The sequence below is a fragment of the Geomicrobium sp. JSM 1781026 genome (assembly GCF_041949955.1).
In the GTDB taxonomy this organism is placed as follows: Bacteria; Bacillota; Bacilli; order Bacillales; family Marinococcaceae; genus Geomicrobium_A.
Window position 1 is genome coordinate 115,344 of record NZ_JBHFQF010000009.1, and the last position, 56,870, is coordinate 172,213.

The 56,870-nt window shown below is 43.4% G+C and carries 62 protein-coding genes and 1 riboswitch (2 of these 63 cut by a window edge); of the genes, 21 read left to right on the forward strand and 41 right to left on the reverse strand.

Annotated elements, in window-relative coordinates:
• From ACE1TF_RS16120 to acpS, 13 genes are all read right to left on the reverse strand, one after another.
• On the reverse strand, window positions 1-1,338 hold the 5' portion of the coding sequence (locus tag ACE1TF_RS16120; RefSeq protein WP_375018289.1) for a Tex family protein. The gene continues 849 nt to the left of window position 1, outside the view; 1,338 of the gene's 2,187 nt are visible here — the first part of the coding sequence; it begins with the start codon at window positions 1,336-1,338; its stop codon lies beyond the left edge, outside the window.
• A gap of 125 nt (window positions 1,339-1,463) precedes the next feature.
• Entirely contained in the window at window positions 1,464-2,078 is a 615-nt protein-coding gene (locus tag ACE1TF_RS16125) for a PP2C family serine/threonine-protein phosphatase (protein ID WP_375018291.1), read from the reverse strand.
• Complete coding sequence (gene sigB / locus ACE1TF_RS16130) at window positions 2,078-2,863, reverse strand: RNA polymerase sigma factor SigB (RefSeq protein ID WP_375018293.1); 786 nt, start codon at window positions 2,861-2,863, stop codon at window positions 2,078-2,080. Before sigB ends, ACE1TF_RS16125 begins: the two co-directional genes overlap by 1 nt.
• Window positions 2,829-3,311, reverse strand: coding sequence for an anti-sigma B factor RsbW (gene rsbW / locus ACE1TF_RS16135; RefSeq protein ID WP_375018295.1), 483 nt, complete (start codon window positions 3,309-3,311; stop codon window positions 2,829-2,831). The genes sigB and rsbW overlap by 35 nt, the downstream gene beginning before the upstream one ends.
• Complete coding sequence (locus tag ACE1TF_RS16140; RefSeq protein ID WP_375018297.1) at window positions 3,308-3,640, reverse strand: STAS domain-containing protein; 333 nt, start codon at window positions 3,638-3,640, stop codon at window positions 3,308-3,310. The genes rsbW and ACE1TF_RS16140 overlap by 4 nt, the downstream gene beginning before the upstream one ends.
• 115 nt (window positions 3,641-3,755) lie before the next feature.
• The gene (locus ACE1TF_RS16145) at window positions 3,756-4,778 is read right to left on the reverse strand and encodes a PP2C family protein-serine/threonine phosphatase (RefSeq protein ID WP_375018299.1); all 1,023 of its coding nucleotides are present in this window, start codon (window positions 4,776-4,778) and stop codon (window positions 3,756-3,758) included.
• 18 nt (window positions 4,779-4,796) lie between these two features.
• Window positions 4,797-5,204: an anti-sigma regulatory factor gene (locus ACE1TF_RS16150; protein WP_042401525.1), complete on the reverse strand. Its 408-nt coding sequence runs from the start codon at window positions 5,202-5,204 to the stop codon at window positions 4,797-4,799.
• 4 nt (window positions 5,205-5,208) lie between these two features.
• Window positions 5,209-5,565 (reverse strand): STAS domain-containing protein, encoded by a 357-nt coding sequence (locus tag ACE1TF_RS16155; protein ID WP_042401523.1) that lies wholly within the window; start codon window positions 5,563-5,565, stop codon window positions 5,209-5,211.
• Window positions 5,562-6,413 carry an STAS domain-containing protein gene (locus ACE1TF_RS16160; RefSeq protein WP_375018302.1) on the reverse strand — a complete coding sequence of 284 codons (852 nt, stop codon included), beginning with the start codon at window positions 6,411-6,413 and terminating at the stop codon, window positions 5,562-5,564. The genes ACE1TF_RS16155 and ACE1TF_RS16160 overlap by 4 nt, the downstream gene beginning before the upstream one ends.
• A gap of 202 nt (window positions 6,414-6,615) precedes the next feature.
• Complete coding sequence (locus tag ACE1TF_RS16165) at window positions 6,616-6,897, reverse strand: CopG family ribbon-helix-helix protein (RefSeq protein WP_042401613.1); 282 nt, start codon at window positions 6,895-6,897, stop codon at window positions 6,616-6,618.
• Between the two features lie 245 nt (window positions 6,898-7,142).
• Window positions 7,143-8,258 (reverse strand): alanine racemase, encoded by a 1,116-nt coding sequence (gene alr, locus ACE1TF_RS16170; RefSeq protein WP_042401518.1) that lies wholly within the window; start codon window positions 8,256-8,258, stop codon window positions 7,143-7,145.
• 1,175 nt (window positions 8,259-9,433) lie between these two features.
• Complete coding sequence (locus ACE1TF_RS16175) at window positions 9,434-10,459, reverse strand: LolA family protein (RefSeq protein WP_042401513.1); 1,026 nt, start codon at window positions 10,457-10,459, stop codon at window positions 9,434-9,436.
• 451 nt (window positions 10,460-10,910) lie between these two features.
• A complete protein-coding gene (acpS, locus tag ACE1TF_RS16180) occupies window positions 10,911-11,285 on the reverse strand; it encodes a holo-ACP synthase (protein ID WP_375018305.1) in 375 nt (124 codons plus the stop codon).
• A gap of 92 nt (window positions 11,286-11,377) precedes the next feature.
• Between acpS and ACE1TF_RS16185 the strand changes: the two genes are divergently transcribed.
• Window positions 11,378-12,169, forward strand: coding sequence for a rhomboid family intramembrane serine protease (locus tag ACE1TF_RS16185; RefSeq protein ID WP_375018307.1), 792 nt, complete (start codon window positions 11,378-11,380; stop codon window positions 12,167-12,169).
• Between the two features lie 30 nt (window positions 12,170-12,199).
• Window positions 12,200-13,084: a diacylglycerol/lipid kinase family protein gene (locus tag ACE1TF_RS16190; RefSeq protein WP_375018309.1), complete on the forward strand. Its 885-nt coding sequence runs from the start codon at window positions 12,200-12,202 to the stop codon at window positions 13,082-13,084.
• A 59-nt stretch (window positions 13,085-13,143) separates the two neighbouring features.
• Here ACE1TF_RS16190 and ACE1TF_RS16195 read toward each other — a convergent pair whose 3' ends face one another.
• Window positions 13,144-14,370, reverse strand: coding sequence for a hypothetical protein (locus ACE1TF_RS16195; protein ID WP_375018311.1), 1,227 nt, complete (start codon window positions 14,368-14,370; stop codon window positions 13,144-13,146).
• Window positions 14,360-14,884, reverse strand: coding sequence for an RNA polymerase sigma factor SigX (locus ACE1TF_RS16200; RefSeq protein WP_375018313.1), 525 nt, complete (start codon window positions 14,882-14,884; stop codon window positions 14,360-14,362). Before ACE1TF_RS16200 ends, ACE1TF_RS16195 begins: the two co-directional genes overlap by 11 nt.
• A 499-nt stretch (window positions 14,885-15,383) precedes the next feature.
• Between ACE1TF_RS16200 and ACE1TF_RS16205 the strand changes: the two genes are divergently transcribed.
• Entirely contained in the window at window positions 15,384-16,073 is a 690-nt protein-coding gene (locus ACE1TF_RS16205; RefSeq protein WP_375018315.1) for a GerMN domain-containing protein, read from the forward strand.
• Window positions 16,074-16,316: 243 nt separating this feature from the next.
• Here the strand turns inward: ACE1TF_RS16205 and ACE1TF_RS16210 are convergent, their stop codons facing one another.
• Window positions 16,317-16,940, reverse strand: a complete 624-nt coding sequence (locus ACE1TF_RS16210) for a LysE family translocator (protein WP_375018317.1) — start codon at window positions 16,938-16,940, stop codon at window positions 16,317-16,319.
• Window positions 16,941-17,177: 237 nt separating this feature from the next.
• Between ACE1TF_RS16210 and ACE1TF_RS16215 the strand changes: the two genes are divergently transcribed.
• The 3 genes from ACE1TF_RS16215 to ACE1TF_RS16225 all read left to right on the forward strand — a co-directional run bounded on the left by ACE1TF_RS16215 (window position 17,178) and on the right by ACE1TF_RS16225 (window position 19,085).
• Window positions 17,178-17,759, forward strand: a complete 582-nt coding sequence (locus ACE1TF_RS16215; protein WP_375018319.1) for a cell wall hydrolase — start codon at window positions 17,178-17,180, stop codon at window positions 17,757-17,759.
• Between the two features lie 144 nt (window positions 17,760-17,903).
• A complete protein-coding gene (gene trhA / locus ACE1TF_RS16220) occupies window positions 17,904-18,551 on the forward strand; it encodes a PAQR family membrane homeostasis protein TrhA (RefSeq protein ID WP_375018321.1) in 648 nt (215 codons plus the stop codon).
• Between the two features lie 171 nt (window positions 18,552-18,722).
• Window positions 18,723-19,085, forward strand: coding sequence for a hypothetical protein (locus ACE1TF_RS16225; RefSeq protein WP_042401483.1), 363 nt, complete (start codon window positions 18,723-18,725; stop codon window positions 19,083-19,085).
• A 278-nt stretch (window positions 19,086-19,363) separates the two neighbouring features.
• On the opposite strand, the gene ACE1TF_RS16230 is transcribed toward ACE1TF_RS16225, so the two are convergent.
• Together ACE1TF_RS16230 and ACE1TF_RS16235 are read right to left on the reverse strand one after the other, a co-directional pair.
• Window positions 19,364-20,362 (reverse strand): CAP domain-containing protein, encoded by a 999-nt coding sequence (locus tag ACE1TF_RS16230; protein ID WP_375018323.1) that lies wholly within the window; start codon window positions 20,360-20,362, stop codon window positions 19,364-19,366.
• Between the two features lie 890 nt (window positions 20,363-21,252).
• Window positions 21,253-21,426, reverse strand: coding sequence for a hypothetical protein (locus tag ACE1TF_RS16235; protein ID WP_193744655.1), 174 nt, complete (start codon window positions 21,424-21,426; stop codon window positions 21,253-21,255).
• A gap of 258 nt (window positions 21,427-21,684) precedes the next feature.
• Here ACE1TF_RS16235 and ACE1TF_RS16240 point away from each other — a divergent pair, with 258 nt between their 5' ends.
• From ACE1TF_RS16240 to ytvA, 5 genes are all read left to right on the forward strand, one after another.
• Entirely contained in the window at window positions 21,685-22,515 is an 831-nt protein-coding gene (locus tag ACE1TF_RS16240) for an STAS domain-containing protein (protein ID WP_375018326.1), read from the forward strand.
• A 59-nt stretch (window positions 22,516-22,574) separates the two neighbouring features.
• Window positions 22,575-23,441, forward strand: coding sequence for a Cof-type HAD-IIB family hydrolase (locus ACE1TF_RS16245; protein ID WP_042398368.1), 867 nt, complete (start codon window positions 22,575-22,577; stop codon window positions 23,439-23,441).
• Between the two features lie 52 nt (window positions 23,442-23,493).
• Complete coding sequence (locus tag ACE1TF_RS16250; protein WP_375018328.1) at window positions 23,494-24,411, forward strand: helix-turn-helix domain-containing protein; 918 nt, start codon at window positions 23,494-23,496, stop codon at window positions 24,409-24,411.
• Between the two features lie 94 nt (window positions 24,412-24,505).
• Window positions 24,506-25,663, forward strand: a complete 1,158-nt coding sequence (locus tag ACE1TF_RS16255) for an ABC transporter ATP-binding protein (RefSeq protein ID WP_042398363.1) — start codon at window positions 24,506-24,508, stop codon at window positions 25,661-25,663.
• Window positions 25,664-25,809: 146 nt separating this feature from the next.
• The gene (ytvA, locus tag ACE1TF_RS16260) at window positions 25,810-26,895 is read left to right on the forward strand and encodes a YtvA family blue-light photoreceptor (protein ID WP_081829065.1); all 1,086 of its coding nucleotides are present in this window, start codon (window positions 25,810-25,812) and stop codon (window positions 26,893-26,895) included.
• Window positions 26,896-26,940: 45 nt separating this feature from the next.
• On the opposite strand, the gene ACE1TF_RS16265 is transcribed toward ytvA, so the two are convergent.
• Window positions 26,941-27,129: an SE1832 family protein gene (locus ACE1TF_RS16265; protein ID WP_042398361.1), complete on the reverse strand. Its 189-nt coding sequence runs from the start codon at window positions 27,127-27,129 to the stop codon at window positions 26,941-26,943.
• 78 nt (window positions 27,130-27,207) lie between these two features.
• Between ACE1TF_RS16265 and ACE1TF_RS16270 the strand changes: the two genes are divergently transcribed.
• A complete protein-coding gene (locus ACE1TF_RS16270) occupies window positions 27,208-27,930 on the forward strand; it encodes a DUF5694 domain-containing protein (RefSeq protein ID WP_375018331.1) in 723 nt (240 codons plus the stop codon).
• Window positions 27,931-27,960: 30 nt separating this feature from the next.
• On the opposite strand, the gene ade is transcribed toward ACE1TF_RS16270, so the two are convergent.
• Genes ade through ACE1TF_RS16285 form a run of 3 tightly spaced genes read right to left on the reverse strand, consistent with a single transcriptional unit; the run spans window position 27,961 to window position 30,925 of the window.
• A complete protein-coding gene (gene ade / locus ACE1TF_RS16275) occupies window positions 27,961-29,763 on the reverse strand; it encodes an adenine deaminase (protein ID WP_375018333.1) in 1,803 nt (600 codons plus the stop codon).
• Window positions 29,764-29,795: 32 nt separating this feature from the next.
• A complete protein-coding gene (locus tag ACE1TF_RS16280) occupies window positions 29,796-30,284 on the reverse strand; it encodes a GNAT family N-acetyltransferase (RefSeq protein ID WP_375018335.1) in 489 nt (162 codons plus the stop codon).
• A complete protein-coding gene (locus ACE1TF_RS16285) occupies window positions 30,260-30,925 on the reverse strand; it encodes an HAD family hydrolase (protein ID WP_052363548.1) in 666 nt (221 codons plus the stop codon). The genes ACE1TF_RS16280 and ACE1TF_RS16285 overlap by 25 nt, the downstream gene beginning before the upstream one ends.
• Before the next feature lie 68 nt (window positions 30,926-30,993).
• Window positions 30,994-31,093, forward strand: a riboswitch (TPP riboswitch).
• A gap of 56 nt (window positions 31,094-31,149) precedes the next feature.
• Here ACE1TF_RS16285 and thiT point away from each other — a divergent pair.
• Complete coding sequence (gene thiT / locus ACE1TF_RS16290; protein ID WP_375018338.1) at window positions 31,150-31,728, forward strand: energy-coupled thiamine transporter ThiT; 579 nt, start codon at window positions 31,150-31,152, stop codon at window positions 31,726-31,728.
• Between the two features lie 56 nt (window positions 31,729-31,784).
• Here thiT and ACE1TF_RS16295 read toward each other — a convergent pair whose 3' ends face one another.
• The 5 genes from ACE1TF_RS16295 to ACE1TF_RS16315 all read right to left on the reverse strand — a co-directional run bounded on the left by ACE1TF_RS16295 (window position 31,785) and on the right by ACE1TF_RS16315 (window position 36,325).
• Window positions 31,785-32,792, reverse strand: coding sequence for a proline racemase family protein (locus ACE1TF_RS16295; protein WP_375018340.1), 1,008 nt, complete (start codon window positions 32,790-32,792; stop codon window positions 31,785-31,787).
• A 63-nt stretch (window positions 32,793-32,855) separates the two neighbouring features.
• Window positions 32,856-34,136 carry a TRAP transporter large permease gene (locus ACE1TF_RS16300; protein ID WP_375018342.1) on the reverse strand — a complete coding sequence of 427 codons (1,281 nt, stop codon included), beginning with the start codon at window positions 34,134-34,136 and terminating at the stop codon, window positions 32,856-32,858.
• On the reverse strand, window positions 34,133-34,585 hold the full coding sequence (locus ACE1TF_RS16305; protein ID WP_375018344.1) for a TRAP transporter small permease: 453 nt from the start codon (window positions 34,583-34,585) through the stop codon (window positions 34,133-34,135). Before ACE1TF_RS16305 ends, ACE1TF_RS16300 begins: the two co-directional genes overlap by 4 nt.
• 61 nt (window positions 34,586-34,646) lie before the next feature.
• Window positions 34,647-35,648 (reverse strand): DctP family TRAP transporter solute-binding subunit, encoded by a 1,002-nt coding sequence (locus ACE1TF_RS16310; protein WP_375018346.1) that lies wholly within the window; start codon window positions 35,646-35,648, stop codon window positions 34,647-34,649.
• Between the two features lie 14 nt (window positions 35,649-35,662).
• Complete coding sequence (locus ACE1TF_RS16315; protein WP_375018348.1) at window positions 35,663-36,325, reverse strand: GntR family transcriptional regulator; 663 nt, start codon at window positions 36,323-36,325, stop codon at window positions 35,663-35,665.
• Between the two features lie 183 nt (window positions 36,326-36,508).
• Between ACE1TF_RS16315 and ACE1TF_RS16320 the strand changes: the two genes are divergently transcribed.
• The gene (locus ACE1TF_RS16320; protein ID WP_375018350.1) at window positions 36,509-37,252 is read left to right on the forward strand and encodes a polysaccharide deacetylase family protein; all 744 of its coding nucleotides are present in this window, start codon (window positions 36,509-36,511) and stop codon (window positions 37,250-37,252) included.
• 13 nt (window positions 37,253-37,265) lie between these two features.
• Here ACE1TF_RS16320 and ACE1TF_RS16325 read toward each other — a convergent pair whose 3' ends face one another.
• Window positions 37,266-38,102, reverse strand: a complete 837-nt coding sequence (locus ACE1TF_RS16325; protein ID WP_042398344.1) for a LysR family transcriptional regulator — start codon at window positions 38,100-38,102, stop codon at window positions 37,266-37,268.
• Window positions 38,103-38,207: 105 nt separating this feature from the next.
• Between ACE1TF_RS16325 and ACE1TF_RS16330 the strand changes: the two genes are divergently transcribed.
• Window positions 38,208-38,996 (forward strand): class I SAM-dependent methyltransferase, encoded by a 789-nt coding sequence (locus ACE1TF_RS16330; protein WP_375018353.1) that lies wholly within the window; start codon window positions 38,208-38,210, stop codon window positions 38,994-38,996.
• Complete coding sequence (locus ACE1TF_RS16335) at window positions 38,980-39,342, forward strand: VOC family protein (protein WP_042398342.1); 363 nt, start codon at window positions 38,980-38,982, stop codon at window positions 39,340-39,342. Before ACE1TF_RS16330 ends, ACE1TF_RS16335 begins: the two co-directional genes overlap by 17 nt.
• On the opposite strand, the gene ACE1TF_RS16340 is transcribed toward ACE1TF_RS16335, so the two are convergent.
• The 7 genes from ACE1TF_RS16340 to ACE1TF_RS16370 all read right to left on the reverse strand — a co-directional run bounded on the left by ACE1TF_RS16340 (window position 39,333) and on the right by ACE1TF_RS16370 (window position 45,078).
• Window positions 39,333-39,527, reverse strand: a complete 195-nt coding sequence (locus ACE1TF_RS16340) for a YwbE family protein (RefSeq protein ID WP_042398340.1) — start codon at window positions 39,525-39,527, stop codon at window positions 39,333-39,335. The genes ACE1TF_RS16335 and ACE1TF_RS16340 overlap by 10 nt on opposite strands.
• A 74-nt stretch (window positions 39,528-39,601) precedes the next feature.
• Window positions 39,602-40,456 (reverse strand): dTDP-4-dehydrorhamnose reductase, encoded by an 855-nt coding sequence (rfbD, locus tag ACE1TF_RS16345; protein ID WP_375018356.1) that lies wholly within the window; start codon window positions 40,454-40,456, stop codon window positions 39,602-39,604.
• A complete protein-coding gene (gene rfbB, locus ACE1TF_RS16350; protein WP_375018358.1) occupies window positions 40,453-41,406 on the reverse strand; it encodes a dTDP-glucose 4,6-dehydratase in 954 nt (317 codons plus the stop codon). Before rfbB ends, rfbD begins: the two co-directional genes overlap by 4 nt.
• A gap of 9 nt (window positions 41,407-41,415) precedes the next feature.
• Complete coding sequence (gene rfbA / locus ACE1TF_RS16355; RefSeq protein WP_042398335.1) at window positions 41,416-42,285, reverse strand: glucose-1-phosphate thymidylyltransferase RfbA; 870 nt, start codon at window positions 42,283-42,285, stop codon at window positions 41,416-41,418.
• The gene (locus ACE1TF_RS16360) at window positions 42,282-43,679 is read right to left on the reverse strand and encodes a glycosyltransferase (protein WP_375018360.1); all 1,398 of its coding nucleotides are present in this window, start codon (window positions 43,677-43,679) and stop codon (window positions 42,282-42,284) included. The genes rfbA and ACE1TF_RS16360 overlap by 4 nt, the downstream gene beginning before the upstream one ends.
• An 808-nt stretch (window positions 43,680-44,487) precedes the next feature.
• Window positions 44,488-44,649, reverse strand: coding sequence for a Fur-regulated basic protein FbpA (locus ACE1TF_RS16365; protein WP_081829060.1), 162 nt, complete (start codon window positions 44,647-44,649; stop codon window positions 44,488-44,490).
• 153 nt (window positions 44,650-44,802) lie between these two features.
• Complete coding sequence (locus ACE1TF_RS16370; RefSeq protein ID WP_042398332.1) at window positions 44,803-45,078, reverse strand: HU family DNA-binding protein; 276 nt, start codon at window positions 45,076-45,078, stop codon at window positions 44,803-44,805.
• 94 nt (window positions 45,079-45,172) lie between these two features.
• Between ACE1TF_RS16370 and ACE1TF_RS16375 the strand changes: the two genes are divergently transcribed.
• Window positions 45,173-46,357 carry a trans-sulfuration enzyme family protein gene (locus ACE1TF_RS16375; protein ID WP_375018363.1) on the forward strand — a complete coding sequence of 395 codons (1,185 nt, stop codon included), beginning with the start codon at window positions 45,173-45,175 and terminating at the stop codon, window positions 46,355-46,357.
• 74 nt (window positions 46,358-46,431) lie between these two features.
• Here the strand turns inward: ACE1TF_RS16375 and ACE1TF_RS16380 are convergent, their stop codons facing one another.
• The 3 genes from ACE1TF_RS16380 to ACE1TF_RS16390 form a co-directional block, all read right to left on the reverse strand.
• Window positions 46,432-47,094 (reverse strand): BclA C-terminal domain-containing protein, encoded by a 663-nt coding sequence (locus ACE1TF_RS16380; protein ID WP_375018365.1) that lies wholly within the window; start codon window positions 47,092-47,094, stop codon window positions 46,432-46,434.
• Between the two features lie 93 nt (window positions 47,095-47,187).
• Window positions 47,188-48,291, reverse strand: coding sequence for a tetratricopeptide repeat-containing glycosyltransferase family 2 protein (locus ACE1TF_RS16385; RefSeq protein ID WP_375018367.1), 1,104 nt, complete (start codon window positions 48,289-48,291; stop codon window positions 47,188-47,190).
• 64 nt (window positions 48,292-48,355) lie between these two features.
• The gene (locus ACE1TF_RS16390; protein WP_375018391.1) at window positions 48,356-48,940 is read right to left on the reverse strand and encodes a TetR/AcrR family transcriptional regulator; all 585 of its coding nucleotides are present in this window, start codon (window positions 48,938-48,940) and stop codon (window positions 48,356-48,358) included.
• 80 nt (window positions 48,941-49,020) lie between these two features.
• On the opposite strand from ACE1TF_RS16390, the gene ACE1TF_RS16395 reads away from it, so the two are divergent.
• Complete coding sequence (locus tag ACE1TF_RS16395) at window positions 49,021-49,365, forward strand: DMT family transporter (protein ID WP_042423076.1); 345 nt, start codon at window positions 49,021-49,023, stop codon at window positions 49,363-49,365.
• Window positions 49,362-49,676 carry a DMT family transporter gene (locus ACE1TF_RS16400; protein WP_375018369.1) on the forward strand — a complete coding sequence of 105 codons (315 nt, stop codon included), beginning with the start codon at window positions 49,362-49,364 and terminating at the stop codon, window positions 49,674-49,676. The genes ACE1TF_RS16395 and ACE1TF_RS16400 overlap by 4 nt, the downstream gene beginning before the upstream one ends.
• Window positions 49,677-49,724: 48 nt before the next feature.
• Here ACE1TF_RS16400 and ACE1TF_RS16405 read toward each other — a convergent pair whose 3' ends face one another.
• Entirely contained in the window at window positions 49,725-51,242 is a 1,518-nt protein-coding gene (locus ACE1TF_RS16405) for a BCCT family transporter (protein WP_375018371.1), read from the reverse strand.
• Window positions 51,243-51,389: 147 nt separating this feature from the next.
• Between ACE1TF_RS16405 and map the strand changes: the two genes are divergently transcribed.
• Window positions 51,390-52,136 (forward strand): type I methionyl aminopeptidase, encoded by a 747-nt coding sequence (gene map / locus ACE1TF_RS16410; protein WP_375018373.1) that lies wholly within the window; start codon window positions 51,390-51,392, stop codon window positions 52,134-52,136.
• A 91-nt stretch (window positions 52,137-52,227) separates the two neighbouring features.
• On the opposite strand, the gene ACE1TF_RS16415 is transcribed toward map, so the two are convergent.
• Complete coding sequence (locus ACE1TF_RS16415; RefSeq protein WP_375018375.1) at window positions 52,228-53,901, reverse strand: glutathione ABC transporter substrate-binding protein; 1,674 nt, start codon at window positions 53,899-53,901, stop codon at window positions 52,228-52,230.
• Window positions 53,902-55,219: 1,318 nt separating this feature from the next.
• On the reverse strand, window positions 55,220-56,083 hold the full coding sequence (locus ACE1TF_RS16420) for a ComEC/Rec2 family competence protein (protein ID WP_375018377.1): 864 nt from the start codon (window positions 56,081-56,083) through the stop codon (window positions 55,220-55,222).
• A gap of 155 nt (window positions 56,084-56,238) precedes the next feature.
• Here ACE1TF_RS16420 and ACE1TF_RS16425 point away from each other — a divergent pair, with 155 nt between their 5' ends.
• On the forward strand, window positions 56,239-56,870 hold the 5' end (the start) of the coding sequence (locus ACE1TF_RS16425; RefSeq protein WP_375018379.1) for a dipeptidase. The gene runs 745 nt beyond the window's last position; the window shows 632 of its 1,377 coding nt (coding positions 1-632); its start codon is at window positions 56,239-56,241; the stop codon falls past the right edge of the window.

Here is a 56,870-nt window from a genome sequence, read left to right on the forward strand (position 1 = left end):
CAAACGCCTTGCAATTGAGATGGCACTTCTTTTTTCCACTTCTAAATCAGGGAATTCTTCGCGTGCTTTCTCTGACGCCGAGTATACACTTGCTCCAGCTTCATTCACGATCAGATATGCAACGTCGAGATTAGCTTCAGCGATGAGATCGGCAACGAACGTCTCTGTCTCACGAGAAGCGGTCCCGTTACCAATGGCAATCACTGTCACACTGTACGTCTCGACGAGTCGCTTTACAATAGCACCCGCTTTTTTCGTATCATTCACAGGTGGTGTTGGGTACATGACCCCCGTTTCTAACACTTTTCCAATCCCATCAACGACAGCAAACTTACAGCCTGTCCGGTACGCAGGGTCGATGCCTAGTACAACTTTTTCTTTGAAAGGTGGCTGCAAAAGCAACTGTTTCAAGTTTGATGCAAACACTTGAATGGCTTTTTCTTCTGCCGCTTCTGTACATTCATTCCGGATTTCTCGTTCTATTGAAGGAGCAACTAACCGTTTGTATCCATCCTCAATCGCTCTTTGTACATAGGGGAGGGCGGGTGAACCGAAACGCTTTACAATCCGTTTTTCAATACGGTCGTTCATAAGAGAGGCGTCAATTCTCACTGACACACGCAGTACGTTCTCTTTCTCCCCACGGTTCATCGCAAGAATACGGTAAGATGGAACTTGGCTCACACGCTCTTCAAATTCGTAGTACATTTCATAGATGCCCTCATCGTCAACGGCATTTTTCTTTTTGCTCGCTTCGATCATGCCTTGCTTGAAGGTGATGGATCGAACATCTTGGCGAATGGCCGCGTCATCGGAAATCCATTCTGCAATAATATCTTGTGCTCCAGCAATGGCATCTTCAACTGAATCGACACCAAGCTCTTCACTCAAGTACCGTTGTGCTTCGTTTTCTACATTCATTTCTTTAGGCAGCGCATACATGGCTTCAGCGAGTGGCTCTAACCCTTTTTCTTTAGCAACGGTCGCCCTCGTTCGTTTTTTCTGTTTGTACGGACGGTAGATGTCTTCAAGCGTTTGCAGCTTATTTGCTTTTACAATGCTCGTTTGAATGTCTTCATTCATCTTGCCTTGCTCATCGATTAAGCGGTACACTTCACTTTTTCGCTCAGCAAGTTGTGTTTCATATTGATAAAGATCAAGTACTTCTTTAATGACAATCTCGTCGGCATTGCCTGTTTGTTCTTTGCGATAACGAGCGATAAAAGGAATGGTATTCCCTTCTTTATGCAGGTCAATCATCGCCTTCACTTTACTCGTACTCACGTTAGCTTTTTGAGCGATGAGTTTCAACATCTCTTCTTCATTCAGCATTTCCATATACACAAACCTCCCAGCTTCATAGCCATACTGTATCATAATTTCAATGGCTACTTCATGATTCAAAACGAAAAAAAACGCAAGCCCAGAAGAGCTTCGCGTTCGACAGAATACAGAATAGAAGATTAGTGCACATATCCAGATATAATCGTTACATCGTCTTTATCTATGGAAACTTTCTTTGATAAATGCTTCACTACATCTACTGGACGTTCATAAACATCCGTCAAGTCTCTCTTCTGGCGCAGGTGGTTCACTCCATCAGAATGAAGAACGAAGCCGACCTTAGCTTGAAAAGTGAAGTGATGCACCCTGGCTTTGAATGATCGACCGGATAAGAAGCCCGCAGTCGGAATTATTCTCATCACATCTTTATTGTCGATTTGCAAGAGGCATTCAACGTTTCCAATGTTCCCGCACGTAATCTGGTTATTCACGTAGTCAATCCGTACGACAGTAAGAACGACGCCCCGTTCGTGAGCAAGCGCACGATTCACGAGAGCGAATATATCTTCCATCGGTGCATCGAAATTCTGTTCGACGATATCCATTGCAATCTCTGAAGACTTACGAGCCCCTTTGCCACTTCCAAGACCATCAGCTAAAGCCGCTAGAAAATACCGATCATTCTCTACAGTAATGAACATGTCACCACAGACTGCATTCCCGTTCTTTCCCGCTTGGAATGCAGCTGTTGTGGCATTGGAATGTTGTTCTTCGATGATTTTATTTAGCACCATTAGTAACACTCCGATGGTTCGACTCGAATGGATTCGCGCAACTTCTGCAACGCGCGTCTTTGGAGTCGGGATACGTGCATTTGCGATATATCTAACAAGTCTCCTGTTTCTTTTTGGCTAAGGTTCTCGAAGTATGTGCATTTCAAGATCTCTTTTTCCCGTTCTGTGAGGACGGCAAATGCTTTCTCAAGGAGCAGTTGTTGATCCGTCTGCTCAAATCCTTCGTCAGTGGAACCGACAAGATCAAGCAACGTTACGGCACTGCCTTCTGCATCCGCTTCAATCGAACGGTCAACAGACAATGCTTGGTAACTCTTCCCCATTTCCATCGTTTCAAGAACTTCTTCTTCACTCACTTCTAAGTGATTGGCAATCTCGTTCACTTGGGGAGAGCGTTGCAATTCAGTCGTCAGTTCTTCAACCGCTTTTTTAATTCTCGGACCTAGTTCTTTGATCCGTCTTGGCACATGCACACTCCATGTCTTATCGCGAATAAACCGCTTAATCTCACCGACGATGGTTGGCACAGCAAACGATTCAAAAGACCGGTTAAACGATGCATCATAACGTCTGAGGGCAGCGAGCAAACCGATCATCCCGACTTGATATAAGTCGTCGTCATGACCTTGTCCCCTAGAAAACTTTCTCGCCAATGACTGAACAAGGGATTCGAAATGCAGAACGAGCTTCGTTTGCACGTCCTCATTAGGGTCCTGCTGAAACTCGGTAATCCATTCGTAAATTGGTTGCTCAGCCTTTTTCGTTGAATGTTGCTTCGAGTCCATCGGCACCTTGAGCCACCTCATCCCTTTGTAAGAACTTCTTCATTTTAATCGTTACACCGTTTTCTTGCTGAATGTCTACCTCGTCCATCAGCGTTTCGATTAAAAACAGCCCAAGGCCTCCTTCCTGCAATTCCTGAACAGGGGTGCTTGCATTAACTGGTCCATTCGCTTTCTTGAGGGTCGGATTCTTCCCACCCTCATCAGAGACCATCATTTCAAACCGATCTTCAAACATTGTAAAGGCAAGGTTAATATCTCCATGACCCTCATCATAAGCATGATCCACTACATTTGTACATGCTTCTGCGATCGCAACCTTCATATCTTCAATCGTATCGTAAGCGTATCCCATACGATTCGCAATTCCAGAAACGGTCAAACGAACAATGCTCACATATTCCGGCTTTGCAGGCACCTTCATCTCAATTTTGTCGAGTTTAGCCTTCATCTCTTGGCTTCCTCCTTCTCTTCATCGATGTCCATAACCTCGTCCAGGCCGGTAATTGTGAACAACCGTTTTACTCTATGGTTGAGTGAGACAATCTTCAGTTGTCCATTATGATTATGCGCTTCTTTAAGGGCGCCAACGAAAATGCCAAGCCCTGTACTGTCAATATAATCAACGCCAGCCAAATCAACGACCGTTTTACCGTTCTCTTCGCTCGTTAACGGGGCAAGCGCTTCTTTAAGCTGTGGTGCAGTATATGCGTCAATCTCTCCTGATACGAATAATTTCGTACCGTTATCAATGGTTGTTTTCTTTAGATCAAGCTTCATAGCTGAAAAAACCCTCCCCAAAATTCTTGCTGTAATCTATAGCATTCCAATAAATGAATGATAAATGAGTACTTATAAAACAAAGCGGCCAGTGGCCGCTAGGTTACTCTACCCGTTATGTTGATTTAGTAAACGTCCGGCGAAGAATCAGTAATGTAAAGTCATCACGTAACTCTAAACCTTGCCAGCGCTCAAGATCCCGATAGACGTTGTCGACAATTTCTTGAGCAGAAAGGTGTGCGTATTTACGGATGAGATCCGTAAGCTCTTCACGCTCTAGAAAACGCTCTTCGGTACGAGATTCGGTCACACCGTCAGACAATAGGACGACAAAGTCCCCTTCGTCTAGATATTGTTCATATTGACGGTATTTGGCATCTCTTGAAATGCCTAGGGCAACCCCTTTTGCGTAAAGTTCACTGAAATGATCCGCTTGCTTATTATAATAAAACCCAGGCTCGTGTCCCGCTCCGCCGTAATAAAGCACATGCTCATCATGATTGTAACTCGCATACATCATCGTCACGAACATATGAGAAGCAATATTTTGCTCAATTGTACGGTTTAGCGTTTCGAGTAATTCAGAAGGCGGCAGTAGCTCATTGGGCATGCTATCCATCGCATATTTAATCATAGACATGCAAAGTGCAGCTGGAATTCCTTTGCCGATAATATCGGCAATAGCCACCCCAATATACCCATTCACATCTTTAATGACATGATAATAATCGCCACTCATCTTTGACGCTGGAACGGTAATGACCCCAATATCAAGGTCATCGACTTGAGGGATCTCCTGAGGCAAAAAAGTATGCTGCATATCTGCAGCAATATCAATTTCTGATTCCAGCTCTCGTTGTTTATTCCGGAGGATTTGATGTTCTCGATATGCCATTCCATACCCGATCATCACTTCTAAGAGGAATTGAAACGATTCTTGTGTTTCTTCAGGGAGGTCAGGGTACAGCTCTTGGATGACCTCCAAATGTATACTTACAATTTCTTCTGGAGAAACGTTCTCCTCCAACACTTTCTTACTGAATTGTTGTGCGTCGTATAAGCTTTGTTCGTTTTTCTTGTGTAAGAAATTGAACAAGATCTTTTTATAACTGTTTTGGAGCAATTCATAGCTGTCCATGACGGAACATCCCTTCCTCTAACGGAGCCACTTCACGGTCGTTATGGTTGTTCCCTCACCTGGCATAGATTCAATGTCAAATTCATCCATTAATCGCTTCACGCCCGGTAATCCTGCACCTAATCCGCCAGAGGTTGTAAATCCATCTACCATAACATCGCGAAGATTCTCTATGCCCGGCCCTTTGTCACGAGCGACCACCTTTATTCCTTCACGCCCATCGTTGTCTTTCACAACGGAGGTCAATTCGATTTGTCCAATTTCTGTGTATAGATATATATTTCTTGCAAGTTCAGATATTGCGGTCGTGATTCTTGCTTGGTCCACACTGCCAAAACCGATGTTCTTCGATAACTCTCTTCCGGCCTGACGTGCAGATACAATCCCCCATTCGTTTCCAATTTCAATACAGGATTGGTTATTCATATAGTCAACCCCCCAATTCCTGTTGCAATCTTTCAAGGCCTTGTTCTAAGTCCAGAGCAGTCTGTACTTCTTGCAAAGATACCCCCATGTCAATCAATGTTATGGCAACTGCTGGCTGAATGCCTGTCAAAACAACTTTAGCACCCATTAGGTTTGACATTTCGACGACATCACCGATCACTTTAGCAATGAACGAATCGATCATGTCTACCGACGTCAAGTCGATGACAACGCCTAATGAGCCTTCTTGGTGAATTTTATTTAATAGATCTTCTTGAAACTGAAGTGCCGTTTGATCATCAAGTTCTACTTGTACAGAGATTAACAAATACCTGCCAAGCTTTAGGATCGGGATTCTCATCGTTTCAACCCTCCATTAGATTGCATCTGCTCGTTCGTTTCGATTGTCCGATTTGTAAGTTCAAGTGCTGCTTCAATTCCTTTTTTTAGCGTGCTTTTCGTCGTGAATGCATCTAGATCAATACCTAAATTGACAATCGTCTGTGCAATTTCTGGGCGAATACCGACGAGTAAACATTCTGCACCAACAAGCCTGACAGCCTCGGACGCCTTAATGATGTGGTGGGCGACCATAGTATCCACCACCGGTACGCCTGTAATATCAATGAGAACGACTTGAGCGCGATGCTCGATGATCCCTTCAAGAAGGTTTTCCATGATTTGCGCTGCCCGCTTTGTGTCAATTGTCCCTACGATAGGCATCACACTAATCTTGTTAAAGACTGGGATTAATGGTGCAGACAATTCTTTCATTGCGGTTTTTTGCATCGTCATCACTTCATCTTGAATTTTAGAGAATTCCTCTGCTAACCGAGTGATCTGTTCGTCTAACCAATCTTCAAACACAACAGACACGTCCACAAACTCTTCCTTTGTAAAGTTGGCAGATACGTCATGCAAGACAACTCTTCTCAACGCTTGAAGACTCCGTATAAATTCACTGAATGCCCACCCATTATATATGAGGCGATTCGCAAATCGATGCATAGCATCTCTGTTCTCTTCAATACTCAGCTCTATAGATTGGAAGACGACAGAGATAAATTCGTCTTTCATTTCTTGTTGCATATCTTTACTGGAAAATGTGCTTCCTTGTTTTGTAAACTCATGTTGTTCTAATGACTTTCGCCATTCTTCAATATACAAGGATTTATTGTCTTTTAAGTGCTGCAAAACTACTGATTTCATCCTTATTTACACCACCATCATCGAGGAAATCCAATCATACATTTTTAAGATGAACGTACTTCGTTTATTATTTCACTTTAATCCTGTGAAATCAACTAATCAATGCGAATGCTCAGCAATTTGTAACATACAAAAAGTTGCCGCTAAGAACATACGACAACTTTTACACACATATGAAATAATAATAGCAAGAAAAGGGGTATTAAACGCCGCTTACTAATCTTCTGCCAATCTGAAGTTCACATTCCTCTTCAATAACGAAAGACTCCGCTGCAAGGTTCAAATTAATGTTTGCCATTTCCACATAACCCTGTCGCATATGCTCAATGACATCCTGCTGTTTACGCTCAAATAAATATTTAGTTGCAGCTTGATGGATAAAGTCACTACGGTTCACACCATCATGTTTGATCATTTTGTCCACCTCTTGCAATAAATATTGAGGAAGGCGAATCGTTATCTGTCTGCAATCTTCATTAGACAAGGTAAGACACCTCCAACCCTTTACGTCCAATTCGTTCTCCTTTACATATAATAGCATTCAGAACATGAATTTGCAAAATCTGTTCTACAAAACCAAGATCGTTGTCCTATGCCATTTGCACTACCACACGAACAGAATTCGCCACCGATAGTTAAAATCCTGCAATATTTTTTAAGGAAATTACGAATATGATCAGCAGCTAACATCACTTCGTGATTTCTACCGTTTCCTTTCTTGTCGCAAGCCTACGTGTAAATTCGAGGAATTCTACTGTTTAACAGGCAAGGAATTTCATACGTGATTGTGTCCAAACGTCCTGCCACTTCTTCAATGGAAATCGCTTCGTCACCATCTCCACCAATCAATGTCACTTTAGATCCTACAGCCATTGGTCTAGGAAGCTTCACCATAAACTGATCCATGCATATTCTTCCAACAATTGGCATACGCTCCCCGTCAACGAGCACCGTCCCCTTCTTTGCATTGGCACGAATCCAACCATCCCCATAGCCAACCGGGACGGTACCGATCCACGTATCTTCCTCGGCAATAAATGTCGCGCCATAACTAATACCGCTTCCTTTAGTTACTCTTTTCACGTGGGTCAACGTACTGTAGAGCGACATTGACGGTGACAACGTAAAAGGAAGCTTTCCGCACAGCTCTTCCGAAGGAAGCAGTCCATACATCGATATGCCGAAACGAACCATGTTATAACAAGCATTTGGAAACCTCATCGCTGCAGCACTATTTGCGCAATGTATATAAGGTATGTAGCCCAATTTTTGTTTCGCCACTTTTACTGCTCTTTCAAACGCAACCATCTGTTCATTGAAGTATCGCTCTTCTAGCTCATCCGCCGTTGCGAGGTGCGTAAACAACCCTTGTATTTCTATCCGATCGGCTTGTCCTACTCGATTCAAAACATTCTCTAGTTCTTCAACCGTTCTAACGCCAAGCCTTCCCATGCCAGAGTCAAACTTCACGTGGATTTGCAGCGTATGATCCGTCGGGACATGTTTCTCTGCTTCAGCCAACCAATCTGTCTGAAATGCTGTGAGCGCAATGTTGTGCTCACTCGCATATGTCGCTGCCCTCGCTGACGTTCTCCCGAGCACCACAATTGGCGCACGAATACCTGCCTCGCGAAGAGAGACCGCTTCTTCCATTAATGCAGTACCTAGATGAGACGCTCCAGCGTCAAGCGCTGCTTCAGCCGTCTTCACTGCACCGTGACCGTAACCGTCCGCCTTCACGACAGCCATAATGTGTGTATCGGAAGCTTGTATGTTTTTAAGTGCTTGGATATTTTTTTGGATTGCTTGTAGATCGATTTCTGCCCACGTCTCTCGGTACATCATTTGCGCATTCTCCTCAACAACATTCGTTTTATCTATTATGTGAGCGAAAAAAAGGTTAAGTCAATGGGATGTTCGGTCGCTTTGCAAATGACGAACAAGCGGGGCGCTAGGAAAACGTTCATCTAAATATGTTGAATTTTTGATTTGCCGGACTGCACAGTTCATGCTTGTTTCCAATACAAGCAGGTGTACTCACTCCAGAGTATAATGGCATCCGCTCGGTTTCTGCCCATAGTTGCATGCAAATTATATAATACCTGTCACAAATATGGGTTTTTGAGGCAATTTGCATCGGGACATCATGAATATTAAACGTGGATTGTCACAATTCGGAATATATGTGGCTGTTTATGCAATAAAGTGATCCGTTTGAGTGGTGGATCGTCACATAACAAGGGAGAAAAGATTACGCCTCTCGTCCATTAAGACGAAGTCACTGAAAAATGCCCATAAGCAAGCAACCTGTCTGCCCCAGCGGGGCTGAAGCCAAATCGGACTCGGTTCGGCGCGGCTCGCGCCGACGTCTTGTGGGTACGTCGGGGTGGGTTTGTGCACGTGACCCGGTATTCTATTACCGAGTTTGCTCATTCTGTTCCATCGTTTATGAGAATATACCGCTTTTCCTGGGATTTCCCCCAACTTGAGCACAGTTTCCACTTTACCGAGCTTACCACTAGTTCTTGAAGAAATTATTTCGTTCATCTTATATAGAAATGCGCTCTCCCCTCTTAGACGGTTCTAGGATGCGATTATTTACGTTCGTGACACTCTATGTCGCTGGAATTCAACACAGGTTTGACTTGAAAGGTTGCGTTAACGAGTAACGTAGTTAGTAAGACGTTACTTTTTCAGTGCCCTCCATTAAGACAACCAAGGGGCTTACTGTTTATTTCATTTCACTCGTCCGCAAACCGCGGCCGATTTTCCTATTACGGGCGCAGAAAAGAGAAAAGATTTGCTACCTCGACCCAAACGTTGCACATTTTTTATCGTCTCGATTCACCAAACCCTTTGGCGGAACAAAAAGCCTATGATGCCCCCCACTCGTGCCCCGTAACCGCTTTTGTTCTAAATCCTATCGAACAGAGCTGCCCACGGCTTTTCCAATGATTCGCGTTACGCACACCTACTAAAAACGGTCGCGAGACCCTCGCGACCGTTTTACAAAGCCTATACTATTTTTCAGAAGTTCTTGTCATCGAGCGAGCAACAGCAGCCATCTCGTCCATATGAAGGGAGTCAGATGCGATAATGAACTCCACACCATCGACAGTCCACGTTAACGACTGACCACTTTCTACGCCAACGACATCGCCAAGATCAATAGGGTTGCCTTCCCCAAGCTCAGTCATCGTCATGCCTGATGCAGCAGGAACACTCATCGGCTGTTGAATAATTGTAAATGCCTGATCCCCATCGTAGTTCATGATAATCCGCGTCCCGTCTTCTGTATCCACTTCTTTACTTTCAACGAGTTGCGTGTTGGATGGTTCATACGAAGGCATAAACACCTCATCTTCGACCTCTTCTTGCATCTCTTCAACTGCTGCAGGTGCATCTTCTGACTCTGGCATGTTACGGTCCATATTGAATTCTTCCTCATCCAGCGCCGGACTTAATTCAAAGTCTAAGAAAGCCACTTCGACGAGGGGTTCATAGTTTTGGTCAAACACTCGTACCGCATGTGGTGTAAGGTCATCGTTTAATACAATTTCTTGTTGCTGCAAGTTTTGATTTTGGTAATTGGTTCTCGTTTGGAACACATACTTGTCTTCTTCAATTGCAAATGACCGTTCAGAATCTGACAAAATATCTGCAATTAACGATTCGTACAAATACATCTGGCTATTGTTGCTTGGCCAATCACTTTGGAAGCGGAAGCTTTTGTTTAGCGAAGGCGTTAGCAAAAATACACCGTCGTCGTTTCTCAGAATCATCTGATTTGGTTCTTCATTTTCATTTTGCAACTCGACTTTGTAGTAACGATTCTCTTCATTTTGAAGATGTGCAATGCTCACGTGGTACTCCCGGGGCTCTTGACCGGTCTGCATCGTCATAGACGCTTCTGTCTGATACCCGTCCATCGTCTGCAATGTTTCATTGAGGTCTTCGACAACCTCATCTTCTGATTTCTCTCCACATGCAACAAGCATCCCTATGGACAGGAAGAGTGCAGCACCGATTCCGATTTTCTTATTCATTACTTCCATCTCCTTTGTCTTAGATGTAACGACAAAGAAGGAACCTACTTACTTGATTACGAAATGTGCGCGGGCAGGAACATTCATCTTAGAAGTTTAGGTTCAACTTAAGCAATCACACAGCACGAGTGGCACATTCTGTATAGAGACGATAATTGAAACAACGATCGGATCACCTAAGTGAGCACTGGAGCACTATCGTGTGAAACATCGACTTCTGAAACATGTACGTTCTTGACTTATGAACTATTCATCCGTTGTTTCATCACGACAGCACCTCGCATTCTAAGATTTTTTTCCACCTGTTCATTGTGTTCACACCGACGCGCGTTGAACACTCTTGACTCTCCCTCGCACTATCATTTGATCACTGCACACATTTCAGGTCCCTCTTAACCGCATTACATCATATGAGACAACCATCCGTGTTATGCAGGCTCGTCTTTGAAATTTACGACGGAGATGAAAGGTTTTCGATGATCACTTGCGCAACGGCGAATTGTTTTGAGTGACTAATCGTTAAGTGAAGGCGGGTGTTCGCTATATCGTCATTGACCGTTAGATAAGGTTGTCCAGATTGATGCTTTTTAATATGGATATCTTGAAAACTTACGGACTCTCCAATTCCTGTGCCCCGCGCTTTTGCATAGGCTTCTTTAGCGGCAAAACGTCCGGCTAAAAATTCAACCGCTCGCTGTGAAGACAACTTAAGATACTGTTCTTGTTCTTTTGCAACGAGAATTCGTTTATAAAACTTCGGTTGTCTTTTTGATACTGCACGTATTCGCTCGATCTCAACGATGTCGATGCCATTTCCGATAATCAAAGAATCACTTCTTTCCGAGCACTTAAACATTCGATAGAACGTTAGAGAATATGCTAAACTATACTACGATCTAATCACAATGAGGTGGCTAAATGTTTGTTCGCAACGAAAACTTTTATACATTCCGTCGTAACTATCCAATCGTTACCATACTAATTGCCATTCACATCATCTTATATGCTTTTACGTTCCTTGGGAACTTAGGAATCTTTCCACCGGGTCAATGGCTGTACGTTCTCGGCGTAGGGTGGAATGTGGCTATCGCCGCTGGTGAATGGTGGCGTTTAATCACACCTGTGTTCTTACATGTGGATTTATTCCATATGCTATTTAACTCATTTGCCCTCTTTCTATTTGGTCCGCCTATAGAAAAAATGGTCGGCAAATATCGATTTGTGCTATTCTATCTCCTAACCGCAGTAATTGCCAATATCGTCACATTTTATTTGCAACCACTCGGGTATAGACATGTAGGTGCATCCGGTGCCATCTACGGTTTACTCGGTATGTACGTGTACATGATGATCTTTAGGAAAGAACTCATTGATGCTGCAAGCCGGCAAATTGTCACCGTCATGGTTGTCATCGGCATTATTATGACATTCCTCAATCCACGAATTAACATTCTCGCACACATTATCGGTTTGGTTGCTGGAATGGCGATTGCTGCACCTTTCTTGAGGAAAGCAAAGAACTTTTTTTCAATTCCAAGGTACGCGCCAACTCGGTACAGAGAAGAAAACGATGGTATCGGTTTTGATCCGAATCGCTGGAACAAAAAGCGACGCATGCCATTTAAGAGCAAAACCATCTACAATATACTCGGAATCGGCTTTGTCATTTTGATCGTCATCGGACTTCTGTCCTCAATCTTCTCGTTTTAACGGGCATGTATAGTTATAGGAGTGAATGTGATGAAGAAGGCACGACTAATATACAATCAAAAAGCTGGCGAGTCGAAGGACAATCGTGAGCCCTCCATAGAAGAAATTCGCGAAGCCATCGAAAAACATGGGTTCAGTGTTGAATTAGCTCCTACAGAACAACCCGGTGACGGCAAGCGTCTGAGCCGGGAGGCAACTGACATGGATACAGTCTTCATTCTCGGCGGAGACGGCACCGTTCATGAATGCATTAACGGGCTCGCTGAACAAAAGCAAGAACAGCCCCCGTCTGCCGCGATCTTACCTGGGGGAACGTGCAACGATTTTGCTAGAACGCTCGGCATCCCCCTCGACCTCATTGAAGCTGTGGATGCACTCTGTTCAGGATCTACACGAAACGTTGATGTCCCTAAAATCAACGACAATCATTTCTTAAACTTCCTCGCCGTCGGTCTAATTGCCGATACGTCGGAGAACATCGACGCCGACCTCAAGCGAGCAACAGGGCGACTCAGTTATTTCTGGAGTGCCTTGCAAACGACGCTGCAACCGGTGCAATATTCATACGAAATTGCCACCGAATCAGAAAAGCTCGAAGGCGAAGCCGTGCTCATTCTTGTTGCCAACGGAAATTACATTGGCTCTGTCACGTTGCCAAGAGAACACGATATTAATGATGGGTATCTTCATATGTATATCGTAAAAGAAGCCGGTCTCTCGCTCATTAATGCTTGGCGTGAAGCCCGATTAGATGAAGAATTTCAAGAAGGAGAGAACCTCATTTATCGTAAGGTTCAGCAACTCACCTTAAACGTGAATCCGAAAGGAAATATCGACGTTGACGGGGAGGATGGCGGCAAACCACCCGTCGAAATTGTAACGGGAAAAAAACTTCGGTTTCACTTCCCTATATGAAACGAAACCTTCGACCGATCCCGTAAAGGTCGAAGGTTTTTTTGATTGCTTATTCGAATCTAATGCGTAACTTCGACTTCTCCTAAATAGTTCGGAGCTGCCGGGGGTTGGAGTGTTCTACTTAGCTGGTATGGCCCAACTTGAGAAAAGTCACTTCGCTCTGCGCCATCAAACTCAATTTCTTGGTAGCCAAAATCAGCGGCGGCGAGAAGAACGCCTTCAATAAACATGAGTAATTCCTCTTCACGCGTAACATCTTCAAACCCATCATACGTCAAAATCACTCGCGTTTCGCCCGCTTCACTGACAGACTCCAAATCAACTTCATCAGGAATGATTGAAAAGTAACGATCTTCATCGGCATCATTCTCCATGAATTTCAAGGTCTCTTCTAGTGAATCGCTTACACCGCCATTAAGGTCCAAGCTATTGCCGCTCACAAGATAAGCATATTGATCTTCTACTGGTAATAAAAAGTAACCGTTTGCTTCCGTGGATTGGTTGCTGATTTCACTTAACACTTCTTCCACTTGGTTCGGCCATTCAGCTGTCGCAAATGTCTCAAACCTCGAGATCTCTGCTAAACCTTCAAAAAACTTCTCGTCTGTTAATCCTTCTTCAATGAACTCTCTCATAGGTGATTCTTTCAAACCATAATTCTCTGGGTGAAATGCGGCTAGCACTTGCTCCAACTGCCCCGTATCAATTTCTGGGCTTTGCAATGTCACATTCACCACCGTTTGATCATCTGGAGCCATAAATGGGAGTGTAAACAAACGCTCACCAGCATCGATCGTTGCAGAGTAGTATTCAAAGCTCGCAATGCGCTCACTACGTTCTTCATCAAGCGTTAGTTCTTCTTCTTCCACAACGGGCTGGTCTTCATCATCCGTCTCTGTATGTTGATCTTCATCTTGTACATAAAGGGATTGGTCCTCCTCGTTGTTTTCCGTTCCTTCCCAGTCGTCCGCTTGATCTTGATCAGCATCTTCCTCATAATCTGACTCATCAAGTGCAGATTCACGGGGTGCATCTGAGCTAAACTCTTGGTTTCCGCCAGGTGGAGAAATTTGTGATACAACAACAACGGATAAAATGAGAACCGCCGCCGAGGATAGACCAATAATTACCGGCTTCTTAAACCGCTCTGGTTGAGGCTTCTTACCACTACGCTTCATTCCGGCTTTTACGTTCATGTAGATCTCATCTTTTGAACGGTGGTCTTCTACGCCATTTAGTTCATGAAGCTTCTTGATGATCTTCTCATCGGTGTTGTTATTGCTCATGATTCTCCTCCTCTCCTAACGTTTTCTTTAGCTTTTGGATCGCGCGGTGCTGTGTCGTCTTCACCTTGCTCTCAGACCAGCCCAACGTCTCCGCTGTTTCTTTGACTGAGAACGATTCAATAAATCGGAGTATGAGCACTTGCTGTTGATCAATGGAGCATTTCTTCAATGCTTTATAAATCGTCTCCAGCTCTTCTTTTACAAGCATGTGATGCTCCGGAAGCGGCTGTTCATCTTGAATATCAATTTTTTCATCAGAGACAACCATACCGAACCATTTCCTTTTTTGTCGATTTTCCTTACGGATATAATCAATTGTCACATGTTTTGCAATAGAGAAGAGCCAGGTTTTTTCATTGCTTCGACCATCGAAACGATCATATGAATGCAAAACTTTTATATAGACATCTTGTACAAGTTCTTCAGCAATATGGCGATCACGCACCATATAGTATATGAACTGAAACAACGATTGGTGGTATTGTTCATAAAGGCGGTCGAACGTATCATACACAAGTACCGTTCCCCTTTGTAGTCGTTATTAAATTCAGTGCGTTACACGATTTTTTAGATTTATTCCTAATTTGTATGAAGTAAAGCACGTTATCCGGTTATCACGGCATAACGTGCTCCTGTTGGCAATTCTATCAAGAGGCAAAAAAGATAAATGCCCAATAAGCGACGGCATATAACAAAATGAAAATGAGAATGCCGGCTAACCATTTTAGATTTGAACTACGTTGATTCATTTCTGTCACCTTCTTTTACGTCCAGTCGAAAACATTATATCACGTTTCTTTTTTCACACGTGGCTAAAAAAATGAAAAACCTATGTATTTTATGAAGGTCATGAGAACTTTGGATGTAAAGAATACATTGATCAGGTGTCGGCCTATGTTAATTATTAAATTTTGAATCTTTCTTTCACTTGACCTCTTTTACATATAAAGGTAGTCTTTGACAAGGAATAACATTAAAAATCTACAAGCTTTTACAATGAGGGAGGATACCTAATGAAACGTCCTGTCAAATTTTGCGCAGCCACACTGCTAGGTGTAAGTATGCTTGCCGCTTGTTCTGAAGATGACCCAGCTCCAACTGAAAATGGAGACGTGGATACAACGAGCGATGAGGAAGTCGAAGACATAGACGAAGAAGAAGACGATATTGATGAAGAAGATGATGAAGACTTAGACGAAGACGGCAATGACGAAACCGATGAAACTGAAGACGCAGATGCAGATGAAGATACGGCAGCTGCTGATGAGCCTGAAATGATGGAGGAGTCTATTGACATCGTCTTTTATGATGATCAAGTCCTCGACATGTATCGTGAAACACATACCATCTCGGGTGCTGGACAAGAAGGCCTTGCCCAAAGTGCCATCGAGCAATGGATTGAAGGACCTAACTCAGACGAGCTCATTTCCATTATTGAAGAAGATAACGTCTCTGTACAGTACGTCGAAGACCATGACGGTGTTGCCCACGTGTCCTTCTCACCAGAATTTGCTGACATTAACGTCGGCTCGGGATTTGAGATTGGCATCATGGACCAAATTGCCTATCTCGTACAACAAGCAGGTTTTGACTCTGTACTCGTCCTCATTGACGGGGAAAGCGCCGACACATTGTTCGGTCACGTCGACAGCTCAACACCTCATGAACCTGAAACGAGCTTAGAAGATTATGAAGAAATGTAATTAAATTAAAACCCTTTAGGGCTACCTAAAGGGTTTTAATTATCTCTATTCACAACTAGACCAACGACGTAAATTAATTCAATTCAGCCACTTCGTCATTTTGCTCTGATCCCTCTACCCACTCAAACTCCTTTATTAGTTGACTTCCGTTGATTAAAAGCATAGTGGTAATAATGCTGTGTTAAAGTCAAATATCATTTAGAAACCAACTTATATATCATACAGACGACACCTTTATGACTTTCACTCAATAATATTGCGAACGCCTGACAGTAAGAAATACGCTGCAAATACAAGCAGTAAAACACCTGCAATGATGGAGATCGCTTTAAACCATTTTCCGTTGATTTTTCGCTTTACGATGGAGACAACGGTTAATAGCAATAGATCGTGGAGGAGAATCCCTCCAAGTATACTCACGCCAATCACGAGGAATTGGCCGAAGCCACTTTCTTGCAATGCTGCAGCCAAAACTGTTCCGAATACGCCGATCCAAAACATTAGATTCCCAGGTGTAAGCGCCAATACAACGCCTTTTAGAAATGATTGAAAGCGCCCATCTCTAGTTCCTGATGTTTGCTCTAACTTCATAGAATCTTCTCGAATACTCTGCACTCCAAGATGCAGTAGAAAAGCACCTCCTATAAACCACATGGCAGTCTGAACCGCGTCCAATTCAAAGACAGTAGACAGCCCAAAATAAATGAGTAGAATCATTCCGACATCGATGACCATTCCGCCAATCCCAATCATCCAAGCACTGAGGAACCCACTCCGCATATTCACGCGAATCATTTCAATCGTTACTGGCCCTACAGGTAAAGCAACTACAAACCCAAATACGATAAATGTAACGATGAGTAACAACGAATTCACTCCCATGCTAAAATTCGGAAAACCAACACTTTTTTCTCATATCTCCTATAAATTAGGCTATATATCATATATAACAACATTGTAATCTAATTGTAACTTCAGGCGTTAACCCTTGTCATATCAACCTTATAAATTCCGCAATAGTTCTTTGGATTCTTTTTCCTAATGCAACCGATCCTAATGATTGTTATTGTAACACTCGTACCAAATCCCACAGGAGGTTTTACGATGAAACGCTTGAAAATGACAATCATGTCTATCGCATTCTTTTTTATGTTTACTAATATTACGCAAGCTAACTCTGAGCATACTGTAACTGAAGGAGAATCACTTTGGAGCATCGGTATTGATTACGGAGTTTCTATTCAAGAAATTCAAGAATTAAACGGCAAGCCCGATTCGAATGTAAATATCGGAGAGCGTCTGCAAATGCCAGAATCAGTAACGAACGAAGAGTTGGATCTGTTAGCACGCCTCATTCACTCTGAAGCACAAGGAGAACCGTATGCAGGTAAAGTTGCTGTAGGTACTGTCGTTCTTAACCGTGTTGCTGATGATCGCTACCCGGATACCATCCGCGATGTCATCTATGAAGTCGTAAACGGATACTATGCATTTAGCCCAGTGTTAGATGGAACAATCTATGAACCGGCTGCTGAAGAGTCTAAGCTTGCTGCTCGTGAAGCATTAGCATTTGATGGCCAAGGCCAAGGCTCAATCTTCTTCTACAACCCTGAAACAGCTACGAACCATTGGAATGCGACTCGTGAAGAAACAAAACGTATCGGTCAACACGTATTTGCAAAATAATGTATGATATTAACGACTCAACTCTTAAAAATAGAGTTGAGTCGTTTTTCTTCTATATATACACGAGCAACTTGTGGCAGTATGCTTTTTGCCGTCAATGCCGTATAATAAGTAGTAGTTTAATGAGTACTGGGGGGATCACTCTTGGCATCCGAAACCCATGTGTTTTCGAGACGTGAAGAACTTGCTAATGCCATCACCCACGGCATTGGTTCATTACTGAGCGTTACCGCTCTTGTTATCCTGATTGTATATGCGTCGATCTATGGGACCGCGCTCCACATCGTAAGTGCTGCCATCTTCGGGGCGACAATGACGCTTCTTTATGTTAACTCTACACTGTTACACAGTTTTCCAACAGGAAAAGTTAAGAATTTGTTTGAGATCTTTGACCACTCTTCCATTTACCTTTTTATTGCTGGGACGTACACACCGTTTCTTTTTCTCGCGCTTGACGGTGCCCTAAGCTGGATTCTGTTCGGCATCGTTTGGGGAATTGCAGCGATTGGCATTACATTTAAAGCATTTTTTGTAAAACGGTTCGTTCTGTTATCAACCGTTTTCTATATTGGTATGGGTTGGATTATCGTCATCGCGTGGCAACCGTTATCTCTCGTATTGCCACCCGAAGGTATGATGTTGCTACTTGCAGGAGGTATTTTCTACACAGTAGGTACTGTATTCTACGTGTGGCGGAGTTTTCCATACCATCATGCCGTATGGCACGTATTCGTCATCGCAGGCTCAGCGGCACATTTCTTTGCTGTGTTTCGGTATGTATTGCCGCTTTAAGATCGTAGCTTCAACCCGTGCCAAAAACGAACCAGCTATTTGTCAGCACCACGGTGCCTGCGGGTAGCTGGTTTTTCAGGTTTATGAGGCTAAACGTAGAGATATTATTGGTATGTAGAAAAACTCTCACTTCTGAATCCATAACCTAAGTGCGAAAGCGAGGTAAACGTAGTGAAGCGTATTGTGTTATTTTTGGTGGTGTTATTGCTCATCGGTTGTGAAGATCCTAACCCGACTGCTGAAGATGTTTTGCGGCAATCTCAAAGCGCCGATATTTTTGAGTACGACTCCACAATTTTTAGCAATGTAACAGATTATGAACACATTGATTTGAATACGTACGAGAAAGGTTCCTTTATCGGAGAAATTGTACAAACGACAGATGATCCGAGTCGTTTTGAAGAGTTGTCGGCCACACAACTTCCAGAAGGGACCCCAATCTACGAGACAGAGAACACAGGTTCAGTGCAATATTTTGTCATCGCGGAAGTGGCAGGCAGAACGCTCATTTATCAAGCGCTAATTGAAGGGTAATACATATGCGTTGGAGCCGTTTACGCTAATGATGCACCTAGCTATCGTCAGTTTGTTTAAAATTTGAGATGCATTTTGGCCGTTCTTTGGGAGAATTTCTAGCTTCTACGGCAAGGTTTTTACCGACTCACCTACTATAGTGGCCCGCAAATCATACCATAGCCTGCTCTATGGTATGATTTGCGGGCTTACGGGTACACGGACAACGTTTAATCTACTCATAAAAAAGCGTAAGGATTGGTTAATAATCCTTACGCTTTTTTCATATTCTAATCGTTTTAGCGAGACATAAACATTTGCGTCCAGTATTGTCCATAGCTTCCGCCTTCAGCGTGTCCGACACCGATATGCGTATACTGTGGATCAAGAATGTTCGCGCGGTGTCCATCGGAATTCATCCAGCCGTCCACCACTTGTTCAGGACTCGTCTGCCCTGCTGCGATGTTTTCTCCTGCACTTCTATAATCAATGCCAAATTCATTCATCATATCAAAAGGTGAACCGTATCTAGGGCTATCATGTGAGAAATAATTATTATCTCTCATATCTTCTGATTTAACACGTGCAACATCGCTTAAGTCTGTGTACGCTTCAAGTGGCTCAAGACCTCTTGATGTACGCTCTTCGTTCGTCAAATCTACAACTTCTTGCTCAAACTGAGACATAGAGTCATTGCCTGTCTCTGTGTCCTCATCATTCGTTCCTTCTTCTTCATTACCTTCAGACGGCGCTTCTGGTTCTGGCTGCTCTTCTTCGTTTCCTTCAGACGGCGCTTCTGGTTCTGGTTGTTCTTCTTCGTTTCCTTCAGACGGCGCTTCTGGTTCTGGTTGCTCTTCTTCGTTTCCTTCAGATGGCGCTTCTGGTTCTGGTTGTTCTTCTTCGTTTCCTTCAGACGGCGCTTCTGGTTCTGGTTGCTCTTCTTCGTTTCCTTCAGATGGCGCTTCTGGTTCTGGTTGTTCTTCTTCGTTTCCTTCAGATGGCGCTTCTGGTTCTGGCTGCCCTTCTTCGTTGCCTTCAGATGGCGCTTCTGGTTCTTCTTCTACATCTTCACCAGGCATTGGGCAATGAATGTTCAAACGATCCTGAAGCTTCGCAAGCACTGTGTCCCACTCTTTCAAAGAATAAGAGTTTGACCACTCACCGAAATGGCTACCAGCGGCGTACACATATACTTTCCCTTTTACATCTCCTTTCCAATTTGGGGCTTCATCCGATTGAGCAAATGCTCCTGTCGGGATTAATAAAAACGCGGTTAAAGCGAATAAGTATTTTTTCATTTCCTGCACCTCCGCCACTCATTATGACGAGAGCAGACCCCGTTGAAAAGGGAAAAATGAGAGATTTATTTTCCAATTACAGGTACTCTATGTAAAAATACGCAAGAAAATTTCAACCATATTTCAAAGGTTTCAATCCCATATAAATTCCAATTAATTTACATTAAACAGTATAACAATCCAGTAACAGGGAATGGATATATATGGAAATTTAGGTTTTCACAAAGGCATCTAAACTCATTTAACTTCATGATTGAGTGTAAGAACAAATGGTTAGTGAGAACGAGCTTTGTGATCTAGAGGATAAGATCGAGGTTAATAAAAAATGAACATTCCGAATCACCTGGTGAGTTCGTTAATACATGAGTCAATCCTATAGCAAAAAAGCATAAAGGTCCCCGATTAACAGATCCGTTGTACATTGCTGTCGGATTGTGCCATGCAATTAAGCCCTTTTTGCCGGAACAAAATTCAGCGCGGCGCTCAGTCTGTTCCGCACAGGCCCTCTCTCCGGAACAAAAATTTGGCTAGACGCTCATTCTATTCCGCACAGACCTTCTCTCCGGAACAAAATTCGGCGGGGCGCTCAGTCTGTTCCACACAGACCTTCTCTCCGGAACAAAATTCGGCGCGGCGCTCAGTCTGTTCCGCATACGCCCACCTTCCTTAACAAAAATACGGCAGACACCCCTTGTGCCACGAACCCTATCCCTTTTCCCCGAGCAAGCAGTTCACGCTGAACTGCTTCCATTGCTTTTTAGAGTACTTTCTTTGGCGACTAGGATGGCACGCTATGAAGCTCACATACACGAGCGTTTCTGCTACACAAAAAAAACACCCCTTGATTGTATTCGTACAATCAAGGGGTGTTTTTATTTTAGATGGACGGATTAAGCATCTCCGTCGTCATCGTCCATATCGTCCATACCACCATCATCTAGCTCTCCACCCATGTCGTCGTCTTCGCCCATTGGGTCGTCACCACCATCTACGTCTCCACATGCAGCGAGCATACCTACGGCAAATACACCTGACAACATTCCATACATAAGTTTCTTATTCATTATATTCTCCTCCTTAAATTATTTCGTAAGTTTGTGTTGCTTACTTGATTAATACCCACGATAACAGAAAGATATTCAGTATTGAATGACTTTTGAGGTTTTTTCACAATGCTTGAAGTTTTCTTGTAATTGTTCATAGATTGCTTAACATCTTTTTAAAAAAGTGTGAAATTTTCTGATCTGGTGTTTATATTAAACTGAGAAAGGGAACGGTTCATAATGAGTTTTTATAGATTCAATACGCGGGAGGGATCTAGCTTGTCAGACCATCACTATTCCAAACAGCTCATTTCATTGCATACTCAAGCAGACAATTGGCGAGATCAATTAGTACATACACTTCGTGAAAAGTCACCTACAAAATCCCTAGGCGACGATTTACCTTCATTAGAGCCCTATCACAAGCAATGGTTTGACATGATGACCTCTGAGGAGAACTTAACGAACAATCATGCAACCATTCAAAAATGGGCAAAGCAAATCGTCGATTTTTTTATTAATCATCGAATCTCTTCTCAAACGTTGTTTGCTTTATTACGGGCTTATCGCGAGACATTTCAGCACCTTTTTGAGACGCATGTTTCTATAGAAGACTTAACTGTTCGAGATGCGTTTACGATTGTTCATCACCTATCCACAAGAACAGAGTTACTCGTCGAACAAGTGAGCGCCCATTATATCAGCTTTCAAGTTCATGCACTGGAACTGACGAGAAAAGAGATGCACGCCCTTTCTATTCCGCTCGTTCCTGTTTGGGAGAATATCGCTGTTCTTCCAATCATCGGGGATTTAGACGATGAACGTTCACAACACCTACACTCACAAACTCTCGAACGAGCAACCGAATTAAATCTTTCCTATATAGTCATTGATTTGTCAGGTATTAACTCCATTAACACATGGTTCGCGCAACACCTTTCCAATCTTATCAATGCGCTAAAACTGATCGGAATTACCGTTACTTTATCAGGTATGCGACCAGAATTATCACAAACGATTGTACGACTCGGGATTAAATTCAAAGATGCTACAACGTACCTCACTTTGGAACAAGCTTTATATTCCATACGCCCATTCGCTGAAAAATGATCGAAACTCTCGTATAATGAACATGTAAAAATAGATAAAAGATGGGTGGAGAAAACAACATGAAACTCGTTGCAATTGATATGGATGGAACGCTTCTTCATTCGGATCGTCACATTTCAACGTATACAACAGATGTGATCCATGCGCTACAAAAGGATCATTACTTTGTCGTTGCGACAGGTAGAAGTTTGACCGATGCGCGCGACATCGTTCATGAGGCAGGCATTCCGGCAGATGGCTATGTTTGTGCGAACGGTGCAATTGTCGCTGACAAACACGGCCACATCTTAAAAGAGGAACGGCTAGACCGTGAAACCGCCGCACAAGTCGGCACATGGTTGAATGACCAAAAGTTTTATTATCATTTGAGCACGTCAAACGGGCATTACGCTTCTAAAGATTCGTATCAGTATTTCTTGAATGAACTTGAAGACTATTCTAATTCACATGATGATACCGATAAGGTGAAAGAAGCGATTCGAACGCAAGCAGATCGTCAAATTAAGAAGATGGGATTGCAGACGCTCCAGCATCCGTCAGACATTCTCACCGAAGACTTTACGCCTTATAAGTTTCTCGTGCTATCGCTATTCCCTGAACGGTTAGAAAGCATTCGCAACAAATGGGAGTCAGACGAGGATCTACTATTCACTTCATCAGGTACAGATAACGTTGAAATTATGCCTGCAGGTGTGGAAAAAGGAAACGGGCTAGAGCTCATTTCCAAACATTTAGAAGTAAACATTGGGGATACATTTGCTATTGGGGATAACTACAATGACCTGTCGATGTTTAACACATCTGGATTTAGCATATCAATGGGAAATGCAGATGACTTCATTAAAAGTCAAACGAATGCCACGACAGACACTCATGACCAAGATGGTGTCGCAAAAGCTATCGAAAAACATGTCTTATCTGAATAACCATTCCGGGCACTCGCCGTGTTACACTCTAACAAAGGCGGGTGCTTTCTCTATGCGTTCTCAACTTATGAAGTTATACAACGATCAATTAGTCTTGGACCCAACACATACCGACGATCCGAATGAATTTCTTTGGTTTTATACAGATCGTAAAGAGCTCGTCGGATTCCCTAAAACGGTCTCTACAGAAGAGCGCGGTTTGCTCCATACGTTTCTCCAAAGAGTCACGCTTAGTGAGCTTTCACAATCGGAAGCGGAATTACGCTGGTATCAATTATTATTAGAAGATGCCAACAACCTTCCCGAACATATGAAAAATAGTGATTATGTTTTTATTTTTTACTACTTAAACACGTCTACTGATCATAGCGGTGCACTTACTGAGGCGCTTCGCCACTACGGTTCCGTCGTTTGGACAAATGATCAAGAAGGGGTATTAATTGTTGAACGTTCCACTCCTTCACATGCGGAACAAATTGCCCTCGTTCAGTCGACCTTCCAAGCATTAGCGGAAGATTTGAGTGTAGATGTTCACGATTATGTGACACGCGCGTACACCGACATTTCGAAAGCAAAAGCAATGTTTCATGCAGAACGGGAACGGTTTCACCTTTTTATTTCTTGGTTTCAACATCGTCGATCTTTTAATGCGACCGATGCCCCTTTAATTGACTTAGTAAAAACTCATTCTCATGAAGCGCTCACCCATTGGCAAAAATCACTCCTACAAAACACTGATCACGAGCTTCGAAGAACGATTTTTACGTATTTGCATTCACAAATGAATCTTACAAAAGCCGCGAGGCAACTTCACATTCATCGTAATACGTTGCAATACCGGTTAGACAAATTTCAAGAGCAAGCCGGGCCAGTATTTCAGCACTTCTCCCTCACAACTGCTGTATATCTTGCCCTATGGTTAACCGGAGAAGCGGTTCCTTTCGTGCATATTGACGAAGTCTCGGTTTAGATTTTGGTCAGTTTGTTCATAGCCTTTTCCATTGAAAACGTTTACGATTAGAATAATCAAATAATTTCAAACGTGGATGAGGGGAGATTTTTTTATGGCAGAAATTCAATTGGACCATATTTACAAACGATACGACGGGGATGTAACCGCAGTAACTGACTTTAATTTAAAGATTAAAGATGAAGAATTTATCGTATTTGTCGGACCATCTGGTTGCGGGAAATCTACAACGCTTCGTATGATTGCTGGATTAGAAGAGATTTCAGAAGGTTCGCTATACATCGATGATAATCTTGTAAACGACGTATCGCCGAAAGATCGCGATATCGCAATGGTATTCCAAAACTATGCACTCTATCCACATATGAACGTGTTTGACAACATGGCATTTGGTTTGAAACTTCGTAAATTCAAGAAACCTGACATTAAAGAACGTGTGGATAATGCGGCTAAGATTCTCGGATTAGAAGACTACCTTAACCGTAAACCAAAAGCGTTATCCGGTGGTCAGCGCCAACGTGTGGCACTTGGAAGAGCGATCGTTCGTAACCCGAAAGTATTTTTAATGGATGAGCCACTATCAAATTTAGATGCAAAGTTACGTGTACAAATGCGTTCAGAAATTATTAAACTACATCAACGATTAAAAACAACGACCATTTACGTCACCCACGACCAGACAGAGGCGATGACGATGGCCTCTCGGATCGTTGTCATGAAAGATGGCTTCATTCAACAAATCGGAGCCCCGAGGCAAGTGTATTTGTATCCTGAAAATGTCTTCGTTGGCGGCTTCATCGGCTCACCTTCAATGAACTTTTTGAATGGCAAGCTAAAAGACGGCTACTTCTGGTTTGATGACAACATTTCATTGAAGTTGCCTCAAGATAAACTTGATTACTTAAAACCGTACGACAACAAAAACATCATTCTCGGCATCCGTCCAGAAGACCTTCATGATGAAGAAGCGTTCTTAAACCAAATGAGCGACTCTAAAGCTGCCGTCACCATTGACCTTGCTGAATTAACCGGCTCCGAAGCCGTGCTTTACACGAAAGTCGGCGAGCAAGAAATTGTCGGAATTGTAAACCCGCGTAGCAACATTCAACAAGGCGATCAATTAGAACTCGGTTTTGATATGAATAAAGCTCACTTCTTCGACCCAGACGATGAACAACGGATCAAGCCGCCACATGAGCAACAAATCGTCCCTGAAGAAGCTGAAGAAGAATCTGCCGCAAGCAGTGAATGATAATCCCCACCTGTGCCATCATGGCACAGGTGGTCTTTTTTGCGTGCGTATAATACGTAATTGTTGTTTGGATTCGATTGTGAGTGGAAAGTTTATCACCAACAATGGTAAACTGATAGTAATTTATAAGTAAAGGGTGAAACTGCTTGTTTAAGAGCTTTATCGATAAATATAAAGATCCAGTCATTGTCGTAGATAACACTTTCACAATTCGTTATAGCAACCAATCTTTTCGTGACCAACTACACTATACAGTTGATGAGCTCCAAAACAAAGCTTTAGCACAAGTAACCAAATCTGACGTGTCACTGCTTCTTGAAGAACCGGGGGCTGCTTTAATTTTGGTGAATAAGCATGGGGAAGCCCTGTCTTTTACAGCGGAAATTACTGAAGGTGAGGATGAGCACGATTCACTTCTCTTTATTATCTGCAGAAGAATTCTACAAGAGGATGACATGACGATTGTTGCGAATCTGCAATTTACGGATCTTATGACATCCGTTCTTGACCATACCGAAGTTGGCATTGTCATTACCGATCCTAGTGTAGACGATAATCCGATCATCTACGCGAACCGCGGCTTTGAAACATTGACCGGTTACGCTGCCGAGGATATTATCGGTCAAAACTGTCGGTTTTTACAAGGGGAGCATACTGACGAGGCGGATGTGCAAAAGCTTCGCCGTTCCTTGGCAGCCAATCAACCTGTTTATGTAGAGATGATGAACTATACAAAATCTGGCCAAGCATTTTGGAATGAGTTGTTAATTAATCCTGTATATGTCGATTCAGCTGGCAAAGAATATTTTGTTGGTGTCCAAAAGGACATTACACGCAGAAAAGAAGCGGAGCAAAGATTAGAAGAATCGTTGGAAGAAATACGTGATCTATCCACACCTGTCGTTCCGTTAAGCGAAGGCCTTGCCGTCCTCCCGCTCGTTGGTGTCATTCACGAAGAGCGTTGGCAGATGATGACCGCTCAAGTGTTAGAGCAGGTAAACACAGAAGGAGAAGAACAACTGATCATTGATGTGTCTGGACTGCATACATTTGAGGAAGATTTCGGTACGAAACTAGCGTCTTTACAAAGCATGCTTACATTAATGGGTACAGAACTTATCATTACAGGAATTCGCCCGAACATGGCTCAGCAAAGTGTTTTGCGGGGCGTCAATACATCAACATTCCGAACGTTTTCCACCGTTCGCACCGCTTTAAAAGAGCTATTATAAAAAACTGCAAGGATGAGTGTTCTCATCCTTGCGTTAGCATACTACCTATTCTTCATTTGAATTTGCATGAATTTTTTGCCTTGTTTCATGAATTTCTTCTTCTAATTGCTTCAACTGTCGAGTAACCGGGCGGGGATTTCCCCCGATGGATTCGATCTTTTCCAGATCTCCTTGCACCCGTGCATAATCAGATTTGAGCATTCGCAACTGCTGTTCAAGTTCTTGGACTGTCATGACTTTCTCACCTCATTGTTCTTTCTAACGTAACATCTTTCTTTTCATTCAGCAATCAAACGATTGGATGGTGCTAAGATGAAGAAACCTACGCTATTGCTCGCCGGAACGTTCCACTTCGATGAGAGTCCAGACTTAATTCATCAAGGAGTTCATCGTTTTGATGACGAGACGGAACAATCGATTGACGGGATTGTCCGTGCACTTTCTGCCTTTGAACCGACAGACGTTGCGGTAGAACTCGATCAAAAAAAGCAAGCAGAGTTAGAGGAACGCTACAGATTGTATTTGACCGGAGAACACATACTAAATGGTACGGAAATTGAGCAAATTGGCTTTCGACTACAAGCGAAACGAATCCACGCCATTGACCATTTGGGAGAAAATCCCGCATATGGAATCGGAGATGCGTTAGCTTGGGCACGTGATCATTTGCCTCATTTTTACGAATCTTTCCAAACTGATCAATTAGAACCGATGTTAAAAGAAGAAGCTGCATCACAAGAACTTTCTGTTTACAATCGCTTTAAAAGAGCGAACAACATGGAGCTCTCACAAAAGTTAGATCAAATGTACACGCAAATGTTAACTGTTTCAAATGCTGAGCAACATGTTGGGTTGTACTGGGTTAATTGGTGGTATGAAAGGAACTTAACGATACTCGCAAACATTGCTCGTCTGGCCCATACCGGCGAAGAACGCATTGTTGTCCTCATCGGTGGTTCTCACTTGTATTTACTAAAAGATTGGATTGAACGTACGGATTGTTTTTCACTCGAGTACACACATCAATATATTTAAAAAGTGCGAGCCAAGGGGCTCGCACTTTTTTCAACCCACAAACAATCCGACTTTTTCAAAGCCTTGATCGCCAATTCTTACTAGCCCGGTATCCGATAAACGGATTTCTGGAATAACAACGAGTGCTAGGAGCGAGAGTGTCATGAACGCATAGTTCATCGTACAACCTGCTTCTGCTAGCTTTTCACTAATCTTCTTTGATGTGTTGGCGACCTCTTCATACGGTTGGTCAGACATAAGACCGGCAACAGGTAATGGCAACATCGTCACTTCATCACCTGATACAAACGCAATTCCTCCTTGGTGACTCGCAACGTGATTTGCAGCTTGGGCCATCAAATCATCGTCATTGCCAATCACCATGAGATTGTGCGAATCATGGGCGACGGTCATTGCAATAGCGGCAGGCCGTTGAAATCCCACGCCGCTTAGAATACCTAGACCTGTGTTCCCGTTTACGCCATGGCGTTCAATAATTGCCATCTTACAAAGCTCATTGCCGAGTTGGATTTGATTATTCTTCGTCGCGACATTCACGTGCTTTTCTTTCGTTCCAACTTGATTCTCTTGAACATGAATGGTTCGAACCGTCACGCGGTCTACAACAGTTGGTGCCTCGATTTTAAAGTCGCTCCGTCGCACGTCACGCTTCAGGTGAACCGAGCGGGTCGCAAACTCTGGCCACTCGATTCCTTTAATCTCAACAACCGTTTTTCCGTTTTCAGCAACGACTGTCCCAGCACAAATCGTTACATCCACATGAACGTCCTCTAGCTTGCCCTCGAGCAATACGAAATCAGCAAATCGACCGGGAGCAATCATTCCGACATCTTGACTCAATCCAAATCTTTCAGCTGTATTGATCGTCGCCATTTGGATGGCGACGACAGGGTGAACCCCTTGTTCAATGGCGTGGCGAATAACAAAGTCCATATGCCCTTCATCAACGAGCGATTCTGGGCTTCGATCATCGGTGACGAGCATCATTCGTCGTGTATTAATACCGTGTTCTGTGTGCGCTTTAATGGTCTCTGCAACATCATGCCACGCAGAACCTCGACGCATCTTCGCGTATTGTCCGAGGCGAATGCGTGCAATGACATCTTCAGCGGTTGTCACTTCATGATCACCACTAATGCCGGTGCTCGCGTATGCTGACAAGCGAACGGAATCTGGTTCCCACGTATAATGACCATCAGCTACTCGCCCTGCTTTAAGCGTCTCTTCGAGCTCACCCATCATCTTTTCGTCACCGTAAACGACACCAGGAAAATTCATCACCTCACCGAGCGCAACCATATCGTCTCCCCAAGTAAATGCCTCTTTCACTTCTTTCGCGCCAATCGACGCGCCATTGGTTTCAAACTCTGCACTCGTTGACGGCACGCACGAAGCCACTTGCATATAGGCCGCCATCGGCGTTTTCCGCGCCTCTTCGAGCATCAGTTTAAGACCGTCCAAACCAAGAACATTCGTAATTTCATGGGCATCAAAAAAGCCACTCGTTGTGCCTTTTGGCAATACTGCCCTCGCAAATTGCGCCGGGGTAATTTGACTGCTTTCAATGTGGCAATGCCCATCAATAAAGCCTGGGGATAAGTATTTTCCTTTTGCATCAATCACTTCTGTATCGTCACCAACTGTGTGATCAGCGTTCTCCCCAACATATGCAACCCTAGACTCACATACCGCCACATCTGTATTTTCTAAGATTTCACCAGATACTACGTTGATGAGTTTGGCGTTTTTAATGACAAGTGTTGCTTTTCTTTCTCCTCGTGCCGTTTCATTCAATGGCACAAGGCTTTCGAACTGAGGCTTTCGTTCGTACACTTCGCTTCCTCCTTACGTTGGTTCGGGAGGGGTCAAACGTTAAATGTCATGACCCACTCGCGAAGAACCTTTCCATGAATTGTAAACGAACTGAGCAAATAATGCACGGGGTGATTGTTGCGATAAAATGCCATCGACGGGTTATCGACGAGCGCCTCAACCGCATACGTATGCCAACCTTGTCGTTGAAACTCCGTTTTAGCCGCCTCTAGTAGTTGGGCGCCGATGCCTCTTCGTTGATAAGATTCTAATAAGTATAAGGCGTACACTTGTCCATCCGCCGCATAACGCTCAGAACGTCCATAATGGACAAAGCCTACGATCTTCCCCTCTTCATTCGTGGCTACCTTCGTATTGTTCACCTCTGTAATGATCTTTACCCAACGTTCTGTTCTCGTTGTTTCATCCAACTCATCAAGATAAGTTTGTGGAACAATACCCCAGTAGGTTGTTTTCCAACTTTGCACGTGCACGTGAGCAATGCCTTGGGCATCTTCTACTTTTGCTTTGCGGATGACCATGTTTCACCCTCCAACTGTTGTAATTTAGGTATGAATTGACGCCAAGATGAAAACTGGAAATGTGCGTCACTATCCACTTGTTCGTTCGTTTTCCAAGCCGCTTTCAAGCCCTTGTTACGACTTCCGATAATATCAGTGTCGTACTGGTCCCCAACATACAAGGCTTGTTCAGGCTGTACGTTCAACTGCTCTATACCTAATGCGAAAATTCGGGCATCCGGCTTTCTTAAGCCAACCTCATCTGAAATGATCACTGATTCAAAATATTCATTAATACTTAAAGAATTGAATACCGCTCGTTGAAAGCCTTTCTTTCCGTTTGAGATGATTCCGAGTTTATAATCCTTTGCCTTTAATTGTTCCAGTGTGTGCTCAACGTCAGGATACAGCTGTGCGAACCTCGGAAACAGAGTAACATAATCGGCTAGTAGTTGTTGAGGGTCTAATGGCAACTGATATTCTTTGACTAACTGCTCATATACCTCATCCTTCCAGCGCATCCCCTCATTGTCCAATTCGACAAACCTATTCAGATCGACATTCATTGAGAAACGCTCGCATTGATCTCGAAAAAAAGTTACCAATGATTTCGGTCGATTATGTAATGTGCCATCTAAGTCAAACAAAATTGCTTTATGCATACGTGACCTCCCCAAAAACAGCTTGGCTTTCATTGTACTATAAGATATACTATATTCGTCTGAATATTATCAACCACTAGGGGTGTCGCAAGACTGAGAGGGACTCGTTCCCGACTCTTAGAACCTGATCTGGGTAACACCAGCGTAGGGAAGTGGGAGAGCACATTACGACGTTTAATGTGCGGACCTGCATCCCCCTGTGGAAACAAAAAGGGGATTTTTTTATGCAAACAAGAACGTTAATCATGGTGGAAACAGCGCTCATGGTCGCACTCGCGCTCATCTTAGACCGCATTGAGTTTGCGGGTCCGTGGGTCATGGGAGGCTCGATCTCCCTTGTTATGTTGCCGATCTTTGTCATGGCATTTCGGCGCGGCTTAAAAGTTGGTCTGATGACAGGGCTACTCGTTGGTGTCATTAAGTTAATCTTAGGAAGCTCGATGATTCACCCCATCCAATTTCTATTAGACTATCCAGTTGCCTTTACCGTATTAGGACTGGCGGGTGCATTTGCTTTCAGGAACAAAAAAGGAGAACTAAACATCCGATGGGCACTGTTCGGCCTTTTCTTTGCATCATTTTTCCGTCTCGTCGCCCACATCATCTCCGGTGGGGTTTGGTTTGGCGAATATGCGCCAGAGGGATGGAACGTCTGGCTCTACTCAGCTATTTATAATACTTCATACCTTGTGCCAGAAACACTCATTACATTTGGTGTGATTCTTCTTATTGCAAAAACTCAACCGGCATTTTTCAAACTTAAAAACCGACCCGCTCGATTAAAGTCTTCGGTCGTTTCTTAAAAAAGAAAAAAGGGGGGATGAGCGCATGCTCATCCCCCCTTTTTTCATATGCACAATTAGTTCACGATAAAACCGCCACGGAACGGATCATTCGGATCCATTAATATATTCTGGAAACCATTGATAAACGCTGTTCCTTCTACTTCCGTTCGAACCGCATCCATTTCACCTAACTTGACGCTCTCAAGCGCTCGTCCAGTAAACGTACCTCCGACAAACCCTTCACTTACAATTTCCTCGCCAATTTTCATCTCGCCTCGTCCTACCATGCGAGCAACCATTGCTGTCGTACCTGTCCCACCTGGTGAACGATCCGCTTGTCGATCACTAAAAACATGAACATTTTTATACGTAGCTTCCTCAAGTGTCGGTTCGCCAAAGAAGGTAACAATATCAATGTAATTGATATATTCTTTTGTTGGGTGTTGTACACTTACTTTTTGATTTACCGCTTCTTTAATTCTTCTAGCGTATTCTTTCAACTGCATACCGTTGGATACATGAATTTTCGTATCTAGCTGTGCGATGTCCACCCAGGCAAAGTAGTTGCCACCATAACTAATATCTGTTTTGATCGTACCTAAGCCTTCGACCTCTACTTCAAGATCTTGATGTTCTAGAAAGCCAGGGACGTTTTCAAAACGAACACTTTCTGCACGGTTATTTTTCATTTTTACTTTTGGATACACAAGTCCAGCCGGTGTTTCCAATACGAGAGATGTTTCTTCTCCTGTTACTTCAACCATTCCAAGTTCAACAATCGCCGTTGAAACACCTATCGTTGCGTGACCACACATATTTAAAAAGCCAGTGTTGTCCATATAAATGACACCGAAGTCAACATCTTCCCTAGTGGGTGGTAACAAGACTGCCCCAAACATGTCTCGATGGCCTCTAGGTTCCTGAATAATTGCATTTCTTAACCACTCAAAGTTAGCCGCCATGTAGTCTCGTTGTTCAGCAACCGTTTCCCCTTTTAACTTTAATAAACCACCATTAATGATTCGAGTTGGCTCCCCAAACGTATGTGTTTCAATTGTTTGCACCATTCTGTTAAAAATCATTCGATCGTCTCCTTTAGATAAAATAGTATGTGTGTGCCAACTTGACGAAGCCCCATCAGCACATTAATCAATGAGTAAATTCGGAATATAGAGCATCAATTCCGGAAAATAAATCATGAAAAATAACACAATTAATAACACAAGAATGTACCAGACGTTATATTTACTCGTCTCCCACATCGTCGCCTTCGCTAAAGCAGTCGTAATATACAAACCACTTGCAACAGGAGGCGTTTGTTGGCCAATTGACCACACGATCAGAACAACCATAGCAAACTGCAACGGATCAACGGATACTGCATCAGCAAGAGGCAAGAATAGAGGTACGATGACGAGTACCATAACCGTACCGTCAAACACTAACCCTCCAAGAAATAGAATTAAACTAGTAATTAACATTACGGCAATTGGATCATTCGCAAATTGAAGCAACGGTTCCATCATCTGGTGACCCACACCTAAACCTGCAAAAGCAAAACCGAGCAACCCTGCGCAGGCAACGATGAACATGACAAAAGCCGTTGTCCGCACACTATCTTCAATGGCTACAAAGAAATCTTTCATGCTCATTTCTCGATAGATGAGTGCAGCTACAATCCCTACAAAAACAGCGATAGCCGCGGACTCGGTCGGTGTGGCAACTCCAGTAAGGATACTTCCAAGAATAATTACAGGAACGAGCAATGCAGGGATGTTTTTCAGTAGCTCAATGCCCACATTCTCAACTTTTATAGACTTCTCAATAATTTCTCCTTTTTGCTTGGCAGACAAAAAGTATGCAACAACCATAAAGCCTGCAGCAATCGTTAACCCGATAGGAATTCCAGTCATAAATAGTGCAGAAACAGAAATTCCAGAAACCGAAGCATATAAAATCATTGGAACACTCGGTGGTAATAAAATTCCTAGCGATGATCCAGCAGAAGTGGTTGCTGCGGAAAAACCGCGTCGGTAACCTTTATCAACCATTGCTGGAATGACGATTTGCCCTACTGCTGCACTAGCACCTACGGCAGTTCCTGTAATTGCACCAAAGAAGACCGATGCAACCACATTTACATAGGCAAGTCCACCCTTAAAGATGCCGACAATTAATAATGCTAAATTAATTAGACGTTTAGAAATTCCACTATAATTCATTATCGATCCCGCCAATATGAATAGCGGAATTGCAAGCAATGGAAAACTGTTTGCACCTAGGTACAATTGCTGTGTCATAAATGTAAGTGAGAAATCACTCTGTAGAACGATAAACATTACTGCAGTAAGCCCAAGTGTGAATGCAATTGGAACCCCTAATACGAGGAGAATGAGTATGACAATTAGCATAAGTAACGGGGTCATCTCACTTCACCTACCGTTTCTCCCTCTTGCTTATTACTTGTTTTGAAAGTTGCGATTTTTTTAATCGTCTCAATGATCTGGCATATGATCTCCATTGACATTAACGTCGCCGATACCCATATGAAACTGTAAGGCACCCACATAGGGACTGCCATAACAGGAGTACCTATATTTCCTACTATGGAAATTAACGGATACGTATTAAATGTGACGAGCAAAACTAACGTTAACATTGCAACTTTCGAAAACAATTCCAAGTAAGGCTTATTCTTCTCAGACAATCGATCTTCCAAAAAACTTACTTTTAGATGCGTGTTTTCGACAGTACACTGGTAGGCACCGAAAAATGTAAGCCAAATCATCGTCATTAGAGCCATTTCTTCAGGCCACTCAAGCAATATATCGAACAAATTTCTACCTATTAACTGCAATAAAAGTACTGAGAACATAAAGAACATGATTCCTACATTGACGTATTTGATACACCGGTATAAAACATCTCGAAATGATTTAATGGTAATCACCTCCGAGTTGTTCAATTATGTCTATAATTTCTTGACCTTCTTCTCCTAACCCTTCAACGACGGGTTCCCAGACGGGCTGAGTAGCTTCTTGGAATGCCTCAACATCCTCTAGTTCAAAGACTTCCATTCCTTCAGATTCGAGTCGCTCTACTAATGCAATCTCGTCACTTTCGTTTAAGTCCCTGTTCAAATCTCGACCTGCTTCAGCGGCGGTTTGAATAATCTGTTGATGCTCTGTTGATAAGTTCTGCCAAGTGTCCTCATTCATAAATAGCGATGCTGGAGAGTACACATGATTTGTGAGTGTCAGATAAGGTTGTACGTCATAAAATGATGAATTGACTATGACGGGCAATGGGTTCTCCTGTCCATGGACAGTGCCTTGTTGAAGAGCGGTAAACACCTCAGAGAAGCTCATGGGTAGAGGATTCGATCCTAGTGCCGAAAATGTTGCCATTCGAACAGGACTTTCTGGCACACGTATTCTTAGACCTTCAAAATCTTCAGGCATTTCAATAGGTCGAACACTATTTGTCACTTGGCGAAACCCGTCTTCCCAAAAAGCAAGATGCTGCAAGTTATACTCTAACAAATGCTCTCCAACCATATCTCCCGCCTCACTATCTAATGAAGCCCATGCATGTTCACGATTTAGAAAAATGTAAGGTAAAGAGAAAATCTCCTGGTATGGATTCATCTGTTCCAATGGTGTAGATGAGAGTCCCATTTCTATCGTGCCTATTGCTACACTTTCTTGTACTTCCCTACCGGAATCCCCGAGCTGTCCACCACCATAAAGCTGAACTTGAATTTCTCCATCAGATTTCTCTTCAACAATTTCCTTAAATCGCTCAGCACCTTGCCCCCAAGGGTGGGATTGCGGCAATTCATAAGCGAATTTGAGTACAACTTGTTCGCTTTGGTTACCACAACCGCTTAGTACACCGATCATGAGGAGCCCTGCAAATAACGCCGTTAATTTACGCATAACGATTGTCTCCCTTAGTTTGTAAGGTTCGATTCGATTACGACATCCTCATATTCAAATATTCCTTCAAGATGCTTCTTAAATAGTTCCTCAACGAGGTCTTCATCTCGGTTCTTAAGTGCTAAATAGATGGCTTCATGTTCTTCTATTGAACGTTGAACAAGTTCTTGCCTAGACATATACGAAGTACGAAATGAGACGATATATTCGTGCATGTTTTCTAGTATTGTTGTGATTCTAGGAAGATTCGACCCTTGAACAATGGTTTGATGAAACTGATCGTGAATTTCTACGAGACCTTTAATGTCAGCTTCATCTGAATGTCTCCTCGACTTCTCGAGTAGCCCACCTATATAGTTAAGCTCATGGTCACTTAAGCGAGTGGTCGCATGCCTAGCTGCTGTTGGTTCTAATTGCGCACGAATCATGTTGATTTCTCTTATCGCAGAAGGTGTTATACCGATAACTTTACAATGACGCCTCGGATGAATTTCAACCAAATTCTCCTGCTCCAACTTGTGCAGCGCTTCACGAACCGGTGTCCGACTGACACCTAATTGCTCTGCGATTTCTGCTTCAGTTAACTTCTCGCCTGGTTGTATATCTTGCATTAATATTGCTTGCCGAATCTGTTGAAATACAGTCTCCCGTATCGACAAATTCTCTATTCTCTTCATTTGCGTCTCCCTCCTGACACATTGTATCCCAGTTATAATAATCAGATTATAATTCAAATTGTATGGTTTATGCAACAGCTTTTTAAACTTTTTGTTTTTATTGTATAGAATCTCCACACGTCGACGCATGAAACAAGCAATCAGACACAAGCTAAAGGAGTGAAGCAAAGGGGGCTTGTGCTAATGAGAAAGTTTTTGATTATCGCTTTTGTAATCATGCTCATATTTTTAATGCATAACGATGTACTCGGGAAATCAAAAGCCGAGTTTATCGAATCTGGCGAAGTTGTTTGGAATGTACATACAGACAAAAAACTCATTGCGCTCACGTTTGACGATGGCCCTCACCCTATGTATACGCCTCTCATCTTGGACGTTCTGAAAAAGCACGATGCAAAGGCAACCTTTTTTGTCATTGGAAAACATGCAGAGCGTTACCCGGAGATTCTGCAAAGAGAAATGGCTGAAGGTCATGAAATCGGTAACCACTCATATGATCATCGTCCGTTGCGAGGCATATCGAAGGACGAGTTTATGAATCAACTTGAACTTACGGAAATGGCCATTGAGAATGCGACCGGCGTCCGACCGATTTTCTTTCGTTCAATGGGCGGGTATTATGATGATTTTACGGTTGATTATGCTGCTCAAGAAGGCTATCGCACCGTTATGTGGTCGTGGCATCAAGACTCACGAGATTGGAAGCGACCCGGCGTGAACACAATTGTGAATAATGTTGCACCCGGATCAACGCCTGGTGATATTGTATTGTTTCATGATGCAGGGGGTAACCGTAGTGAAACAGTAAAAGCGCTTGACCGAATTCTTACGGAGTTACGTGATGACGGCTTTGAATTCGTGACGATTAGTGAACTGCTCGTTTACAGTGACTATGAAGGGATTCCTCCAGAGCTTGTCGGTCTGTAAAACAACTTTCCCTCTAAACGCTAAGCATCTGTAAAAATGTGCGAAGTTGTGGTAAGTGTGTAAGCTCTTTTTCATAGAGTAGCCACGTCTTACGGCTAGATGTTTTAAGCGGTTCAACGACACAACGATCACTCAAGTCTGCCACGCTACATGCAGGGAGCACAGCTGCTCCAACGCCAGCTAGAGTAAGAGCTTTGCATGTCCCAATATTATTTACTTCCAACACTCTTTCTGGCCAGACCCCGTATTGTTTTACTATGGCATCTCTCACGTTCACGTGGTAACTTGGCTCAGTTTGGAAAGATAAAAATGGAAGGTCGGTTAAAATGTCGTAGGCTGTTGCGTCGTGATTTTTATAAACGAGAGCGAGCGGTTCGCTAAACCACGACTCCACGTGCATACCGACCATAGGTTCATCCCCGCGAACAATCGTAAGATGACGATTTGGAGTTTCGCGGAGGAGGTCAGCACTTAATCCTGTTTGCAATTCGATGCGTACTTCAGGGTATTCTTCCATATATTTTGCTAATATGTTTGGAAGTACATATTGTGCGATTACAGAAGAAACACCAATTTTTAATGATCCGGCAACGTGATTGTCCATTTTTGCTAATTGATCTTTCATTGTTTGCTCTGCTTGGAGTTGTGCTTTTGCATATTCAATGAGCACTTCACCTGCAGGAGTAGGAGTTAACCCCGCACTCGTTCGGACGAATAAGTCTCTCCCCCAATTGTGCTCAATTGTTTTAAGACGCTGGCTAATGGCAGGCTGTGAAATAAACAAATGCGATGCCGCTTTTTGCATGGAACGATATGTATCTAACGCTACGATGAGTGTAAAATCTTTCATATGCCCACCTCTATGCTATTACTTTTTCTTATACATGTTAATTCAATAACTGTTGTTCTTATTATATATCTTTTTCGCTATACTTGCATTAAAGGCGGTGAAATTATGGAGGATTTTTCTTTTCACGATACACAGTACCAAAAAATGTACAGTGAACGCAGCGTTGCCCCAGACTGGCTAACAAATGTTTTTCGAACTCTAGATGTAAAAAGTAAAACCATCGTTGACGTTGGATCTGGCGGGGGGTTATATGCGCGGGAGATGAGTAACCACGGAGCTCACGTTATCGGTGTTGACTCGTCAAAAGCATTGCTAAAAACGGCGAGACAAGACATTCCTGAAGTAAAGTTTTTGTACGGCTCTGCCACTCAACTTCCTTTAGAAGACAACTTTGCAGATGTGGTGATTATGCGCGCGCTCACACACCATATTGACCCCCTTGAACCTGGGTTCTCAGAAGCCGGGCGTGTGTTAAAAAAAGGCGGGCGCTTAATCATTCAGAACCGAACACTCGAAGATTGTTTGCTACCTGGGTCAAATCACCACTTGCGCGGCTATTTGTTTGAATGTTTCCCGCAGCTTAAACACATTGAAGAGAAACGGCGTCCTACTTCAGAACAAATGTACCAAGCGTTGGCAGCGAGCGGTTTTACGAGTCTGTCCATTCACACACTTTGGGAAACTCGGGCGGTGTACGAACAAGAGAATTGGGTCACTTCCTTTCATCGTCGTCAAGGAAGGTCAATTCTTCATAAGTTAAGCGACGAAAATCTTCATGCACTCATTGCTCACATGAAAAAACATATTCAAACTTCAGACGTCATTGACCGAGATCGCTGGACCGTCTGGGAAGGAATAAAACAGGAGGAATTCGCTCATGATTCTAACGCTTGATCATATACAAATCACTGCACCCATCGGTCGCGAAGACGAATGTCGTAAGTTTTGGGGAGACCTACTTCAACTTCAAGAAATTGAAAAACCAAAGGAACTACGTGACAACGGTGGGTGTTGGTTCACCATAGGTTCAATTGACCTTCATATTGGTATTGAGGAGCCCTTTTCTCCAAACAAAAAAGCCCATCCCGCTTTCCAAGTGAAGGATTTGGGTGCGCTTCAAGCCGTTCTTACCAAAGCCGGGTATCCGATAAAGGAAGCCACTCCTTTGCCATATGCAAAGCGTTTTTTTACTACGGATCCCTTCGGAAATCGATTGGAGTTTCTATCACTCTACTCATGAACCTTTTTGACTCTTCCAACTTGACCATCTGTTAGCCGTACTTTAATCCCGTGAGGGTGACTGCTTGATTTCGTTAGAAGACTTTGAACAGTCCCCCTCGTTAGCGTCCCCGTTCGCTGGTCGGCCTTTAGCACAATGTCTACTTCCGCCCCTGGTTTCACCTGACTTCTCATCTTACCGTCCATACCGCTGCCTCCTGTGTACCACTTATGATCTGCTCCTAATCATACGGCTTTATAGAAACAAACACAACCTTCTTCTATAGTTGACGATGTAAATAATGGTATAGCGCTTCTTCCCATCGTCTAGGTTTTGGAAAACCGTTCGCCTCAAGCGACTGATGACTTAATACAGAATACATCGGCCGTGGGGTACGTACTTTTAGCTGTGTGCGCTGAATTCTTCGTACCGCAGTTTCTAACCTTGAAAGCTGAACAATCTTCTCTGCCCATTCAAACCGTGAACACGAACCCGCGTTGGAGAAATGATATAATCCATACGCACGTGTGCCGATTAGTTGATCAATAAAGACAGCCAAATCGTACGTATACGTCGGGCAACCTGTTTCATCATCAACGACTTCCAAGTAGGGTTGTGCGTGAGCACGATCGAGAATTTTTTGCACAAAATGATGACCTCGGTCTCCATACAGCCAAGACGTGCGGACAATAAAGAATTCATTGTGCAACTGTTGGACGAAAACTTCACCTGCACGTTTGGATTGACCGTAGATCGTTTGAGGGTCTGGTCGATCGAACTCCATATATGGAGTCGAAGACTCCCCATCAAACACAAAGTCGGTACTTACATACACAAGCTTTGCGCCAACTTGACGAGCAGCAATGGCAACATTCCTCGTTCCGTAGGCATTAACCGCAAATGCTTGGTCGGGATCTTTCTCTGCCCCGTCCACATCGGTGTATGCCCCGCAATGAATAACAACATCGGGCTCGTGTTCATTTATCACTTTTTCTACCGACTCCAACACGCGTACATCCAGTTGTTCACGCCCTAATGCCACGACCTCATCATGTTCATATTGCTTTAGAAACTCGGCCACTTGGCTGCCCAGTTGCCCCTTAGATCCTGTAATTAGAATCCGCCTATTCGTCATCTGTTCACCCCCACATACCAGTCAATCGTGTACTGAAATGCGCGATCAAAGTCTGTCGTTGCCTTCCATCCTAGCTCTCTCTCAATTTTATCTGCTTGTATGGCGTACCGACGGTCATGACCTTTGCGGTCTTCAACATAATGAATCTGGCTAATAGGAAGTTGAAAGGCTGCGACGATTTTTTCTGCAATCGTTTGATTCGTAAGCTCATTGTAGCCTCCAATGTTATACACTTCACCGGATTTCCCATATTCCAAGACTTTTAAAATCGCTTGTACATGATCTTCAACGTATAACCAGTCGCGTATATTCTGTCCATCTCCGTAAAGAGGAAGAGGCTCGTTGTTCATCGCTTTTTTGATGAGGGTTGGAATGAGTTTTTCCTCGTGTTGATGGGGACCATAGTTGTTCGAACAACGCGTAATACATACGGGCAAACCATGCGTTTGATGATAAGCCCTCGCTAACAGATCAGCACTTGCCTTACTCGCCGCGTAAGGATTGTTCGGTTGCAACGGAGAGCGCTCTGTGAACAACGTTTCATCCTCTTTCGTTAATGTTCCATATACTTCGTCGGTAGACACTTGAATAAACCGTTTCACTTCACCGCATAGCGCCGCTTGCAACAGCGCATCAGTCCCTTGAACATTTGTACGTATAAACGGTGACGTATGAGCGATGCTGCGATCGACATGTGACTCAGCAGCAAAATGTACAATCGCGTCGACATGTTGTTCAGTGACTAGCTGGATCATCTTTCTTTGATCGGTTACATCCGCACGTACAAATTGATAGCGATCATCGTTTTCAACCGTCTGTAAATGCTCAAGATTTGCCGCATATGTGAGTTGGTCCACATTGATGATCGTCACATTTGACCTTTCTTTTAGTAACGCTAATATAAAATGGCTGCCGATAAAACCAGCCCCGCCGGTAACAAGAACTTTCATAGGCTCCTCCTAACGTTCGTTAGCAACCGCAAGCAAATACTGACCGTACGCATTTTTCTTGAGTGGCTTAGCAAGCTCAACGAGTTGGTCTGCCGTGATATACCCTTTTCGATAAGCAATTTCTTCAATACATGCGACTTTTAAGCTCTGCCGCTCCTCAATCGTCTCAATGAATGCCGACGCGTTTAGAAGAGACTGATGTGTGCCCGTGTCAAGCCATGCAAACCCTCGGCCTAGCTGCTCAACACGCAAACGGCCTTCGTGCATATACTGCTCATTTACAGATGTGATCTCCAACTCACCCCGCGCGGATGGCCTTACTTTCTTAGCAAACTGAACGGCACGATGATCATAGAAATAAAGCCCCGTTACAGCAATTGAAGATTTCGGCTCTTTTGGTTTTTCTTCAAGCGACAATGCTTTTCCATCCTCATCCATTTCCACGACCCCAAAACGCTCCGGGTTTCGTACCGAATAGCCAAACACGATCGCCCCTTCCTCTAAAGAAGCCGCCTCTTCCAATCGTTTCGAAAATTGACTTCCATAAAACAGATTATCACCGAGGATCAATGCGACCGGTTCTCCACCGATAAATGATTCGCCAATGATCAACGCTTCCGCAATTCCTTTAGGTTCCGCTTGCTCAGCATACGTAATATCGAGGCCCACAAACGACCCGTCGCCTAACATTTGTTCAAACCGTGGTGTATCCATAGGCGTACTAATAATGAGCACTTCACGAATACCCGCTAACATCAACACCGACAGAGGATAGTAGATCATCGGCTTATCGTATACAGGCAAGAGCTGTTTGGAAACCGCTTTTGTTAATGGATAAAGACGGGTTCCATCCCCACCGGCAAGAATAATGCCCTTCATTTTTTTTCACCCCCAAGCCACTCCACTTGCAAAATGATTTGGTACATCGATGAAAGTTGGGCAAGGTGATCGACTGAAATTCCGTGTTTTTTTCCAGCCTCTTGTATATCTTGCAAAAACGCTTGTTGCTTTTCATCTTGTTGTAGCTGTGTGTACGTCTTTACGCGCATGTTGAAATGTTCGCTCGGAAAGAGATCATCCACAGTAAACGGTGTGAAATGACGCAAATGACTCCACTTCGTCACTCCCCCATCATTCACTTGCCATTTCCCTTCCAGCATCGGGATCACGACCGAACTGTGCATAAAGTTGGGCACACTCATGACCATCATGCCGCCAGGTTTGAGATATTCGGCAATATTCATTATAAATTGCCACGGATTCACCGTATGATTAAGCACATCTTGAATGACGATCGCGTCAAAGTCATTCGGTAGTTGGGAAAAGTCGGTATGCTCATACTTTTCAACTATCTGAACGTGTGCGTAATGATGTTTTGAGAAGTCACACAGAGACTTTTCTTTTTCAATTCCGTAAACATCTGCCCGCGAGTTGCGCCCGACAATCTCTAAACCGGACGCACCAGCACCACACCCGATATCGAGCACTTTCGTTGCCGTTAAGGGCACAAGATTAACAAGTTCATTACGCGGGAACATGTATGCCGATATATCCGTGCGCCACTTCTCAATAAATTTCACGCGGTTTGTCATGTACAAATGATAGATATCCAGGTCATCATTACCGGTAAACGTTGCGTGCCCATGATGATGAACGAAGGATTCTTTTACAATTTTTAATTGGTATCCTCGATGAACGACTTGTGCCGACAAGTCATCATCTTCAAAAGACCCGATGCTGTATCGCTCATCAAATCCTCCAAGTGATTCCATTAATGAACGTTTTGCAAGCAAACAAAAACCAACGAGCCTCAGTGTCCGTTTCGTCTGTCCAGCATATTGTTCTTGATGACGTACAGCGAAGTCATCCAAATGAGCAAGGTCGGTATAATCAACACCTACCAGTTGAGCACCGCTCACATAATTACTTACCGGCCCAACCATCCCTACGTTTTCATCTGCATGAAGTTCTTTTTGTAATGGCTCTAGCCACCTGGGTGTCATGACTGTATCATTATTTAAAAATAATACATCGTCGCCTTCAGAGATCGAAAGGCCTTGGTTGCACCCTCTCGCAAATCCTTGATTTGTCTCGTTAAACTGACACTTCACGTCTTCCATTGCTGATAAGTACTCGACCGTTCCATCGGTTGAGCCATTGTCAACGAAAATAAGTTCAAATAACGACCGATCGGTATGCTTATAAATACTCTCAACACACTGCTTCGTTAGCTCTAATTGGTTGTATGTGAGAATCACTATGCTCGTTACCATCTACATCACCACCTCCTTATTCATATGACAAATGCCCACATCGTGTGAAAAGAAGGCAGTCACCCATCCTCAATCAACCTATGCACTGCACAATTGTCCATATTCTGTCGCTGTTTTATCATCGATATTTGCTTTTGCAGTGTTAAAGACTTTTCCTGCTGATTTTTCGCACAACGCATCGTAAGATTCGAGCAAATAAACTCTTTCTCATTTGGAAAAAAAGTGTGTAAATGAGATATGGCTACGAGCAAATACGGGAGCTTTATGTAACGAGCTTTGATGTTTGTGTAAAGTTGACACGGCTCACTCTCTGCCATCACTTTCATAGGTTCTGGCAGTGTCAAATTACACAACATAGAAATTCATAACAAGGATACGAATAGACCTGATTTAGTGTGAATTCTACGTATGATATTAGACTTCCCTCATCTTTCCAAGGCCTTAGAACCGGTCGAAGTTTTCCATCGATGTTGGAGGTAGCTAAAAAGGTTGTTTGTTTCCAAAGAGCTTGGATTGGAAAAATAATCACCCATCGATGCCACTTTGATTTCATTTTGCCTCCAAACGTTAGTCATTTACTTTCAATCAGGCGTTTATGGAAGCAGATGTAGCGCTTTGCAAAAAATGAACCGTCAACTGCCAAAGCCTTCTTCATTCCCTCAATCAATTATTCATTTGTTTCGCACGCTTTGGCGTTAACGAAGTCGCCTCTAATCGCGTGAAATGCTTTAGTTCAACTGATATCGTCAAAATCAGTACTCATGAAAAAACCCGCCTGTTTTCACAACAGGCGGGAGCATTCGTAAAGTTATCCTATATTCATTTGTCTAGAGAATTCATCATTCAGTTCTCGAGCGGTTAGTTCGTATAATTGTTTATCTCCGACTTTATAAATATCTAAAGACAATAGTTTCTGCACAAGGAATTCCTTACTATAATTCTGATTCCGAGAGTAATATTCAACAGCCATACTCTTCTACCCTTTCAATATGTTCTTGGTGTTAGGGTGAACTCACGTTCTACCTACTATACCCTTCGACGTCGAACAGTAAACACAGAAAAAGCAGAGGTCACCCTGAACAGATTATACCTATTCAGCGTAAACTGTTTTTAGACGCAAACTCTAAACATTAACGGCTTGCTTAAGTCGTTTGCCAGGCTTAAACGCGGGTGATAAACTTGCAGATACTTGAATCTCTTCGCCAGTTCTTGGGTTGCGCACGGTTCTCGCCTCACGTTTTCTCGTTTCAAACTGACCGAAACCGATAAGTTGCACACGGTCCCCTGATTGCAGATGCTCAGTGATTGCTTCAAAGGTGGCGTTGACCGCAACTTCTGCTTGCTTTTTCGTCAAGTCACTTTTATCAGCAACAACACTGATGAGTTCGGATTTATTCATTGATAGGCCTCCCTTTATTTGGTTACCTTTAGTTTTGGTGAACATTTCTGAATTTATACATCCGAATAGAAATTTATGGAAGGTGTGCTATTTTATGAGCAAGCGAAAAGAAACCGAATATATACATGGCTCACATAAAACGACGAAAGATCAGTATGGTAGTTTAACTCCTCCCATTTATCAAACGAGCACGTTTTCTTTTGAGCGAGCAGAAATTGGTGAGGCTCGTTTTGCTGGAAACGATCCTGGTTTTGTCTATTCCCGCATGGGAAATCCTACAGTAAAAGCATTCGAGGATCGGATGGCTACCGCAGAGGGAGCCGATCAAGCGCTTGCATTTGGCTCGGGTATGGGGGCGATTGCGGCCGTTTTACTTTCACACTTAAAGAGCGGGGAGCATGTGATTGTTTCGGATGGGATTTACGGCGCGACATATCGATTGCTCGAAGAATTTTCAAGTCGCTACAAAATTGCATCCAGTTATGTGGATATGAACGACCAAACGGCATTGGTCGAAACGATTACCCCAAATACGAAGATGCTTTTTGTTGAAACGCCAATTAATCCTACGATGAAAATGACTGACATACGAGCAGTTGCTGAGATTGCAGAGAAGCATAATTTACTACTAGCTGTCGATAATACGTTTGCTACTCCCTATTTACAACGTCCTTTAGAGCTTGGCGCACATTTAGTCGTACACAGCGCAACGAAGTATATTAGCGGGCATGGCGATGTGATTGCTGGCGTTGTCGCAGGAAATACTCCTGTCATGAAAGATATTCACTCATACGCGCAAAAAAATCTCGGCGCAGTACTCGGCCCCTTTGATGCGTGGTTATTGCTTCGTGGGATGAAGACACTCGCCGTTCGTATGGACCGTCATTGTTCAAATGCTAAGAAAATTGCCGATCGCCTACAAAAGCATCCGTCGGTAGACCGAGTCTTATATCCTGGAACGCCCCAATTCGCTGATTACAACCTCGCAAAAAAACAGATGCACAAAAGCGGCGCAATGATTAGCTTTTACTTGAACGGGGGTAAAGATGAAGCATTCACTTTTTTGAATCATCTAAAACTGATTCCACTTGCCGTGAGTTTGGGGGATGCAGAGACACTTATTGAACACCCTGCATCTATGACACACGCCAGTATCCCTGCAGGAGTACGTCAGGAGATGGGCATTACTGATAACCTCATCCGATTATCTGTCGGCCTTGAGCATTATGTAGACATTTGGAATGACTTGAAGCAAGCGCTAAAAAGACTCCATCCTTAATCCGTAGTGATCGACATTGCGGATTTCTTCATGAAAAAAGCTGTTGAGAACGGGACGTTCTCAACAGCTTAAACTTAGCCTTCTGTCGCACTCAAACGTACAATTGTTAAACTAGCTCCTTGACCTGTTTGTAGAACCGTTGGAATGAGTCCTGCTAGTTGCAAGGACACTGTGTCTCCAGCAGTCAACGGTACAACCACGCTAGCAGACAAGTTTGAAACAGCAGCTAACGGGGATACTTCAGATGCAGGAATGACCGCGCCGTTTTGTGTTACGCGAGCGCTGACAAGAACTGCAGCTGTAAGATTGACATCGTAACTAATGAGATACTGTCCAGAATCATTCACTGTAAAGACTTCGTTGGCTGCATCCACTGTAATGTTGCTTAAGTTCTGGCCATCTGGTAGTGGTACGTTCGTTCCAGCAGCAATAAGTGTCAACGTTTGCGCCGTCAAGTTAGCAGCAAAAGCAAATGTGTCCGTAGGGGCTACAACACCCGTTGGGATTGTTGGCGTTGTTGGGATCGTAGGAATAGTAGGGATTGTTGGAATGGTAGGCGTTGTTGGGATCGTTGGTGTTGTTGGTACAGTTGGCACCGTTGGAACGGTTGGCACTGTCGGGAACCCTCCGCCATTACCTACGAATCCAGGACCATTAATTAAGTTGTTATTTATTTCAATACCAGAACAACCGCTACTGCGGTTTCCTCTGTTCGGGTTAAATAGATTAAAGTTCATGCTTCTTCACCTCCAAAGTGATCGATGTTTATTTGGGATTCCATACATCTTATGCAAACAGTGGAGGTTGGAACCTGCATAAGCCTACTTGTCTTAAGATTCAGCTTCTGCCTTGTTTTGCTCTTCCAAATCCGCAAACAGTTTGCGATTTTGGATAACACTTTCATGTTCTGGCATCGTTTCAGCTGCTCTTTCATTTGCTTCTTTGGACTTCGGAATATCTCCCAATCTGAAATAACAAACACACTGTTGCAAATACGGATACCACGTTGAATAAGCATGATTCACAAAATTCAGAGAATCACCTTCTCGTTGTTGAACCGCCATTTGATACCAAAAAAGGGCGTTCTCAAAGTCTAACTTTTGTTGAAAGTGATTGCCGATCATACAACAACTTTCAGGGCGGGGTTCTTTTAGCTTCAATGTCCTGAGTGCTTGATCAACAGCTTCGTCTGGCTCATCAATGGCTAAATAACAATGGGTCATTGCCTGACAGGCGCGAATCTCATCTTCCACCCACCCTTGTTTCGTTTGCATAAATTCTTCATATTTATTAATCGCTTCTTCGTGTCTGCCTCTTTCTTTTAGTTCATTGGCATAATAAAAAAGATCTCGGGGGGTGAAGGGTTCATCGTCGTTGATCATTTTCTCATAAATGTTAATGTTGCGGTCCGCATTGGTCTGAACAGTTTTCTGTTCTTTACGGTGTGTGATCGCAACATCTGATGTGACAATATTTCCACCCACTTGCAAAAATTCGTGTACGGCTCCTTGCCATTCAAATCCACAGGCAGCTTTTACGATGCGGTGTCTTCGATAAGTAAACATCGGTTCGCCATTCGCATCAAAGGTAAGATGATACTTCATCGAAACCGCATCGGTCGTCTCATCTAGGTCTCCCTTCAGTCTTTTTAATTTCAGTTGGTCCTCTTCAGATAAGATGTCATCTGCATCCAGCCACATGATGAATGGTTCTGTCGCTTTGGAAAAAGCGAAGTTTCTTGCTTTGGCGAAATGATTTACCCACTCAAAATCAAACACGTTTTCTGTGTATTGAGCAGCGATTTCTTTCGTGCGATCACTGGAGCCGGTATCGACGATAACAATCTCATCTACGCAATCTTTCACAGATGCCAAACATCCACCGAGTACCTCTTCTTCATCTTTCACAATCATGCACAAACTAACTCTGATCATCGTGCCACTCCTTCCCAACACTAGGGATTTGTGACATCGTATGTATCGAAAACCGTACGTGTGCCTATCTTGAAATTCCATTCCAAAATACATGCCAGGCATCTTCAAAACGATTTCTAAAATCTTCTTCCTCATAAATGAATCCTTCTGTAAATAGGCCGTCTAGTAATACGTAATAACTTGATAGGAACGTCGATTGACTAATCTTCACGAATCCTTCATCGACCCCTTGTTCATACAGCTGCTCAAGTAACGCATTAATCTCAGCGTCTCCAGCCATAGCAATATTTCTCACTGATTCCTTCAACGGCGCAGGAGGGAAAATCATAAATCGCTTGTACATCATCCCTTTTTGCTTACGGATAATAAAGTCAGAACTCGAGATAAGCAGTTGCTTTAGCCTTTCATCAATCGGTCGCTTTTCATATGCTGTTATACTGCTTTTCATGTTTTCAATTAGCTCTGACATCACTTTGTCTGCAATATACAGATACAATTCTTCCTTATTTTTAAAGTGGTTATAAAGGGAAGGTTTCTGAATGCCAACATCTGATGCAATCATGGCTAATGTTGTTCCTTCATATCCGTGTTCTGCGAAATGAGTCAGTGCCGCTTGAATAATTCGCTCTTTCGTTGTCACTTGTATCACCTTCTCCAATTGTATTGCTTCTTCTATGTCCCCATGATACACTAACGACCGTTCGTTAATACATCGAAAGGACGTTTCTTATGAACATTCAGTGGTTACTCGTTATTATAGCATCTGTATTTGAAGTCGGTTGGGCGACAGGCTTGAAATATGCTGACACGTTCACACAATGGTCCTTTACCGTCGTCGCCATTATTGTTAGTTTCATGTTACTCATACGTGCTGCTACACAACTTCCTACGAGTACGGTTTATGCTGTTTTTGTCGCCTTAGGAACAGCGGGTACGGTTATGGTTGATTATTTCTTTTTCGGAGCCGAAATGAACGTGGGCACGCTACTGTTTCTACTGCTTTTACTCATCGGTGTCATCGGCCTAAAAGTCGTGACTGGAGACAGCAAAGAGCAAAAGGAGGGCGTTGAATGAGCTGGATCGTATTAATTATTGCCGGGTTGTTCGAAGTGGTTGGTGTCACAGGCATTCAAATGATCACCGCTGGCCAAAAGAAAAAGGGGTACGCTGTTTTGATCGTCGGCTTTATCATTAGCTTTACTTTGCTCGGACTAGCGATGAATACGATTCCACTCGGTATCGCTTACGCAGTATGGACAGGGATTGGGACGGTTGGTAGTGCACTCATAGGCATGATCTTCTATCGAGAATCCAAAGATCGGGCCCGAATTTTCTTTATCCTTCTCGTTATTATTGCTGTCGTTGGCCTGAGGGTCGTTTCATAATAAGAATAAAGCCACAGCGTTCGTAAAGAAGAACGTTGTGGCTTTATTTTATGCCTTCGGCTTTTTAAATTCTTTTCCTTCTTTAGTTAATTGTTTTCCCTCTTTTGTTAACACAATGATCAACCCAATAAGCATGAGCAACATGATGACAGAAAACGGTAATGCCGCAATAATGAGCGTATTTTGCAATGCTTGCAAACCACCTGAATACAACAGGACAAGTGCGGTTGCAGAAAGAAGCACGCCCCAAATTATTTTCAAGCGATTCGGCGGGCTATTTGAGCCATTGCTCGTTAACATTCCGAGCACGAACGTAGCGGAGTCTGCTGACGTTACAAGGAATACGAACAGCGCAAACAATGTTAAGTAGGACATTAATGTACCAAAACCATAATTCTCAAAGGTGGCAAACAACATCTGTTCCGTTATGAAGTCTGAGATAACCGCAACTCCATTATGTTCTAGAGCGATCGCAGCCCCTCCAAATACTGAGAACCAAATAAACACGATGACTGTTGGCACGAGTAGCACTGCTGTTACGAACTCTCGGATCGTTCTCCCGCGTGAAACCCTTGCAATAAAGATGCCGACAAACGGAGCCCAAGAAATCCACCAAGCCCAGTAGAACAACGTCCAATCGTTTACCCACTGTCGATTTTCTTCATTGAACGGGGCGATTCTAAAGCTAAGCCTTGGTAAGTTTTGCAAGTATTCACCAATCGTGTTCGTGAATATGTTGAGAACGTACAATGTCGGTCCAGCAGCGAGTAATAACAAGAAAATAACGCCGATAACCGACATGTTCAAGTTGCTTAAAATCCGAAGACCTTTATCTAAACCTGACCAAGCGGAAGCGAGAAAGAGTACTGTTACAACAGCAACGATGCCTACTTGGGTCCAAAAATTCATTTCCCATCCAAAAACAAATGCCATACCGCCGTTCACTTGCGTAGCACCCAGTCCAATCGTTGTTGCAACCCCTGTTACCGTTGCCAACACCGCGATTATGTCCGTCGTTTTACCAATCGGTCCGTTAACACGGTCTCCTAAAATAGGATGCAACGTCGAACTAATTAGGCCTGGTCGATCATGCCTAAAGTTAAAGTAAGCTAGGGCTAGTGCAAGAATACAATACACTCCCCAACCGTGTAGACCCCAGTGAAAGGCCGTAAACATAATGGCGTTGCTCACTGCTTGATCTGTTCCTAACTCACCGGTTGGTGATTGAATTGCATAATGACTAACCGGTTCTGCAGCCCCAAAAAACACGAGCCCGACACCCATACCGGCACTGAACAACATCGACAACCAAGAAAGACGGCTAAATTCTGGCTTTTCGTCGGGCTTTCCAAGCTTCATCTTTGCCATCGGGCCGAACATAAAGTACAACGTCACGATAAGGAATGTTGTGACTAGAATTAAGTAGTACCATCCAAACGTATTGCTAATAAAGTCTTGCGCCAATGCTGTTGCATTTTCCAACCAATTCGGAACGACCGATCCGACAATCACGAGCAAAAGAATAATAATTACTGAAATCAAAAACACATTGTCGATTCTTTTCATTTCTCCACTTGCCTCTCTTTAATGAGCTGTTGCTTCTAAGGTTGCCAACATTTGTCCTAACTATGAATGTGTAAAAACCGGTGCCACCATTTCCGATGTGTATTCATACACTAACTCTCAGTTCACACTAGGAGGGAGTACACGTGTATGCAACGACATAACGATGAAATTGAGAAGCTTAAAATTCCGAGTGCATATGTAGCCCTCATGCATCAGTCATTGCGGTCGATAATGATACCAGGTACATCTACTGCTGACATTGAAAAATTTGTTCGTGATTTCGCGAAACGGAACGGCGTAACGTGTGCACAAATTGGTTACAAAGGATACCCGTTTGCAACTTGTGCGGCTGTTAATGATGTCATTGCACATGGCTTTCCAAATCCAACCCCACTTCAAGATGGAGATATTGTCACGATAGATACCGTTTTTGATGTGGATGGATGGAAGGGGGACTCTGCTTGGACGTATGCGATAGGCCAGGTCGATGAGTGTGCCAAGAGGCTGTTGGACGTTACAAAACAGTGCCTTTATAAAGGGATTGACAAGGCCCGGGTTGGCAATCGTACAGGTGACATCGGCTGTGCAATTCAAACTCATGCAGAACTTCATGGGTTTAGCGTAGCCAGAGATCTGCTCGCTCATGGCATAGGTAGACACATTCACGAGCCTCCTGTTTTCCAGCATTTTGGCGAGCCTGGAACCGGTCATCTTCTCCAAGAAGGTATGGTGATCACCATCGAGCCGATGATCAACGAAGGAACTTTTGATATGTACTTGGATGAAGATGGCTGGACAGTCCGGACACTGGATGGAAAACGGTCTGCACAGTTTGAGCACACCATCGTCATTACCGACACTGATCCACTTATTTTAACAGATCAAAATAAATAACAAACTACTTTTTTAAAAAATTTACTGTTTTTTTCCAAAGAAAAAATGCGCTCCCCCGATCCCTATGGGGGAGCGCATTTTTTACCTATGGTTAATAACTTGCGTCATCTCCATCTGTTAAATACGCACCACTAATGTCATATACACCATTTGGAAGTTGGATAAATCCTTCAACATCATTGGAAATACCAACTCTAAACTCATCATGCACCGTAAAAATCTTTGGTGCATCGTCAATAATAATTTGTTGCGCCTCTGCATACAGCTCTACTCTTCGATCGTCATCTTCTTCATATCTAGCTTCGTCTAACAGGTCATCTACTTCTGAATTGCTATAGAATGTACGGTTCCCTGAAGCCCCGTGCTCATCAGTATGATACAACGAGTACATCCCGTAATCGGCGTCTCCTGTAACTGTCGTCCAGCCGAGAACGACCATGTCGTGCTGACCATTCGCTGAATTATCGAGTAATGAACTCCACTCTTGTTGATCAAGAGAGATGTTAATATTAAATTCGCTCAACTGATCTTGAACAATCTCAGCCATTTGAATGCTTAGTGGGTTCGATTCATCCACGAGTAGCGATGCGTCAAATCCATCTTCATACCCAGCTGCATCTAACAATTCTTGGGCCTCTTCTGGGTCATACTCCAAAGGCGTCAACCCTTCACTATACCCAAATACGAGAGGGTTCAAAGGACCAATCGCTTCTGATCCATACCCTTCATAGATACCTTGAACGATCGTTGATTTATCCACTGCCATTGCAATCGCTCGGCGAACATCAGGATCATCAAATGGCTCCACTTCATTGTTCATCCCGATATAATCAAGACGTAAACTCTCAACAGTTGATACATCAGCGTTCTCAAGACTTTCAATTTGTGACATATTAATCGGCTCAATGTCATCAATAACGTGTGCTTCACCAGTCTCTAACTGACCAATCCGTGTCGATTGTTCTGGCACGACGCTGTACGTTGCGGTATCAAGGTAGGTTAACTCACCCCAATAGTCTTCATTTCTCGTGAGTACGACTTCATTGCCTTGATCCCAATTTTCTAACATAAATGGTCCCGTACCGACAGGCTCAAGGTCGAGGTTTCGCTCACCATTCGCTTCTTCCTCAATCGCTTGGGCACTGATCATTCCCCCGCCGTCATGGGCAAGGTTTGCTGCTAATGGCGCAAACGGGAATTCAGTTATAATTTGAACCGTATAGTCATCAACAATTTCAATCTCATCAATCATTTCATACATAAAATTCTTCGGTGAAGCCGTCTCTTCATCGAGTACACGCTCTAATGTCGCTTGAACAGACTCCGCATTAAACGGTGTGCCATCTGTAAACGTTACATCTTCACGTAAAGTAAACTCCCATGTGTATTCATCCAATTGTTCAAAGTCTTCAGCCAATTCAGGTTGAATTTCCATATTCTCATCATGATTGACGAGCTTTTCATAAATATTCGTTCGGATATGTGTAGAAGCCGTGTCATTCGAACCATGCGGATCAAGAGATACAGCATCACGGAATACAGCTATTTGCAAATTCCCACCTTGTTGTGCCTCTCCCGTTTCAGCAGTGTCATCCCCATTGTCATCGTCATCTGCTTCATCATCAGGATCATCTTCTGTTTCCTCAGTATCTGGGCCTTCTTCCACCGTGTCTTCATCAACAGGATCGCTTGAACATGCTGCCATCAAGCCTGCAAACGTTAAAACAGCAACACCACTAACAATTCCCCTTTTGAATTTTCTCACTTTTTATCCCCCTTATCGATCCTTGCAATAATATGATCAAGATCATTGTAGCTTTTTATCTCGTGATAGACAAGATGTTATTTTTTTCCTAGTTTAAATATACAGACAATGTATTCGAACTAGGAGCGATAAAGATCCGTTGAAGGAAAGAAATTCACAGGTTCTTGAGGTTGTAACTACATGAAGCCTCCGCTTCAAACACTCGTCTAAGAAACTCCACCACTTCTTTTAGTCTCAAAAGCCAACAAGCCGTCAGCACAAGTCATGCCATAGACCGTTCGGTTTATCTTCGGCTCCGAAGGTGTTGATGCTTGCTAGGATAAAGCAAAGTTGACGTTCGGTGTAGAAACGAATGTTCAGAGATGGACTAGCGTCTCTTAAGCTGTGGAGTTTCAAAGCGATCTAGATCGCCATTCACCTAGAAATCCCCAAAACTAAGGAGCTATCGCTGGTGCAGAAAGTCGTGAAAAATGATCTAGATAGTGTGAACTTTAGATTTTCCTGATTGGGTAGTGACCCCCCAAAAGTTAAAATTTATATTATGAGGCTGATTGGCTGGTTAAAGTTCGGTATTGTACCGGACTATGACCAGCCTAGACTCTGTCTTACGGCAAGGTCACTGAAAAATAACGTCTCACTCTCTAAGTTACTCGTTAACGCGAACAAGCAGGTCCGACCTATGACCTATGTGGGGATTTCAACTATATGGAGCGTTGCGATAGTACATTATCCCATCATAGAACCGTCTATGTGGGGTTATCGCCTTTCTATGTGGGAATTCCGGCTAAAAATGGTTCCTCCTTGAAGAAAATCCCATCATAGACAGGGTCTACGTGGGATTTTCTATTTATAGCAAACGAAACGTTGTTATACATTTTTCAATGAACCTCTGACGACCTGCGAGGCCTCGTCTCGTTCCTTTTTCACCGCATTTCGTTCCAATCAACGGTACTGAAGAGGCGACATTGTTGTGCTAGAGGAGCTTAATTGTGACACTGAACGGTGGTCATAGAAACGATTCATTGCTACGTCTACTGTGAACGATTAACATTGATCTTCAATGACGTTGAATTTTTGACGTTAACGGTTGGTTTACCATTGGCTTTTGAAGAAATTCTTTAGTTCAACTTATATAGATCGCCCAGTATTTGGTAAAAACCGACGTTTTCCCACGATCTAGATCTCCTAAAAATCCCAAATATTTCTATTCGTGACCTCTAAGGTTAAACATGATGACTTGCGCTCGGCCAACGCTAGAGCGTAAATCTCACATTCATAAAAACTTATGCCCAAACCTGCGATCACCGGCTATTGAATTTTAGCGTTCGGTATATAATTCCCATTCTCCATCTTCAATGATGACATACACTTCGCCATGTTCAGCGGTTCCAAACAAATCAATGCCTTTTTCGTGTATACGTTCGACCACTTCATCATGAGGATGACCGTACTCGTTGTCTGCACCAGCAGAATAGATCGCAACTTCAGGATCTACTGCATCTAAGAACGGGGCCGTGTTTGACGTCGATGAACCGTGATGCCCTGCATGAAAAATGTCGGCTTGTAGACGTTCTGGCTGTTCGAGCATTTGTTCTTCGGCGTCCTCTTCCGCATCACCTGTAAACAGCATCTTCACTCCTTCAACCTCCACGCGCATCGCAATAGAACCATCATTAAGATTTCCCGTCAGTTGATCAGGCCCTACAACTTCAATTTGGAATTGTCCAACGTTTGTATCATCCCCTGCGCGTGGTTCTTCATAATCCGCATCACTCTCAAGAATAGCGTCAACGATTCTTTCATACGTTAAAGATGTATGTTCTTCCCCACTCATCCACACTTCTGACACGTCATATTGATCCAAAATGACATCGGCATTACCGATATGGTCTGCATGAGGGTGTGTTAAAACTAAAAGATCAATCGTTCCAACCTCATCCTCTTCTAAGTACGAAAGAATGCGATCATCATCGTGTCTACCTGCATCGATAAGAATTGTAGTTTCACCATCACGGAGAAGTGTACTATCCCCTTGCCCTACGTCATAAAATACAATTTCTGCATGGTTCCACACACTTTCTCCACCTGGATCTCTTTCTGCGCCCCCGCTCTCTTCAAAATCACAGCCAACTAGGAGAAGGGTTAGGCATAACACAGGCACCCATTTGCCTAATCTGTTCATTTCATCGTTCCTTTCTGAGCTTTACAATTCCTTTAGAAGCTTTCGGAATTATACTACTGAAAATCCTATAAATACAAGTGTCTTTAGGAATGTTTGCGCTCTTATAAAACCGATGGCAAAATAGTAAAGAGTAAGAAAAACTGAGGAGGGCACCTATGTCACAAATTGAACAGCAATTAAAAGCCAATCGTGAACGTCATTTGCAAGAATTGAAAAACTACCTTGCCATCCCGAGTGTGAGTGCATTATCTGAGCATAAAGAGGATACAAGAAAAGCCGCGGAATGGACTGCCGAGCAACTGAAAACAATCGGTCTGGAGCACGTTGAGATTATGGAAACAAACGGTCATCCTGTCGTTTATGGGGATTGGCTCCATGCGAGTGATAAACCGACGGTACTCATTTATGGGCATTATGATGTTCAACCTGTCGACCCCCTTGAACTGTGGGAAACGCCCCCTTTTGAGGCGAGTATCCGTGATAACAAAATTTATGCACGCGGGGCTACAGATGATAAAGGGCAAACGTTTATGCACATTAAAGCGTTGGAGACATTGATGCATGTCAACGGTGAATTGCCAATCAATGTAAAAGTAATGATTGAAGGGGAAGAAGAAGTGGGCAGTCCGAATTTGGACGCGTTCGTGGATACGTACAAAGAAAAGCTCCAGTCTGACGTTCTCGTTATCTCTGACACGACGATGATTGAGAAAGGGAAACCGACGGTATGCTATGGCTTGCGTGGGCTTGCTGGGTTGCAAGTGGACCTAAAGGGAGCAAAAGGGGA

What these genes read in the sequence shown, in the direction of transcription:
- ACE1TF_RS16125 (WP_375018291.1), bottom strand. Translation starts at nt 2,078, where the DNA reads ATGGTGCTAAATAAAATCATCGAAGAACAACATTCCAATGCCACAACA.
- sigB (WP_375018293.1), bottom strand. Translation starts at nt 2,863, where the DNA reads ATGGACTCGAAGCAACATTCAACGAAAAAGGCTGAGCAACCAATTTAC.
- rsbW (WP_375018295.1), bottom strand. Translation starts at nt 3,311, where the DNA reads ATGAAGGCTAAACTCGACAAAATTGAGATGAAGGTGCCTGCAAAGCCG.
- ACE1TF_RS16140 (WP_375018297.1), bottom strand. Translation starts at nt 3,640, where the DNA reads ATGAAGCTTGATCTAAAGAAAACAACCATTGATAACGGTACGAAATTA.
- ACE1TF_RS16145 (WP_375018299.1), bottom strand. Translation starts at nt 4,778, where the DNA reads ATGGACAGCTATGAATTGCTCCAAAACAGTTATAAAAAGATCTTGTTC.
- ACE1TF_RS16150 (WP_042401525.1), bottom strand. Translation starts at nt 5,204, where the DNA reads ATGAATAACCAATCCTGTATTGAAATTGGAAACGAATGGGGGATTGTA.
- ACE1TF_RS16155 (WP_042401523.1), bottom strand. Translation starts at nt 5,565, where the DNA reads ATGAGAATCCCGATCCTAAAGCTTGGCAGGTATTTGTTAATCTCTGTA.
- ACE1TF_RS16160 (WP_375018302.1), bottom strand. Translation starts at nt 6,413, where the DNA reads ATGAAATCAGTAGTTTTGCAGCACTTAAAAGACAATAAATCCTTGTAT.
- alr (WP_042401518.1), bottom strand. Translation starts at nt 8,258, where the DNA reads ATGATGTACCGAGAGACGTGGGCAGAAATCGATCTACAAGCAATCCAA.
- ACE1TF_RS16175 (WP_042401513.1), bottom strand. Translation starts at nt 10,459, where the DNA reads ATGAATAAGAAAATCGGAATCGGTGCTGCACTCTTCCTGTCCATAGGG.
- ACE1TF_RS16185 (WP_375018307.1), top strand. Translation starts at nt 11,378, where the DNA reads ATGTTTGTTCGCAACGAAAACTTTTATACATTCCGTCGTAACTATCCA.
- ACE1TF_RS16190 (WP_375018309.1), top strand. Translation starts at nt 12,200, where the DNA reads ATGAAGAAGGCACGACTAATATACAATCAAAAAGCTGGCGAGTCGAAG.
- ACE1TF_RS16195 (WP_375018311.1), bottom strand. Translation starts at nt 14,370, where the DNA reads ATGAGCAATAACAACACCGATGAGAAGATCATCAAGAAGCTTCATGAA.
- ACE1TF_RS16205 (WP_375018315.1), top strand. Translation starts at nt 15,384, where the DNA reads ATGAAACGTCCTGTCAAATTTTGCGCAGCCACACTGCTAGGTGTAAGT.
- ACE1TF_RS16215 (WP_375018319.1), top strand. Translation starts at nt 17,178, where the DNA reads ATGAAACGCTTGAAAATGACAATCATGTCTATCGCATTCTTTTTTATG.
- ACE1TF_RS16230 (WP_375018323.1), bottom strand. Translation starts at nt 20,362, where the DNA reads ATGAAAAAATACTTATTCGCTTTAACCGCGTTTTTATTAATCCCGACA.
- ACE1TF_RS16235 (WP_193744655.1), bottom strand. Translation starts at nt 21,426, where the DNA reads ATGAATAAGAAACTTATGTATGGAATGTTGTCAGGTGTATTTGCCGTA.
- ACE1TF_RS16245 (WP_042398368.1), top strand. Translation starts at nt 22,575, where the DNA reads ATGAAACTCGTTGCAATTGATATGGATGGAACGCTTCTTCATTCGGAT.
- ACE1TF_RS16250 (WP_375018328.1), top strand. Translation starts at nt 23,494, where the DNA reads ATGCGTTCTCAACTTATGAAGTTATACAACGATCAATTAGTCTTGGAC.
- ACE1TF_RS16255 (WP_042398363.1), top strand. Translation starts at nt 24,506, where the DNA reads ATGGCAGAAATTCAATTGGACCATATTTACAAACGATACGACGGGGAT.
- ACE1TF_RS16265 (WP_042398361.1), bottom strand. Translation starts at nt 27,129, where the DNA reads ATGACAGTCCAAGAACTTGAACAGCAGTTGCGAATGCTCAAATCTGAT.
- ACE1TF_RS16270 (WP_375018331.1), top strand. Translation starts at nt 27,208, where the DNA reads ATGAAGAAACCTACGCTATTGCTCGCCGGAACGTTCCACTTCGATGAG.
- ACE1TF_RS16280 (WP_375018335.1), bottom strand. Translation starts at nt 30,284, where the DNA reads ATGGTCATCCGCAAAGCAAAAGTAGAAGATGCCCAAGGCATTGCTCAC.
- ACE1TF_RS16285 (WP_052363548.1), bottom strand. Translation starts at nt 30,925, where the DNA reads ATGCATAAAGCAATTTTGTTTGACTTAGATGGCACATTACATAATCGA.
- thiT (WP_375018338.1), top strand. Translation starts at nt 31,150, where the DNA reads ATGCAAACAAGAACGTTAATCATGGTGGAAACAGCGCTCATGGTCGCA.
- ACE1TF_RS16295 (WP_375018340.1), bottom strand. Translation starts at nt 32,792, where the DNA reads ATGATTTTTAACAGAATGGTGCAAACAATTGAAACACATACGTTTGGG.
- ACE1TF_RS16300 (WP_375018342.1), bottom strand. Translation starts at nt 34,136, where the DNA reads ATGACCCCGTTACTTATGCTAATTGTCATACTCATTCTCCTCGTATTA.
- ACE1TF_RS16305 (WP_375018344.1), bottom strand. Translation starts at nt 34,585, where the DNA reads ATGTTCTCAGTACTTTTATTGCAGTTAATAGGTAGAAATTTGTTCGAT.
- ACE1TF_RS16310 (WP_375018346.1), bottom strand. Translation starts at nt 35,648, where the DNA reads ATGCGTAAATTAACGGCGTTATTTGCAGGGCTCCTCATGATCGGTGTA.
- ACE1TF_RS16315 (WP_375018348.1), bottom strand. Translation starts at nt 36,325, where the DNA reads ATGAAGAGAATAGAGAATTTGTCGATACGGGAGACTGTATTTCAACAG.
- ACE1TF_RS16320 (WP_375018350.1), top strand. Translation starts at nt 36,509, where the DNA reads ATGAGAAAGTTTTTGATTATCGCTTTTGTAATCATGCTCATATTTTTA.
- ACE1TF_RS16325 (WP_042398344.1), bottom strand. Translation starts at nt 38,102, where the DNA reads ATGAAAGATTTTACACTCATCGTAGCGTTAGATACATATCGTTCCATG.
- ACE1TF_RS16330 (WP_375018353.1), top strand. Translation starts at nt 38,208, where the DNA reads ATGGAGGATTTTTCTTTTCACGATACACAGTACCAAAAAATGTACAGT.
- ACE1TF_RS16335 (WP_042398342.1), top strand. Translation starts at nt 38,980, where the DNA reads ATGATTCTAACGCTTGATCATATACAAATCACTGCACCCATCGGTCGC.
- ACE1TF_RS16340 (WP_042398340.1), bottom strand. Translation starts at nt 39,527, where the DNA reads ATGGACGGTAAGATGAGAAGTCAGGTGAAACCAGGGGCGGAAGTAGAC.
- rfbD (WP_375018356.1), bottom strand. Translation starts at nt 40,456, where the DNA reads ATGACGAATAGGCGGATTCTAATTACAGGATCTAAGGGGCAACTGGGC.
- rfbB (WP_375018358.1), bottom strand. Translation starts at nt 41,406, where the DNA reads ATGAAAGTTCTTGTTACCGGCGGGGCTGGTTTTATCGGCAGCCATTTT.
- rfbA (WP_042398335.1), bottom strand. Translation starts at nt 42,285, where the DNA reads ATGAAGGGCATTATTCTTGCCGGTGGGGATGGAACCCGTCTTTATCCA.
- ACE1TF_RS16360 (WP_375018360.1), bottom strand. Translation starts at nt 43,679, where the DNA reads ATGGTAACGAGCATAGTGATTCTCACATACAACCAATTAGAGCTAACG.
- ACE1TF_RS16365 (WP_081829060.1), bottom strand. Translation starts at nt 44,649, where the DNA reads ATGGCTGTTGAATATTACTCTCGGAATCAGAATTATAGTAAGGAATTC.
- ACE1TF_RS16370 (WP_042398332.1), bottom strand. Translation starts at nt 45,078, where the DNA reads ATGAATAAATCCGAACTCATCAGTGTTGTTGCTGATAAAAGTGACTTG.
- ACE1TF_RS16375 (WP_375018363.1), top strand. Translation starts at nt 45,173, where the DNA reads ATGAGCAAGCGAAAAGAAACCGAATATATACATGGCTCACATAAAACG.
- ACE1TF_RS16380 (WP_375018365.1), bottom strand. Translation starts at nt 47,094, where the DNA reads ATGAACTTTAATCTATTTAACCCGAACAGAGGAAACCGCAGTAGCGGT.
- ACE1TF_RS16385 (WP_375018367.1), bottom strand. Translation starts at nt 48,291, where the DNA reads ATGATCAGAGTTAGTTTGTGCATGATTGTGAAAGATGAAGAAGAGGTA.
- ACE1TF_RS16395 (WP_042423076.1), top strand. Translation starts at nt 49,021, where the DNA reads ATGAACATTCAGTGGTTACTCGTTATTATAGCATCTGTATTTGAAGTC.
- ACE1TF_RS16400 (WP_375018369.1), top strand. Translation starts at nt 49,362, where the DNA reads ATGAGCTGGATCGTATTAATTATTGCCGGGTTGTTCGAAGTGGTTGGT.
- ACE1TF_RS16405 (WP_375018371.1), bottom strand. Translation starts at nt 51,242, where the DNA reads ATGAAAAGAATCGACAATGTGTTTTTGATTTCAGTAATTATTATTCTT.
- map (WP_375018373.1), top strand. Translation starts at nt 51,390, where the DNA reads ATGCAACGACATAACGATGAAATTGAGAAGCTTAAAATTCCGAGTGCA.
- ACE1TF_RS16420 (WP_375018377.1), bottom strand. Translation starts at nt 56,083, where the DNA reads ATGAACAGATTAGGCAAATGGGTGCCTGTGTTATGCCTAACCCTTCTC.